Annotated in this window: 54 protein-coding genes, 2 tRNA genes and 1 pseudogene (1 of these 57 running past the window's edge); 39 read left to right on the forward strand and 18 right to left on the reverse strand. The window is 40.2% G+C overall.

Going from position 1 to position 57,305, the window contains the following annotated elements; genetic code table 11:
- Positions 1-80: 80 nt before the first annotated feature.
- The 3 genes and pseudogenes from FQ204_RS00245 to rsmA all read left to right on the forward strand — a co-directional run.
- A pseudogene (locus FQ204_RS00245) lies at positions 81-1,106 on the forward strand (RNA-directed DNA polymerase); the annotation flags it as partial.
- Positions 1,107-1,304: 198 nt separating this feature from the next.
- Complete coding sequence (locus FQ204_RS00250; RefSeq protein ID WP_144207119.1) at positions 1,305-2,021, forward strand: dimethyladenosine transferase; 717 nt, start codon at positions 1,305-1,307, stop codon at positions 2,019-2,021.
- 18 nt (positions 2,022-2,039) lie between these two features.
- Positions 2,040-2,915: a 16S rRNA (adenine(1518)-N(6)/adenine(1519)-N(6))-dimethyltransferase RsmA gene (gene rsmA, locus FQ204_RS00255; protein ID WP_144207123.1), complete on the forward strand. Its 876-nt coding sequence runs from the start codon at positions 2,040-2,042 to the stop codon at positions 2,913-2,915.
- A gap of 59 nt (positions 2,916-2,974) precedes the next feature.
- Here the strand turns inward: rsmA and FQ204_RS00260 are convergent.
- Both FQ204_RS00260 and FQ204_RS00265 read right to left on the reverse strand, forming a co-directional pair.
- A tRNA-Ser gene (locus FQ204_RS00260) sits at positions 2,975-3,063 on the reverse strand.
- A 100-nt stretch (positions 3,064-3,163) separates the two neighbouring features.
- Positions 3,164-3,246: transfer RNA gene (locus FQ204_RS00265), tRNA-Leu, on the reverse strand.
- Between the two features lie 111 nt (positions 3,247-3,357).
- Here FQ204_RS00265 and rsgA point away from each other — a divergent pair.
- The 10 genes from rsgA to fusA all read left to right on the forward strand — a co-directional run bounded on the left by rsgA (position 3,358) and on the right by fusA (position 12,573).
- Entirely contained in the window at positions 3,358-4,236 is an 879-nt protein-coding gene (gene rsgA / locus FQ204_RS00270; protein ID WP_144207126.1) for a ribosome small subunit-dependent GTPase A, read from the forward strand.
- A 12-nt stretch (positions 4,237-4,248) separates the two neighbouring features.
- Positions 4,249-4,908: a ribulose-phosphate 3-epimerase gene (gene rpe, locus FQ204_RS00275; protein ID WP_144207130.1), complete on the forward strand. Its 660-nt coding sequence runs from the start codon at positions 4,249-4,251 to the stop codon at positions 4,906-4,908.
- Positions 4,901-5,533: a thiamine diphosphokinase gene (locus FQ204_RS00280; protein ID WP_144207133.1), complete on the forward strand. Its 633-nt coding sequence runs from the start codon at positions 4,901-4,903 to the stop codon at positions 5,531-5,533. The genes rpe and FQ204_RS00280 overlap by 8 nt, the downstream gene beginning before the upstream one ends.
- Before the next feature lies 1 nt (position 5,534).
- Positions 5,535-6,791, forward strand: coding sequence for a DNA recombination protein RmuC (locus tag FQ204_RS00285; RefSeq protein ID WP_144207136.1), 1,257 nt, complete (start codon positions 5,535-5,537; stop codon positions 6,789-6,791).
- Positions 6,781-7,725, forward strand: coding sequence for a 3'-5' exoribonuclease YhaM family protein (locus tag FQ204_RS00290; protein ID WP_144207139.1), 945 nt, complete (start codon positions 6,781-6,783; stop codon positions 7,723-7,725). Before FQ204_RS00285 ends, FQ204_RS00290 begins: the two co-directional genes overlap by 11 nt.
- 91 nt (positions 7,726-7,816) lie before the next feature.
- Complete coding sequence (gene purR / locus FQ204_RS00295) at positions 7,817-8,635, forward strand: pur operon repressor (RefSeq protein ID WP_144207142.1); 819 nt, start codon at positions 7,817-7,819, stop codon at positions 8,633-8,635.
- A gap of 13 nt (positions 8,636-8,648) precedes the next feature.
- Positions 8,649-9,227, forward strand: coding sequence for a hypothetical protein (locus FQ204_RS00300; protein ID WP_144207145.1), 579 nt, complete (start codon positions 8,649-8,651; stop codon positions 9,225-9,227).
- Between the two features lie 201 nt (positions 9,228-9,428).
- Positions 9,429-9,842, forward strand: coding sequence for a 30S ribosomal protein S12 (gene rpsL, locus FQ204_RS00310; protein WP_003026451.1), 414 nt, complete (start codon positions 9,429-9,431; stop codon positions 9,840-9,842).
- 19 nt (positions 9,843-9,861) lie between these two features.
- Positions 9,862-10,332, forward strand: a complete 471-nt coding sequence (rpsG, locus tag FQ204_RS00315; protein ID WP_003026449.1) for a 30S ribosomal protein S7 — start codon at positions 9,862-9,864, stop codon at positions 10,330-10,332.
- Positions 10,333-10,491: 159 nt separating this feature from the next.
- Complete coding sequence (gene fusA / locus FQ204_RS00320; RefSeq protein WP_144207148.1) at positions 10,492-12,573, forward strand: elongation factor G; 2,082 nt, start codon at positions 10,492-10,494, stop codon at positions 12,571-12,573.
- 90 nt (positions 12,574-12,663) lie between these two features.
- Here the strand turns inward: fusA and FQ204_RS00325 are convergent, their stop codons facing one another.
- The 3 genes from FQ204_RS00325 to FQ204_RS00335 are packed head-to-tail and all read right to left on the reverse strand — an operon-like array spanning position 12,664 to position 14,743.
- A complete protein-coding gene (locus FQ204_RS00325) occupies positions 12,664-13,272 on the reverse strand; it encodes an ATP-binding cassette domain-containing protein (protein WP_144207151.1) in 609 nt (202 codons plus the stop codon).
- Positions 13,269-14,405 (reverse strand): ABC transporter permease, encoded by a 1,137-nt coding sequence (locus tag FQ204_RS00330; protein WP_144207154.1) that lies wholly within the window; start codon positions 14,403-14,405, stop codon positions 13,269-13,271. Before FQ204_RS00330 ends, FQ204_RS00325 begins: the two co-directional genes overlap by 4 nt.
- 59 nt (positions 14,406-14,464) lie before the next feature.
- The gene (locus tag FQ204_RS00335) at positions 14,465-14,743 is read right to left on the reverse strand and encodes a hypothetical protein (protein WP_144207157.1); all 279 of its coding nucleotides are present in this window, start codon (positions 14,741-14,743) and stop codon (positions 14,465-14,467) included.
- Positions 14,744-15,165: 422 nt separating this feature from the next.
- On the opposite strand from FQ204_RS00335, the gene gap reads away from it, so the two are divergent.
- The gene (gene gap / locus FQ204_RS00340) at positions 15,166-16,173 is read left to right on the forward strand and encodes a type I glyceraldehyde-3-phosphate dehydrogenase (RefSeq protein WP_144207160.1); all 1,008 of its coding nucleotides are present in this window, start codon (positions 15,166-15,168) and stop codon (positions 16,171-16,173) included.
- 101 nt (positions 16,174-16,274) lie between these two features.
- On the opposite strand, the gene rnjA is transcribed toward gap, so the two are convergent.
- The gene (gene rnjA, locus FQ204_RS00345; RefSeq protein ID WP_144207162.1) at positions 16,275-17,960 is read right to left on the reverse strand and encodes a ribonuclease J1; all 1,686 of its coding nucleotides are present in this window, start codon (positions 17,958-17,960) and stop codon (positions 16,275-16,277) included.
- A gap of 3 nt (positions 17,961-17,963) precedes the next feature.
- On the reverse strand, positions 17,964-18,194 hold the full coding sequence (locus FQ204_RS00350) for a DNA-directed RNA polymerase subunit epsilon (protein ID WP_144207165.1): 231 nt from the start codon (positions 18,192-18,194) through the stop codon (positions 17,964-17,966).
- A 278-nt stretch (positions 18,195-18,472) separates the two neighbouring features.
- On the opposite strand from FQ204_RS00350, the gene tsaB reads away from it, so the two are divergent.
- From tsaB to FQ204_RS00390, 8 genes are all read left to right on the forward strand, one after another.
- Complete coding sequence (tsaB, locus tag FQ204_RS00355) at positions 18,473-19,156, forward strand: tRNA (adenosine(37)-N6)-threonylcarbamoyltransferase complex dimerization subunit type 1 TsaB (RefSeq protein ID WP_144207168.1); 684 nt, start codon at positions 18,473-18,475, stop codon at positions 19,154-19,156.
- Positions 19,153-19,593, forward strand: coding sequence for a ribosomal protein S18-alanine N-acetyltransferase (gene rimI, locus FQ204_RS00360; RefSeq protein ID WP_144207171.1), 441 nt, complete (start codon positions 19,153-19,155; stop codon positions 19,591-19,593). The genes tsaB and rimI overlap by 4 nt, the downstream gene beginning before the upstream one ends.
- On the forward strand, positions 19,586-20,599 hold the full coding sequence (gene tsaD, locus FQ204_RS00365; RefSeq protein ID WP_144207174.1) for a tRNA (adenosine(37)-N6)-threonylcarbamoyltransferase complex transferase subunit TsaD: 1,014 nt from the start codon (positions 19,586-19,588) through the stop codon (positions 20,597-20,599). Before rimI ends, tsaD begins: the two co-directional genes overlap by 8 nt.
- A 2-nt stretch (positions 20,600-20,601) precedes the next feature.
- Positions 20,602-21,300, forward strand: coding sequence for an AzlC family ABC transporter permease (locus tag FQ204_RS00370; protein WP_144207177.1), 699 nt, complete (start codon positions 20,602-20,604; stop codon positions 21,298-21,300).
- Positions 21,290-21,613: an AzlD domain-containing protein gene (locus tag FQ204_RS00375; RefSeq protein WP_144207180.1), complete on the forward strand. Its 324-nt coding sequence runs from the start codon at positions 21,290-21,292 to the stop codon at positions 21,611-21,613. Before FQ204_RS00370 ends, FQ204_RS00375 begins: the two co-directional genes overlap by 11 nt.
- A gap of 655 nt (positions 21,614-22,268) precedes the next feature.
- Entirely contained in the window at positions 22,269-22,937 is a 669-nt protein-coding gene (locus tag FQ204_RS00380) for a CPBP family intramembrane glutamic endopeptidase (protein WP_260843516.1), read from the forward strand.
- Positions 22,938-23,351: 414 nt separating this feature from the next.
- Positions 23,352-24,032, forward strand: a complete 681-nt coding sequence (locus FQ204_RS00385) for a CPBP family intramembrane glutamic endopeptidase (RefSeq protein ID WP_186286775.1) — start codon at positions 23,352-23,354, stop codon at positions 24,030-24,032.
- Positions 24,033-24,204: 172 nt separating this feature from the next.
- Positions 24,205-24,942, forward strand: a complete 738-nt coding sequence (locus FQ204_RS00390; RefSeq protein WP_144207693.1) for a MerR family transcriptional regulator — start codon at positions 24,205-24,207, stop codon at positions 24,940-24,942.
- A 50-nt stretch (positions 24,943-24,992) separates the two neighbouring features.
- On the opposite strand, the gene FQ204_RS00395 is transcribed toward FQ204_RS00390, so the two are convergent.
- The gene (locus tag FQ204_RS00395; protein ID WP_144207186.1) at positions 24,993-26,165 is read right to left on the reverse strand and encodes an NAD(P)/FAD-dependent oxidoreductase; all 1,173 of its coding nucleotides are present in this window, start codon (positions 26,163-26,165) and stop codon (positions 24,993-24,995) included.
- A gap of 146 nt (positions 26,166-26,311) precedes the next feature.
- On the opposite strand from FQ204_RS00395, the gene FQ204_RS00400 reads away from it, so the two are divergent.
- The 3 genes from FQ204_RS00400 to FQ204_RS00410 are packed head-to-tail and all read left to right on the forward strand — an operon-like array spanning position 26,312 to position 29,430.
- Positions 26,312-26,806 carry a DUF536 domain-containing protein gene (locus FQ204_RS00400; RefSeq protein ID WP_144207189.1) on the forward strand — a complete coding sequence of 165 codons (495 nt, stop codon included), beginning with the start codon at positions 26,312-26,314 and terminating at the stop codon, positions 26,804-26,806.
- A 48-nt stretch (positions 26,807-26,854) separates the two neighbouring features.
- On the forward strand, positions 26,855-27,676 hold the full coding sequence (locus FQ204_RS00405; protein WP_144207192.1) for a YdcF family protein: 822 nt from the start codon (positions 26,855-26,857) through the stop codon (positions 27,674-27,676).
- A complete protein-coding gene (locus tag FQ204_RS00410; RefSeq protein WP_144207195.1) occupies positions 27,673-29,430 on the forward strand; it encodes a glycerophosphoryl diester phosphodiesterase membrane domain-containing protein in 1,758 nt (585 codons plus the stop codon). The genes FQ204_RS00405 and FQ204_RS00410 overlap by 4 nt, the downstream gene beginning before the upstream one ends.
- A 53-nt stretch (positions 29,431-29,483) precedes the next feature.
- On the opposite strand, the gene FQ204_RS00415 is transcribed toward FQ204_RS00410, so the two are convergent.
- Positions 29,484-29,783, reverse strand: a complete 300-nt coding sequence (locus FQ204_RS00415) for a YbaB/EbfC family nucleoid-associated protein (RefSeq protein WP_144207198.1) — start codon at positions 29,781-29,783, stop codon at positions 29,484-29,486.
- A gap of 36 nt (positions 29,784-29,819) precedes the next feature.
- Positions 29,820-32,099, reverse strand: a complete 2,280-nt coding sequence (locus FQ204_RS00420) for a Xaa-Pro dipeptidyl-peptidase (RefSeq protein ID WP_144207200.1) — start codon at positions 32,097-32,099, stop codon at positions 29,820-29,822.
- A 109-nt stretch (positions 32,100-32,208) separates the two neighbouring features.
- On the opposite strand from FQ204_RS00420, the gene gla reads away from it, so the two are divergent.
- The 9 genes from gla to fni all read left to right on the forward strand — a co-directional run bounded on the left by gla (position 32,209) and on the right by fni (position 40,789).
- The gene (gene gla / locus FQ204_RS00425) at positions 32,209-33,060 is read left to right on the forward strand and encodes an aquaglyceroporin Gla (protein WP_144207203.1); all 852 of its coding nucleotides are present in this window, start codon (positions 32,209-32,211) and stop codon (positions 33,058-33,060) included.
- A gap of 215 nt (positions 33,061-33,275) precedes the next feature.
- Entirely contained in the window at positions 33,276-34,541 is a 1,266-nt protein-coding gene (locus FQ204_RS00430) for a DUF308 domain-containing protein (RefSeq protein WP_144207206.1), read from the forward strand.
- 81 nt (positions 34,542-34,622) lie between these two features.
- On the forward strand, positions 34,623-35,360 hold the full coding sequence (locus FQ204_RS00435) for a CppA N-terminal domain-containing protein (RefSeq protein WP_144207209.1): 738 nt from the start codon (positions 34,623-34,625) through the stop codon (positions 35,358-35,360).
- The gene (locus FQ204_RS00440) at positions 35,357-36,292 is read left to right on the forward strand and encodes a serine hydrolase domain-containing protein (RefSeq protein WP_144207212.1); all 936 of its coding nucleotides are present in this window, start codon (positions 35,357-35,359) and stop codon (positions 36,290-36,292) included. Before FQ204_RS00435 ends, FQ204_RS00440 begins: the two co-directional genes overlap by 4 nt.
- A 167-nt stretch (positions 36,293-36,459) precedes the next feature.
- On the forward strand, positions 36,460-37,338 hold the full coding sequence (mvk, locus tag FQ204_RS00445) for a mevalonate kinase (RefSeq protein WP_144207215.1): 879 nt from the start codon (positions 36,460-36,462) through the stop codon (positions 37,336-37,338).
- Complete coding sequence (mvaD, locus tag FQ204_RS00450) at positions 37,320-38,264, forward strand: diphosphomevalonate decarboxylase (protein ID WP_144207219.1); 945 nt, start codon at positions 37,320-37,322, stop codon at positions 38,262-38,264. The genes mvk and mvaD overlap by 19 nt, the downstream gene beginning before the upstream one ends.
- Positions 38,257-39,249 (forward strand): phosphomevalonate kinase, encoded by a 993-nt coding sequence (locus FQ204_RS00455; RefSeq protein WP_144207221.1) that lies wholly within the window; start codon positions 38,257-38,259, stop codon positions 39,247-39,249. The genes mvaD and FQ204_RS00455 overlap by 8 nt, the downstream gene beginning before the upstream one ends.
- Positions 39,246-39,785 (forward strand): GNAT family N-acetyltransferase, encoded by a 540-nt coding sequence (locus FQ204_RS00460; RefSeq protein WP_144207224.1) that lies wholly within the window; start codon positions 39,246-39,248, stop codon positions 39,783-39,785. Before FQ204_RS00455 ends, FQ204_RS00460 begins: the two co-directional genes overlap by 4 nt.
- Complete coding sequence (gene fni / locus FQ204_RS00465; RefSeq protein WP_144207227.1) at positions 39,782-40,789, forward strand: type 2 isopentenyl-diphosphate Delta-isomerase; 1,008 nt, start codon at positions 39,782-39,784, stop codon at positions 40,787-40,789. Before FQ204_RS00460 ends, fni begins: the two co-directional genes overlap by 4 nt.
- Before the next feature lie 30 nt (positions 40,790-40,819).
- On the opposite strand, the gene FQ204_RS00470 is transcribed toward fni, so the two are convergent.
- The 5 genes from FQ204_RS00470 to pflB all read right to left on the reverse strand — a co-directional run bounded on the left by FQ204_RS00470 (position 40,820) and on the right by pflB (position 47,059).
- Positions 40,820-42,100: a hydroxymethylglutaryl-CoA reductase, degradative gene (locus FQ204_RS00470; protein ID WP_144207230.1), complete on the reverse strand. Its 1,281-nt coding sequence runs from the start codon at positions 42,098-42,100 to the stop codon at positions 40,820-40,822.
- A gap of 1 nt (position 42,101) precedes the next feature.
- Positions 42,102-43,274, reverse strand: coding sequence for a hydroxymethylglutaryl-CoA synthase (locus tag FQ204_RS00475; RefSeq protein ID WP_144207233.1), 1,173 nt, complete (start codon positions 43,272-43,274; stop codon positions 42,102-42,104).
- A gap of 133 nt (positions 43,275-43,407) precedes the next feature.
- Positions 43,408-43,857, reverse strand: a complete 450-nt coding sequence (locus FQ204_RS00480) for a threonine/serine exporter family protein (RefSeq protein ID WP_144207236.1) — start codon at positions 43,855-43,857, stop codon at positions 43,408-43,410.
- A 3-nt stretch (positions 43,858-43,860) separates the two neighbouring features.
- Positions 43,861-44,643, reverse strand: coding sequence for a threonine/serine exporter family protein (locus FQ204_RS00485; RefSeq protein ID WP_144207238.1), 783 nt, complete (start codon positions 44,641-44,643; stop codon positions 43,861-43,863).
- A 100-nt stretch (positions 44,644-44,743) separates the two neighbouring features.
- Positions 44,744-47,059, reverse strand: a complete 2,316-nt coding sequence (pflB, locus tag FQ204_RS00490; RefSeq protein ID WP_144207241.1) for a formate C-acetyltransferase — start codon at positions 47,057-47,059, stop codon at positions 44,744-44,746.
- A gap of 250 nt (positions 47,060-47,309) precedes the next feature.
- Here pflB and dinB point away from each other — a divergent pair, with 250 nt between their 5' ends.
- Complete coding sequence (gene dinB / locus FQ204_RS00495; RefSeq protein ID WP_144207244.1) at positions 47,310-48,377, forward strand: DNA polymerase IV; 1,068 nt, start codon at positions 47,310-47,312, stop codon at positions 48,375-48,377.
- A 35-nt stretch (positions 48,378-48,412) separates the two neighbouring features.
- Here the strand turns inward: dinB and FQ204_RS00500 are convergent, their stop codons facing one another.
- From FQ204_RS00500 to rnhC, 3 genes are all read right to left on the reverse strand, one after another.
- Complete coding sequence (locus FQ204_RS00500) at positions 48,413-50,767, reverse strand: ATP-dependent RecD-like DNA helicase (protein ID WP_144207696.1); 2,355 nt, start codon at positions 50,765-50,767, stop codon at positions 48,413-48,415.
- A 383-nt stretch (positions 50,768-51,150) separates the two neighbouring features.
- Entirely contained in the window at positions 51,151-51,765 is a 615-nt protein-coding gene (gene lepB / locus FQ204_RS00505) for a signal peptidase I (protein ID WP_144207247.1), read from the reverse strand.
- Between the two features lie 3 nt (positions 51,766-51,768).
- Positions 51,769-52,659 carry a ribonuclease HIII gene (gene rnhC, locus FQ204_RS00510; protein ID WP_144207250.1) on the reverse strand — a complete coding sequence of 297 codons (891 nt, stop codon included), beginning with the start codon at positions 52,657-52,659 and terminating at the stop codon, positions 51,769-51,771.
- A gap of 85 nt (positions 52,660-52,744) precedes the next feature.
- Here rnhC and FQ204_RS00515 point away from each other — a divergent pair, with 85 nt between their 5' ends.
- The 4 genes from FQ204_RS00515 to FQ204_RS00530 all read left to right on the forward strand — a co-directional run.
- Complete coding sequence (locus tag FQ204_RS00515) at positions 52,745-53,035, forward strand: hypothetical protein (RefSeq protein ID WP_144207253.1); 291 nt, start codon at positions 52,745-52,747, stop codon at positions 53,033-53,035.
- An 11-nt stretch (positions 53,036-53,046) separates the two neighbouring features.
- On the forward strand, positions 53,047-53,595 hold the full coding sequence (locus tag FQ204_RS00520; RefSeq protein WP_144207257.1) for a CvpA family protein: 549 nt from the start codon (positions 53,047-53,049) through the stop codon (positions 53,593-53,595).
- A gap of 60 nt (positions 53,596-53,655) precedes the next feature.
- Positions 53,656-55,986, forward strand: a complete 2,331-nt coding sequence (locus tag FQ204_RS00525; protein ID WP_144207260.1) for an endonuclease MutS2 — start codon at positions 53,656-53,658, stop codon at positions 55,984-55,986.
- Positions 55,987-56,053: 67 nt separating this feature from the next.
- On the forward strand, positions 56,054-57,305 hold the 5' portion of the coding sequence (locus FQ204_RS00530; RefSeq protein WP_144207263.1) for a C69 family dipeptidase. It continues 167 nt past the right edge of the window; only the first 1,252 of its 1,419 coding nucleotides appear in the window; it begins with the start codon at positions 56,054-56,056; its stop codon lies beyond the right edge, outside the window.

A 57,305-nucleotide genomic window follows, 5' to 3' on the forward strand; every position in this document is an offset into this window, starting at 1 on the left:
CCACGAAAATGTTTAGCTTACAGAACTGCTTATGAAGCTCTAGTGGATGAGTTAGAGTAAATGTTGCACTTATTCTTGCAATTTATCATAAAAAATCTTTAGTTGAAAACAACTTCGAATATCAAAAGAATCTTTTGGGGAGAAATTCGTCAAAAAAATCTGCATCTAAATATTATTGGAAATATATTTTTTACAATAGAGATTTGAGAAAAGAATTATTTTATAATAAGCAGCATAAGAAATATAGTCTTCCTCAAGAGTTTTATAGTATTAATGAAGCTGAAAAAGAAATTTATATGTCTTTATTTGATTCCAGAGAGAAGGAATATAAAAAGTTTCTATTTTACAAATATTTTTTTGGGAATGATAAACCGATGATAGTAACTGAAGGAAAAACTGATCCAAAGTATATAAAGGCTGCGTTAAAAAAACTTTATAAACGATATCCTGAATTAATTGAGAAAGTTAATGGTAAATTTATATTTAAAATTGATTTTTTAAAACATAGTAACACAGCAGAATACCTTTTTTATGTACCAGAGGGGGGAGAAGGCTTCAAATATTGGTATAATTATTTTTCAAGTAAAATACCTAGTAATATTTTTAAACAAAAATTTCCTATAAAAGATTTAGGGCAGGATATATATCATAAGATATACCCAAATTACATTGAGTATTTTCAGAGTCTAACATCCAGAAAACCGAATCATCCAACTATATTTTTATTTGATAACGAACCTGTAGGAAGTCCGCTTTATGAGTTTGCAAATCATGCGAGTGAATTACAAATTGATACAAATACTTTAAACCAAATTAGAGGAAGTAATTTTTATAGAATTAGTAAAAGAAATAGTTTGTACGTAATGGCAACACCTTTAATACCTAATATGAATAACGGAAAGTCATCTGATATTGAGGATTTGCTACTTGCTTGCAATCAACCACCTGTTTTAAATGGGAAGACCTTTTCGAAAGGTGGAGGGTCAAATCATTATGGGAAAGAAATATTTTCAAAATATGTATTAAAAAATTATAAGCAGTTTGATTTTATGGAATATATTCCCTTGCTAGATGGGATAAGAGACAATATTCTAGATTATAAGTAACATTATTTATGAAAAAGAGAAACTGAATCTATTGGAAGAACTATCAAGAGAAGTGTATCATCACAGGTGGTAACAGAAGATGACTTGACTGAGTAGCTTGAAGCTTAGTCAGAAGTACTAGTAATCATTGGTAGTGTACCTTAATATCAGATAAATTATCTCTTTGAATTTGTTTGGTAAAATACGAAAGGAAGCGACATGGCAAATAGAAGCTATATTTATTTAAAAAACGGAGATGAAGCGCGTGTTTTAGCGGAGGGAATTTATACGATCCCTTATTTCTGGCAACTATTTTGGGGTGAAGAAGAACTGCAAGCAGCTATTGATTTGTGGCAAAAAGCAGAAGAGCTTGAAAAAGAAGATAAAGAGAAGGCAGAAGAATTTTATCGGACACAGGAGATGGGGATTGCCCTTTCTATTGAAAACTTTGACCAGAATGTTCGCCGTAATCGCTCCTTTTTAGAGCAGCATGCTCCACAGGCTTTGCAATTGTACGATGACTTTGTTCGCTACATTACTGCAAATATCAAAGAGGGCGATATGCTAGGGTTTGACGTTTTAGAAGTTATTTCTATGGACGAGTTGCCTATTGCTTCTGACAAACTTTTAAAAAATGTCCGCGCTATTCAGCAAAATCAACCGAAAGATTTGGATTTTTCTTTAACAGATAAAGATTTGCTTGGGCTAGCTATGGGTTTCCCAGATTATTATGCTTTGGACATGCTATCAGAAGACAATATTCTAAATTCGGTTGCTTACCAAGATGAGCTAAAGAAACGGGAAAATCAAAAAAGCAAGCAATTGTCTGATGTGACTGAATCCGATTCAAAAGACAACAAACGCCGTATTCATCCAGCGTTTTGGATTTTGCTTGTGCTGGGCATTATGCGGATTTTATATATTTTATTTAGCTAACAGATAGAAAAGAGAAATATGAGAATTGCGGATTATAGCGTGACGCGAGCTGTACTTGAGCGTCATGGCTTTACTTTTAAAAAATCGTTCGGTCAGAACTTTTTGACGGATACCAATATTTTACAAAAAATTGTGGACACGGCTGAGATTGATAAGAATGTTAACGTCATCGAAATAGGACCAGGCATTGGAGCTCTGACTGAGTTTTTGGCGAAAAATGCAGCAGAAGTTATGGCTTTTGAGATTGATGAGCGCTTGGTGCCGATTTTGGCAGACACCTTGCGGGATTTTGACAATGTCAAGGTTATCAATGAAGATATTCTTAAGTCAGATTTACAAGCTCGAATCAAGGAATTTGCCAATCCAAATCTTCCTATCAAAGTAGTGGCCAATCTTCCTTATTACATCACAACTCCTATTTTGATGCATTTGATTGAAAGTGGCGTTCCCTTTAGTGAATTTGTCGTGATGATGCAGCGTGAAGTGGCTGATCGCATCTCGGCGCAGCCCAATAGCAAATCTTATGGCAGTTTGTCAATAGCAGTGCAATATTACATGACGGCCAAGGTTGCTTTTATCGTACCGCGAACAGTCTTTGTTCCTGCCCCGAATGTAGACTCGGCTATTCTGAAAATGACTCGTAGAGACAAGCCGGCAGTTGAGGTCAAAGATGAGCCATTATTCTTCAAAGTCTCAAAAGCTAGTTTTACTCACCGTCGGAAAACCCTCTGGAATAATCTGACCAGTTATTTTGGCAAATCTGATGAAACCAAAACAAAACTGGAAACCGCTTTGAGTAATGCTGAACTGTCTCCAAGCGTGCGAGGAGAAGCGCTTGGTTTGCAAGCATTTGCACGTTTAGCAGACAGCTTATATGACGAAGGGTTCAGATAAGTTGAATAATATTATAAACAAAAAGCCTCACTAAGTTCGTCTTAGTGAGTTTCTTTATAAGGAAAGGACGGGATTTGAACCCGCGCATGAATAAAATCCATTTGCCGGATTTCGAGTCCGGTGCCGTACCAAGCTGGGCCACCTTTCCAGAATTCAAAATATGTTATTTCGTTTTAGGCGAGAAGGTAAAGCGCACATAACGTGAAGTGAAGTGCGCTACAGTTGACAACTATCAAACGAAATAAAAATGCGGAAAAAGGGATTTGAACCCTCACGTCCGAATGGACACATGCGCCTGAAGCATGCGCGTCTGCCGTTCCGCCATTTCCGCTCGGTATCTATTATACCATATTAGAAACGTTTTTCATCATTTTTTTGCACTGAAAAGCAAAATACTGGTTTTTTTGTTATAATGAACTTATTAAGCGTTAAAGGAGTCCATTTGAAAGGAACAATCGTGAAAGCCTTAGCTGGCTTCTATTATGTAGAGTCAGAAGGTAAGGTTTATCAGACTAGAGCCAGAGGAAATTTTCGCAAAAAAGGTCAAACTCCTTATGTGGGGGATGAGGTCGAATTTTCTGCTGAGAAAGCTTCTGAAGGATACATTTTAAAAATAGCAGAGCGAAAAAACAGCCTGGTGCGCCCGCCTATTGTCAATATAGATCAAGCTGTTGTGATAATGAGTGCCAAAGAGCCAGATTTCAATCCCAATCTTTTGGATCGGTTCTTAGTTCTTTTGGAGCAGAAAGCCATTCACCCGATTATCTATATCAGCAAATTGGATTTGTTGGCAGATGACAAGGAGCTAGATGTTTTTCTTGAGGTTTACCAAGCGATTGGTTATGATACTGCTAAAACAGTAGCAGAACTGTTGCCGTTTTTGGCAAACAAAAAGACAGTTTTCATGGGGCAAACAGGAGTTGGCAAGTCCACTTTGCTCAATAAAATCGCACCAGATTTGCAATTAGAAACAGGTGAGATTTCAGAGAGTCTAGGTCGTGGTCGTCATACGACACGAGCTGTCAGTTTTTACAATCTCAATGGAGGAAAGATTGCGGACACTCCGGGTTTTTCTTCTTTGGATTATGAAGTGGATAACGCGGAGGATTTAAACCGAGCATTTCCTGAAATTGCTGAAGTCAGTCGCGACTGCAAATTCCGAACTTGTACTCATACGCATGAACCGAGTTGTGCGGTGAAACCTGCTGTTGAAAATGGAACGATTGCAGCCTTTCGTTTTGAGAATTACTTGCAATTTTTGAGTGAAATTGAACATCGTCGTGAAACCTATAAAAAAGTAGCTAAGAAGCAACCGAAGTGAGGAGGAAGCCAAATGAAAACTTATAAAATTGCACCGTCTATTTTAAGTGCAGATTATGCTAATTTTGAATCAGAACTGAAAAAATTAGAAGCCACAGGGGCAGAGTACGTTCATATTGATATTATGGACGGGCATTTTGTTCCCAATATCAGCTTTGGTGCGGGTGTGGTAGCGAGTATGCGACCACACAGTAGATTGGTATTTGATTGTCATCTCATGGTGTCCAATCCAGAACACCATATTGAAGAATTTGCCCGTGCGGGTGCAGATATTATCAGTATCCACGCTGAAGCAACGCCTCATATTCACGGAGCTTTGCAAAAGATTCGGGCTGCTGGTGTCAAGGCAAGTGTTGTTATCAATCCAGGAACGCCTGTTGAAGCGGTGAAAAATGTTTTGAATTTGGTTGATCAAGTCTTGGTTATGACTGTTAATCCGGGCTTCGGTGGACAAGCCTTTCTGCCAGAAACAATGGATAAAGTACGTGAATTAGTCGTTTTGAGAGAAGTGAACCAACTAGACTTTGATATTGAAGTAGACGGTGGTATTGATGATGAAACCATTGGCATTGCCAAAGAAGCTGGTGCTAATGTCTTTGTGGCAGGTAGTTACGTTTTCAAAGGTGATGTAGCTCATCAGGTTCAAACCTTGAAAGAAGCATTGCATGACTAAAATTGCTCTCTTTGCTGGCGGAACGATAGATAATTTCCAAGTGGATTTTGACCTTTTTATCGGGGTAGATAGAGGAAGCCTGTTTCTCATTGAACAAGGTATTCGTCCAGACTTAGCGGTCGGTGATTTTGATTCTGTTTCGGAAGAAGAGTTGGCTTTGATTTGTTCTCAATCGAAAGAGGTACTTCAAGCACAACCTGAAAAAGATGATACGGATTTAGAGTTGGCTGTCAAAGCTGTTTTTGCACGTTATCCACAGGCGCAAGTGACGATTTTTGGTGCTTTTGGCGGGCGCTTGGATCATACTTTGGCAAATATTTTCTTGCCAAGTAATCCAGAAATCGCCCCTTATATGCAGCAAATTCGACTGTGCAATGCACAAAATCAGCTCTGCTATTACCCTCAAGGGCGGCACGAGGTAAAGCCAGTAGCTGGTATGAACTATTTAGCTTTTATGCCTGCGGACAATAGCCGGTTGACCATTGAAGGAGCCAAATATCCTTTAAACGAATCCAATTATTTTTTCAAAAAAGTGTATGCTTCTAACGAATTTATAGATGAGCCCGTTTTTTTAGGGTGCCAATCAGGTTATGTTATTGTCATTTATAGCAAAGACAGGAGTTAGTATGGAGTTTGTAATCATCCTCTTATTGCTGGGAAATCTTATTGTGACCTTTCTTTTGTGGCAAAAGAATCAGCAACAAACAGACCAACAGAAAAAGATTTTTGAAGATCAAGCCGATCAGTTATCTGATCAGTTGGATTACCGTTTTGAACAGGAGCGGCAGCAGAGTCTTCTAGCACAGCAACAGCTGGAATTGGCTCTAGGAGATCGTTTGGGAGAGGTGCGCACGGATTTACATCGAAATTTAACGGAAATGCGGTTAGAGATAAGTGAGAATCTAACCAAAAATCGTGATAAGACAGACGAACGAATGCGCCAGATTCAGGAGTCAAATGACCGTCGTTTAGAACAAATGCGCCAAACGGTGGAAGAAAAACTGGAAAAAACCTTGCAGGCGAGATTACAAACCTCCTTTGAAACGGTCTCTAAACAGTTGGAGTCAGTCAATCGTGGCCTAGGAGAGATGCAAAATGTAGCGCGTGATGTAGGTACTCTAAACAAAGTGCTCTCTAATACCAAAACACGTGGGATTTTAGGTGAATTGCAGCTTGGTCAGATTATTGAAGATATTATGACACCGAGCCAGTACGAACGTGAATTTGCGACAGTTGCAGGATCTAGTGAGCGCGTAGAGTATGCGATTAAATTACCGGGGCAAGTAGAAAAAGAATACATTTATTTGCCAATTGATTCTAAATTTCCGCTTGCTGACTACTATCGCTTAGAGGATGCTTATGAGTCAGGAAACAAAGAAGAGATTGATTTGTACCGCAAGTCTTTGCTAGCGAGTGTCAAACGTTTTGCCAAGGATATCAATAAAAAATATTTAGCGCCTCCTGCAACAACGAATTTTGGCGTGATGTTTTTACCAACGGAAGGGCTTTATTCAGAAGTCGTTCGCAATCCGGAATTCTTTGATAGTTTGCGCCGGGACGAGCAGATTGTGGTCGCAGGGCCATCTACGTTATCTGCCCTACTCAATTCGCTTTCGGTCGGTTTTAAAACGCTCAACATTCAAAGAAGTGCAGATGACATCAGCAAGATTTTGGGCAATGTCAAATCAGAATTTAATAAATTTGGTGGCATTTTGCTCAAGGCACAAAAACATTTGCAACACGCTTCTGGCAATATTGATGAATTGCTGACGCGCAGAACCAATGCTATCGAGCGAACTTTGCGCCATATTGAAATTTCGGACAAGTCGGACTTAAATGGTCTGCTAGATTTCCAAGATGAAGAGGAAGAATATGAAGATTAACCAAATGAAAAAAGACGAGCTGTTTGAGGGATTTTATCTCATCAAATCCGCTGAACTGCGTCAGACAAGAGCTGGGAAAAATTATTTGGCGTTCACCTTTCAAGATGACACGGGGACGATTGAAGGGAAATTGTGGGATGCACAACCGCATAATGTAGAAGAATTTACTGCTGGGAAAGTCGTTCATATGCAAGGCCGCAGAGAGGTGTACAATAACACGCCGCAAGTGAATCAAATTACTTTGCGGCTCCCGAAAGTTGGCGAGCCAAACAATCCGGCTGATTTTAAGGAAAAACCACCAGTTGATGTCCAAGAACTACGTGAATATTTGTCACAAATGATCTTCAAAATTGAAAATCCAGTTTGGCAGCGTGTAGTGAGGGCTTTGTATGCTAAATACGATAAAGAATTTTACTCCTATCCAGCAGCGAAAACCAATCACCACGCTTTTGAAGCAGGACTTGCTTTTCACACGGCTACAATGGTGCGGTTAGCAAATGCTATTGCTGAGATTTACCCGCAATTAAATAAGAGTTTGCTTTATGCAGGAATTATGTTGCATGATTTGGCAAAAGTACTGGAATTGACAGGGCCTGAACAGACAGAATACACGATTCGAGGCAATCTCATCGGACACATTGCTTTGATTGATGAAGAAATAACAAAGGTGTTGGCAGAATTAAAAATTGACGATACAAAAGAAGATGTCATTGTTCTCCGTCATGTTCTGCTAAGCCATCATGGCTTGTTGGAATACGGAAGTCCTGTCCGTCCGAAAATCATGGAAGCTGAAATTATCCACATGATTGACAATTTAGATGCGGAAATGATGATGATGACTTCGGCTCTAGCCTTGGTTGGTAAGGGTGAAATGACCAATCGAATCTTTGCTATGGACAACCGCTCTTTCTACAAGCCTAATTTTGATAAGTAAAAAGCGAAAAACGAATGTTATTGCAAAAATAATGTTCGTTTTTTGGGCTTATTATGATATAATGAAGAAAATAAAATAAATTGGTGAAAAAATGAAATTAAGAAGAAGTGAACGTATGGTAGTCATTTCTAACTACCTAATCAATCATCCTTATGAACTAACTAGTCTCAATAAATTTGCTGAAAAGTATGAGTCCGCAAAATCTTCCATTTCCGAAGATATTGTCATCATTAAACGTGCTTTTGAAGAAATGGAAATCGGACATATCGAAACCATTACAGGAGCAGGAGGAGGCGTTATTTTTACTCCCTCTATCTCGGAGAAAGAAGCTAAGGCAATGGTGGAAGAGCTTTGCACGAAATTATCTGAAAGCAATCGGATTTTACCTGGCGGCTACATTTATTTGTCAGATTTGCTGAGTACGCCTTCTATTTTAAACAACATTGGACGCATTATTGCCAAGACATTTAGAAATCAAAAAATTGATGCTGTAATGACCGTTGCTACAAAAGGGGTGCCTTTGGCAAATGCAGTGGCAAATGTGTTAAATGTTCCATTTGTCATCGTGCGCCGCGACTTGAAAATCACAGAGGGCTCAACGGTTAGCGTCAATTATGTGTCAGGTTCAAGTGGTGACCGTATTGAAAAGATGTTCTTGTCGAAACGCAGCCTGAAAGCTGGAAGCCGTGTTTTAATCGTAGATGATTTCTTAAAAGGTGGCGGAACAGTCAATGGCATGATTAGTCTTTTACGAGAATTTGATTCGGAATTGGCTGGTGTAGCAGTCTTTGCGGAAAATGCACAGACTGAGCGTGAACACTTAGATTACAAATCATTGTTGAAAGTGACAGATATCGATGTGAAGTCCAACAAAATCAGCGTAGAAGTTGGGAATATTTTTGACAAATAGATGAGGTGAAAATTTGAAAAATATATTGGATAAATTGGATCAAAGCTCCTTGTGGCTGAGAATTTCGATTGTTACAGTTTTGGCGCTCGTTCTTGCTGCGGGATTGTTTTTCGTTAAAAAGCAAGATGACGCGGCTCGTGCAGCCGCTCCGACTGTAAGACGAACAGTTTCAACATCGAAGTCTTCAGAGTCGAAAGCAGAAAAAGAGCGGAAAGAGCAAGCGAAAATTGTGCAAGAAGCAGAAGAGACTGTTAAAAAACTGGAAACGGAGCAGACAACAGCTAATGTAACAGCTGCTCAAGAAAAAGTGGACAAGTTGAAAGACGAAGCTCAAAAAGCCCAATTTCAACAACGAATCAAGGCAGTCAGTGATGCGATTGCTGCGCGTGAAGCCAGCGAAGCAGCTGCTACAGCAAATCAAAATGCTGTGACGCCTCAAACAGATGCAGGGCAAACGTACCAACAAACGTACCAACAGACTTATCAACAAACTTATCCTCAAACCTATCAAGCTCCAGCAACTTCAGCTACCACAGGACAGGCTGAGACCAATTCAGTTCAAACTCCAGCCACAAATACTACTGGGCAGTAGCTGGGATTTCAATAGGAAAACTATAAAAAATATATTGACAAAGAAAGTGCCGTCGTGTTATACTAATAGACGGTACTTTTTACTTTTGGTCTCTCAAAAGTGTACAGAGACGTGCTGACAAATGTTGCAAAAGTACACGCAGATGATAGCTGTCACCAAGTGTATCATCACCAAAATTAAAAAAATACAGGAGAAATGTAGATGCCTACAATTAACCAATTGGTTCGCAAACCGCGTAAATCAAAAGTAGAAAAATCTAAATCACCAGCTTTAAACGTTGGTTATAATAGTCTTAAACGTGTACCTACTCGTGAAAACTCACCGCAAAAACGTGGTGTAGCAACTCGTGTTGGTACTATGACACCTAAAAAACCGAACTCAGCTCTTCGTAAATTTGCTCGTGTACGTTTGAGCAATCTGATCGAAGTAACTGCATATATCCCAGGTATCGGACATAACTTGCAAGAACACAGCGTTGTGCTTCTTCGTGGTGGACGTGTAAAAGACCTTCCAGGGGTACGTTACCATATCGTTCGTGGTGCACTTGATACTGCAGGTGTAACTGATCGTAAACAAGGCCGTTCTAAATACGGTACGAAAAAACCAAAAGCATAAGGAAAGGGGATAAAGATCAATGAGTCGTAAAAACCGTGCGCCTAAGCGCGAAGTATTGCCAGATCCGCTCTACAATTCAAAATTAGTGACACGTCTTATCAACCGCGTTATGCTTGATGGTAAACGTGGTACAGCAGCTTCAATCGTATATGGTGCTTTTGAACAAATCAAAGAAGCTACTGGAAATGATGCACTTGAAGTATTTGAAACAGCTATGGAAAACATCATGCCTGTACTTGAAGTACGTGCTCGCCGTGTTGGTGGTTCTAACTACCAAGTCCCAGTTGAAGTTCGTCCAGAACGTCGTACAACTCTTGGACTTCGTTGGTTAGTGACTATTTCACGTTCACGTGGAGAACACACTATGCAAGATCGCCTTGCAAAAGAAATCATGGATGCAGCTAACAATACTGGTGCAGCTGTTAAAAAACGTGAAGATACTCACCGTATGGCTGAAGCTAACCGTGCTTTTGCTCACTTCCGCTGGTAAGATTGCTTCTCTTTTTAGAGAATTGCAAGAGCTCTTTCAAAGGCTTAGTACTCTTACTAATTAGCATGAGTAATCAACAAGCGGGTAGGATTTGCCTACTCGCTTTTCTTAAAATATGTTATAATAAACTGTAAATAAAATAATAGGAGAAACAACCAAATGGCTCGCGAATTTTCACTTGAAAAAACTCGTAACATCGGTATCATGGCTCACGTCGATGCTGGTAAAACAACAACGACTGAACGTATTCTTTACTATACCGGTAAAATCCATAAAATTGGTGAAACACACGAAGGTGCTTCACAAATGGACTGGATGGAACAAGAACAAGAACGTGGTATTACTATTACATCTGCTGCAACAACAGCACAATGGAAAGATTACCGTGTCAACATTATCGACACACCAGGACACGTGGACTTCACAATTGAAGTGCAACGTTCCCTTCGTGTATTGGACGGTGCAGTAACTGTCCTTGACTCACAATCAGGTGTTGAACCTCAAACAGAAACAGTTTGGCGTCAAGCAACTGAATATGGTGTTCCGCGTATCGTATTTGCTAACAAAATGGATAAAATCGGTGCAGACTTCCTTTATTCAGTAAGCACTCTTCACGATCGTCTTCAAGCAAATGCTCACCCAATTCAATTGCCAATCGGTGCAGAAGATGACTTCCGTGGTATCATTGACTTGGTTCGTATGAAAGCTGAAATCTATACAAACGACCTTGGGACAGATATTCTCGAAGAAGATATTCCAGCAGATTACCTTGAACAAGCTCAAGAATGGCGTGAAAAATTAGTAGAAGCAGTTGCTGAAACTGATGAAGACTTGATGATGAAATACCTTGAAGGTGAAGAAATTACTGAAGCAGAATTGAAATCTGCGATTCGTAAAGCAACTATCAATGTTGAGTTCTTCCCAGTTCTTGCTGGATCTGCCTTCAAGAACAAAGGTGTTCAAATGATGCTTGATGCAGTTATTGACTACCTTCCAAGCCCACTTGATATTCCAGCTATTAAAGGTGTAAATCCAGATACTGAAGAAGAAGAAACTCGTCCTGCATCTGATGATGAACCATTTGCAGCACTTGCTTTCAAGATTATGACAGACCCATTTGTTGGTCGCTTGACTTTCTTCCGTGTGTACTCAGGTGTCTTGAACTCAGGTTCATACGTTTTGAATACTTCTAAAGGAAAACGTGAACGTATTGGACGTATCCTGCAAATGCACGCAAACCACCGTAATGAAATCGAAACAGTTTACTCTGGTGACATCGCTGCAGCTGTTGGTTTGAAAGATACAACAACTGGTGATTCATTGACAGATGAAAAGGCTAAAATTATTCTTGAATCTATCGAAGTTCCAGAACCAGTTATCCAATTGATGGTGGAACCAAAATCTAAAGCTGACCAAGACAAGATGGGTGTTGCCCTTCAAAAATTGGCTGAAGAAGATCCAACATTCCGCGTTGAAACAAACGTTGAAACTGGTGAAACAGTTATCTCTGGTATGGGTGAGCTTCACTTGGATGTCCTTGTAGACCGTATGCGTCGTGAGTTCAAAGTGGAAGCAAACGTAGGTGCTCCTCAAGTATCTTACCGTGAAACATTCCGTGCACAAACATCAGCACGTGGATTCTTCAAACGCCAATCAGGTGGTAAAGGTCAATTTGGTGATGTTTGGATTGAATTTACTCCAAACGAAGAAGGAAAAGGCTTCGAGTTTGAAAATGCTATCGTTGGTGGTGTGGTTCCACGTGAATTCATCCCAGCTGTAGAAAAAGGTTTGATTGAGTCAATGGCAAATGGTGTTCTTGCTGGTTACCCAATCGTTGACGTGAAGGCAAAACTGTATGATGGTTCATACCACGATGTCGACTCATCAGAAACAGCCTTCAAAGTTGCTGCCTCTCTTGCTCTTAAAGAAGCTGCTAAGACTGCGCAACCAACCATCCTTGAACCAATGATGCTTGTTACAATTACTGTACCAGAAGAAAACCTCGGTGACGTTATGGGACACGTAACAGCTCGTCGTGGACGTGTTGATGGTATGGAAGCTCATGGTAACAGCCAAATCGTTCGTGCCTATGTTCCACTTGCTGAAATGTTCGGTTATGCAACAGTTCTTCGTTCAGCATCACAAGGACGCGGTACTTTCATGATGGTATTTGACCACTATGAAGATGTACCGAAGTCAGTACAAGAAGAAATCATTAAGAAAAACAAAGGTGAGGCTTAATCAAGTCAAGTCCATGCGTCCGCAGTTGCGGGCGTTTTTTTATAAAAAAGTTCAGATTCTTGTGGAATCTGAACAATTAATTATTGAATTTTACGGAGAAAAGAGAATCTTAACTGCATCATCACAACTATCAAGAGCTTTTAAGGAGTTTTGACTCAAAAGAAAGACGGTGTCACATACTTTAAAGACTTCAGATAAATTATGAGAAGTCAGCAAAATGATTTTTTCAGAGCTATATTCTCTTAATAAATCGTACGCAGTGAAACGTCTCCGTTCGTCAAGACCGTCTAGTAATTCATCTAAAATAAGAATATCGCTCTGAATAGACAAGGCGTATAAGAAAGCGAACAGCTCCTTCATTCCTAGAGAGTATTTTCCTAACTTTTTCTTTAAATAATCTGCACCGCCCATCCTAACTAAATTTTTCTGGAAGACTGTTTGCTCCTCTGGGGATAATAATGTGAGATAGTCACTAGCAGTCAAGTGTTTGTCAAAAATATCTAGGCTTGGGATGTAAGAAACTTTTCCTATTTTTAGCATTCCGCTGGGAAGCTTTATTTCATTATTTAATAGGCTGAAAAGTGTGCTTTTTCCGACACCGTTAGGTCCGATAATTCCATAGAGACCTGGATTTGTCAGTTCAAAATTTAAATCTTGAAAGATAGCTGTTGTTAAATTTTTTATAGATATTCCTGTCATGCTTTCTCCGCCTTTCTATAATAGTAATTTTTATACAAGTAATAGGAAGCTAGCAGGAAAATCAAGCTGAGACCTAAGAGATACACGATTCCAATCAGGAATGCATTCTTAGGGAGGATTTGACTATCGTTGATTAACTGACCATATCCCATATACTCAAAAGGTAAAAATTTTTTGAAAGGTTGAAACCATTCTTCTTGAGATAAAGTGAGAAAACTAGTCAAGAAGACAAGAATGAGACCAATTACTACCAGACTTTTTTTGAAAATAAGAGCAAAGAACTGCCCTAAACTAGCAATGAAAAGAAGGGCAACTAGAAATAGTATTATCGTGTTTAAACTGATTTTCCAGATTGGGAGAATTGTTCTATCAGTCATTAAATAAGGGTATTGCCAGGTTCCAAAGCTGTCAAGTATTCCTTTTGCTACATATAAAATAGTAAAAATTAGTAATGTCGTTAGAAAAGTTACAAGAATTGGGACTAACAGTTTGGTGAGTAGGTGTCTAAATTTTCTGCCACCTAGGAGTTGATAAAATCGGATTTGTGAACTTTCAATCTCGCTACTAAGAGAGTCGGTTATGAGAACAGTAATGAGGACAAAGATAGTCGTAGAGGACAGCCAGGCTGTTAAAGAGCGACCGATAGTAAAAGCAGCCTCGTTTGTATCATTAACCATAGTGCTTGGGTTGCCCTTAGCTGCTTTTATAGCATTGTAATAGTTAATTTTAGTTGTTAAATTTCTATATTCGTCTGTATCTTTTTTGGAAGTTGATTTAAGCTGTAATAGATTCAAACGATTTTCTAGCTCAGCAAATTTTTCGATATCCTTCTTTTTCAGAGCAGATAGTTGTTCTGAGAGGATTTTTTGTTCTACTTGAGCATTCTTCAATTGTTGAGCTATATCTCTATTGTCTGGATTTTGTTGTACCTCTTTTTGAAAATTTTCGACTATTTGTTTTGATTGTTGTAGATTGAATTTAGCTGTAGTCAAATTCATTTTAGTGATTTGCTTATTTAGTGTTGTTTGATTAAAGATAAATAGACCTAAGAAGATAGCTGAGAGAAGGATTAAACAAATCTTATTTTTGGGATTTTTTAGAAATCGTTTTAGTTCAAAGTAAAAAAATGCCATAGTCTCACCTCAAAAAACCGAACATAGAGGCTATACTGATAACCTCTATGTTAATTGTGCTAATAAGTACTATAATGATAAATATGAAGGAATCCTGGATTAATACCATAATCACGACGAAGTGTTTCAATTCTGTTTAACTTAAACCCTCTATGGTAATATAAATTCATCCATGAGTAAGTTGTTCGTGTGGTTCCTCCCATAACAAGGTGGACATCGTATCGAGTATGTACAACTTCAGCTATGTAGGCAGCTGAGACAATATTCTTTGCACCCAAACTAAACAAAGTTACAAGTATTGCAATTAGTAGAGCATTATTCTTAACTTTTTTTATCATTGTATTTAATCCTCCTTACAATAAAAATAAAAGTTTATGTCTAGACATCATTATTATATACTATAAAAACAAAAAAGCAAAGCGCTTTCACGAAAAAATGTATATTTTTCCAGATTATTCTTAATTGTCAGTGAAATACAGGGTTAAATAGATAAATGAGCAAAGTTTTAATATTAAAAATCGTAAGCGAGTGAAATATTCCTAAAATCTGCATTTTCTGAGTAATAAAACTTTCTGCAATCATTAAGATTCATAGTGAAAATTGCTTGAAAAAATAGAAGAGGTTTCTTTTACTATGCTGAAACCAGTTGCAATTTTTAAGAATAAAGTATATAATAGATATGTTGAAAGGTGAGTTGTAGCAACTCAAGTTACTCTTTTCACATAAAAATTTTTTGATTTTCATAAGGAGGAAATCACGAATGGTAGTTAAAGTTGGTATTAACGGTTTCGGTCGTATCGGTCGTCTTGCATTCCGTCGTATCCAAAACGTAGAAGGTGTTGAAGTTACTCGTATCAACGACCTTACAGATCCAGTTATGCTTGCACACTTGTTGAAATATGACACAACTCAAGGTCGTTTCGATGGTACTGTGGAAGTTAAAGAAGGTGGATTCGAAGTTAACGGTAAATTCGTTAAAGTTTCTGCTGAACGTGACCCAGAACAAATTGATTGGGCTACAGATGGTGTAGAAATCGTTCTTGAAGCAACTGGTTTCTTCGCTACTAAAGCAGCAGCTGAAAAACACCTTAAAGGTGGAGCTAAGAAAGTTGTTATCACTGCTCCTGGTGGAAGCGACGTTAAAACAATTGTATTCAACACGAACCACGATGTTCTTGATGGTACTGAAACAGTTATTTCTGGTGCTTCATGTACTACAAACTGCTTGGCTCCAATGGCTAAAGCACTTCAAGACAACTTCGGTGTTGTTGAAGGTTTGATGACTACTATCCACGCTTACACTGGTGACCAAATGATCCTTGACGGTCCACATCGTAAAGGTGACCTTCGCCGTGCTCGTGCTGGTGCTGCAAACATCGTTCCTAACTCAACTGGTGCTGCTAAAGCTATCGGTTTGGTTATCCCAGAATTGAACGGTAAATTGGATGGAGCTGCACAACGCGTTCCAACTCCAACTGGATCAGTTACTGAATTGGTTGTTGTTCTTGAAAAGAATGTAACTGTTGATGAAGTAAATGCTGCAATGAAAGCTGCTGCTAACGAATCATACGGTTATACTGAAGATCCAATCGTTTCTTCAGATATCGTAGGTATGTCATTCGGTTCATTGTTTGACGCAACTCAAACTAAAGTTCTTGACGTTGATGGAAAACAATTGGTGAAAGTTGTATCTTGGTACGATAACGAAATGTCATATACTGCACAACTTGTACGTACTCTTGAATACTTTGCAAAAATTGCTAAATAATTCATCAGTATAGAGAAGAGAGGTTCGCCTCTCTTTTTTTGTTGTTGAAAAAACACCTTGATTTACTTGGAAATCAAGGTGTTCTTAATTATATGATGCATTTATAGATCATCTTCATCTGGTGTTAAAATCATTGGGATGATGATAGGCTCGCGTTCGGTATTTTCATATAAGAATGGTCGAAGAGCATTTACAATAGCTCCGTTGACAGACTGGATGCTGGCATCTTTATTTTTTAAAGCGATACGGATTGCATTGAAAAGAATGCGTTGACTGTGGCGAATGAGTTCACCTGATTCCCGCATATAGATGAAACCGCGGCTGAGAATGTCAGGACCAGCTAAAATCATCTTGGATTTAAAGTCAACGGTAGCTACTGCAAGAACAACGCCATCTTCGGAAAGATCCCGTCTGTCACGGAGGACTGCAGCGCCAATTTCTCCGATACGATTGCCATCGACATAAATATCTTGTGCATTAAAACTTCCTGCAATGCGAGCAGAATTAGCAGTTAAGGCTAAAACGTCTCCGTTGCTCATGATAAAGATATTGTCTTTAGGAATCCCAGTATCCATTGCAAGTCCGGCATGGACTTTTTGCATGCGGTATTCACCATGGACTGGCATGAAATACTTAGGTTTTATCAAGCGAAGCATGAGTTTCTGCTCTTGTTGTCCTCCGTGTCCAGAAGTATGGATATTGTTGATTTTTCCATGGATAACATCAACGCCAGCTTCTGAAATGGTATTGATGAGCTTATTGACACTGGTGGTATTTCCAGGGATAGGACTAGAAGAGAAAATCACTGTATCACCTGGTTGAAGCTGCACTTGACGATGTGTTCCATTCGCAATGCGTGAAAGAGCTGCCATAGGCTCTCCTTGACTTCCTGTACATATGATGAGCACTTCACCTGCGGGATAATCTTTGATTTCATTTGGTTCAATGAATGTCCCTTTAGGGGTTTTGATGTAGCCTAGTTCGATTCCATTAGCAATGGCTTTTTCCATTGAACGTCCAAAAACAGCAATTTTTCGGCCAGTTTTAACCGCAGCATCTGCAGCTTGTTGGAGACGAAAGATATTTGAGGCAAAGGAGGCGAAGATAATCCGCCCGTGAATGCCTTCAATGATTTTCATGATAGACTGACCAACGACTTTTTCAGAGTTTGTGAAAGTCGGAATTTCTGCATTGGTTGAGTCAGAAAGAAGCGCTAGAACGCCATCTTCACCAAGTGCTGCCATTCGATGTAAATCTGCTGGCTCGCCAACAGGTGTAAAGTCAAACTTGAAGTCGCCTGTACATACAACTTTCCCTTGTGGTGTGTGAATCACAATCCCCAAAGGTTCCGGAATGGAGTGGGTTGTGCGGAAGAAGGTTGCTTTTAGGTTTTTAAATTGTAGTTCGGTATTCTGATTGATTTCGTAGAGCTTGGCATCACGTAAGAGCCCATGTTCTTCTAGTTTCCCGCGGATAAGTGCAAGGGCAAGCGGTCCAGCATAAATAGGGACATTTGCTTGCTTGAGGAGGAAGGGAATCCCTCCGATATGGTCTTCGTGACCGTGAGTGATTAAGACTCCTTTGATACGGTCGATATTTTCTACGATATAGGAATAATCGGGAATGACATAATCAATCCCTAAGAGGTCGTCTTCAGGAAATTTAATACCAGCGTCAACGATAATGATCTCATCTTGGTATTCGATTCCGTAGGTATTTTTTCCGATTTCTCCTAAGCCACCAATGGCAAATACACCGACTTCTTCGGGTTTTAAAGTATAAGACATGGTTTAGAGCTCCGTAATTGTAAAGTTGCCTGATTCTTTTTCGTATTCTAAATGTTTATCAGACAAGCGTGTAATAAATTCAACATTGTAAGGTGTTTTTTCTTCGACGAGTTTCCGCGCTTTAATGCGTCCTTCTAATTCGTCTTTGGCATCAATATCCAAATAAAGCGTGTGTGTGTTTTCCTGCCGTGGATTGCGTTCCTTTGTTTCTTGATAAAAAATTTTGTAAATCATTTCAATTCCTTTCTCATTCATGAACAATCTATCAGAAAATAGCCACCTTATTTTCAAGGGCGGTCTTCATTTATTTAATTTTCCGAGTAATAAATTGATTTCGATACGTTACAATTATAATCATTATATCATAAAAAGGTTATTTAGTAAAAGAAAGAAGTGAGAAAATCTAGGAAAACGATTTTCAAAAGGTCTTGTTTTTTTGAAAATCATATTGAGGCAATCCGTATTTTTTTGTAGTATAATAGGAGGTAGATTATCACGAAGGAAAGATAAAAATGAAAGTTTTAGCTTTTGACACCTCTAGCAAAGCCCTAGCAATTGCGATTTTAGAAGATGATAAGTTGCTTGCTGAGATGACAGTCAATATCAAGAAAAATCATAGCGTTACATTGATGCCGGCTATTGATTTTTTAATGGAAAATTTGGATTTAAAGCCAAGCGATTTAGAGCGCATTGTGGTCGCAGAAGGTCCTGGTAGTTATACAGGTTTGCGGATTGCTGTGGCAACAGCCAAAACGTTGGCATACACGCTGAAAATAGATTTGGTGGGAGTTTCTAGCTTGCGGATTCTGGTGCCAGAGGATCTTGACGGCTTGGTCATTCCTCTCATGGATGCCAGACGCAACAATGTCTATGCTGGTTTTTATGAAAATGGCAGAGCAGCTCAGCCAGAAGCTCATTTGCCTTTTGAAGAAGTGTTAGAAAAAGCCAAGTCTGCTTCTCAGGTAACTTTTGTAGGAGAAGTGGAAAATTTTGCGGAGCAGATTCAGTCCGCTTTGCCAGCAGCTCTTATCAAAGCAACTCTGCCAAATGCTGTGCTCCTTGCTAAAATCGGTCTGCAATTACCAGCCCGCTCTGTTCATGATTTTGTGCCAAACTACCTCAAGCGAGTGGAAGCAGAAGAGAATTGGCTCAAAAATCATCAAGAAACGAAAGATTCTTACATCAAGCGCTTATGATTGAGATTAAAAAAGATGAAAAAAAGCAGGCTGCTAATTTAGCAGAGCAAATTTATCAAGTATTAAAAGATGTTTATGCAGCCAGTCCTTGGAATATAGAGCAGATTGAGAAAGACTTACAAAATCCTTTGTCGGTTTATGTTTTGGCTTTGGAGAGTCAAGATTTAATCGGTTTTCTGGCTTTTCAGGAGTCGGATTTTGAAGCGGAAGTTTTGCAAATTGCGGTCAAGAAGGCCTGTCAAGGCAAGAAAATTGCGACAGCGTTGTTTGAACATCTGCCGATTGACAAAGAGATTTTTCTCGAAGTGAGAGAATCCAATAAAGCAGCTCTGCTATTTTACCAAAAAGAGAAATTTATAGAAATCGCTCGGCGCAAGAATTACTATCATGAACCTGTGGAAGATGCGATTGTAATGAAAAGAGAAAACAATGAATGACAGATATATTTTAGCTTTTGAGACCTCCTGCGATGAGACTAGCGTGGCGGTTTTAAAGAATGACGATGAACTCTTATCCAATGTTATTGCTAGCCAGATTGAGAGCCATAAACGTTTTGGTGGCGTGGTACCAGAAGTGGCTAGCCGTCACCATGTGGAAGTTATCACAGCTTGTGTGGAGGAAGCTCTTGCGGAGGCTGGTATTACAGAAAAAGAAGTGACGGCAGTAGCAGTAACTTATGGACCGGGGCTAGTTGGTGCTCTTTTGGTCGGATTGGCAGCTGCCAAGTCTTTTGCGTGGGCACATCATTTACCACTTATTCCTGTCAATCATATGACAGGTCATCTGATGGCGGCTCAGAGTGTCGAGAAATTAGAATATCCTCTTTTAGCACTATTAGTTAGTGGAGGGCATACGGAGTTGGTTTATGTTAGCGAAGCTGGTGATTATCAGATTGTTGGGGAAACACGTGATGACGCGGTCGGAGAAGCTTATGATAAAGTTGGTCGCGTGATGGGTTTGACTTATCCAGCAGGGCGTGAGATAGATGAACTGGCCCATAAAGGACAAGATATTTATGATTTTCCTAGGGCTATGATTAAAGAGGATAATTTGGAATTTTCCTTTTCTGGGTTGAAATCTGCCTTTATCAATCTACACCATAATGCCCAGCAAAAAGGTGAACTTCTTTCCAAGGAAGATCTAGCAGCTAGTTTTCAAGCTGCTGTTTTAGATATTCTCATGGCAAAAACAAAAAAGGCTTTGGAGAAATATCCTGTTAAGACCTTAGTCGTTGCAGGCGGTGTTGCAGCTAATCAAGGTTTACGTGAACGTTTAGCAGCTGAAATGACAGATATCAAGGTTATCATACCGTCTTTACGTCTCTGTGGGGACAATGCAGGAATGATTGCTTATGCGAGTGTCAGCGAGTGGAACAAAGGTAATCTTGCAACATTAAGCCTAAATGCCAAGCCAAGTCTGGCTTTTGATACAATGGAAGAATAAAAATGATAGGAAAAAGTTTTAAGGATGGAGCTAAGGCAGCCATGCCAACAGCTCTGGGTTATATTAGTATTGGGCTGGCCTGTGGCGTTATTGGTGCTTCTTATCATGTCAGTCCTCTTGAAATGACATTGATGAGCATTCTTGTTTATGCGGGAAGCGCTCAGTTTGCTATGCTAGCGCTCCTTGTTATCCATGCACCAGTGACGGCTATTGCTCTGACAGCCTTTTTGATCAATTTGCGTCTATTTTTGATGGGTCTTCATACATCTACTTTTTTTCGGAATGCCAGTCTATTGCAAAATATTGGTATCGGAATACTCTTGACAGATGAAACATATGGCGTTTTACTAAGTGAGCACGTTCATACAAAAGATATTTCGCTTCAATGGATGTATGGAAATAATATAACGAGCTACCTTGCTTGGATTATAGGAACGGTGGTCGGAACGACGTTAGGAAGTCTATTGCCAAATCCAGAAGTGTTTGGACTGGACTTTGCGCTTGTGGGCATGTTTATTGGTATTTTTTCTTCCCAATTTTTAGTGATGCTACATAAAACAAAATTTCAAAAACTAGTAGTGATTTTGGCTGTGGTAGCTTTATCCTTCTATGTTCTAAGCATGCTGGTCTCTTCGTCTTTAGCTGTTTTAATATCGACCTTATTAGGCTGTACTGTGGGGGTAATGCTAGATGATAAATAATTATATTTTTGTCGCCATTCTTTTCTCAGCTTTGGTGACATGGTTATCACGGATTACTCCGTTTATATTGGTAAAATATCGTGGCTTGCCTAAGATTGTAGAACGATTTTTACAGTACTTACCAGTCTCTATTATTTTTGCATTGATTTTATCCAGCCTTACAAATGGGAAGATAGGGAAGCTACCAACCTTCAAATGGCTGGATTTAATAGCTGTCTTTCCAACAATTTATATTGCTTTTCGCTATCGTAACTTAGTGGTAACTGTGGTTTTTGGTGTGGTATTGGTGGCTGGTCTGCGATTTATCTTTTAACTTTATAGAAATAACTCTGTCTTAGGAAACACTAAGGCGGAGTTTTAGTTAAAAATAACCGTTTAAGACCTAAAACAGACCATTCAGAATTTTCACGAATGTTTTACTTTAAATTTAGTAGAATGACAGTGTAAGGTTACAAATTTTATTAATGTTTTTGTGAACGAGTCTAATCAGTATGATAGTTTCCAAGAATAGAAATACTAGATCTATAATAGATATATAACGATATTAACGGGATGTTATATTCTGGTTCGTTTTTTAGGGAACTATATAGCAGTTTACACCAATCACAATCTGTAGTATTTTAAAACAAGATTTTTGTAAATTTGACAACTATATTTCGGGATTGTGTAAATAAGTATAAAATTCCCTTTTTTATTATGCTTATCTTATATCATAGATGCTAGAAAAACTGGTTTTTCGTAGCTTGTTGATTCCACTTTTAACTAATTATAGAAAGTACTAGATAGATGTGCTGATTTTTGTCCGTCTCTTTAGTATGTTAGAAGACGGTATGTTAGATCTGGAGTGGTTTTGTGTATTCTTTTTCGCTATATTCGTTCTATTTACTGTTTCATAGCCGGGTAATTTCTGTAGAATAGATTTTTAGCAATTGGTGTTTTTGATATTAGATTAAATTAGAAAGGTTTTTATGAAACAGAAACTACAACAAGTTTATCCTCTTATTGCTCTGATTTTAGCAACGCTTTACCAGATTATTCCCCACAATGTTTTATATCTTCCTATTTTTGCTGGTGTGTCTGATTTTTTGTTTTATATTTTAGATATGAGCCTGCGTCTGCTGGTGATTGCTCCAGCTGTAATCCTTCTTTTCAAGACAGGAAATTGGCAAAAGATGAATGGCAAAACTTTCCGTTGGTCTTATCTAGCTTATGCTATCCTAACCATCTTTGCCCTTTATATCTGGAATATGATGGCTAGTATTTTACTACCTGCTCCTGAAAATGCAAGCAGGTACCATGCCCATGTGTCCACATTTACAGGTGCGACTATTTTTCTCATGCGTTTTCTCTATCCTGTCATTCTAGCACCCGTTTTTGAAGAAATCATCTATCGTGGGCTGGTTATGACAGCTTTGGAGAAATGTTCCTATTGGAGGCTGGATGTTTTGGCTTCAGCTGTATTTTTTGCTGTGTTGCATATTTCTAACTACGGCTGGTCAGGGACAGATTTCATTTTTTACTTTGTTGGCGGTCTGTTTTTTACTCTTTTATTTAAGCATGTTAAGTCCATCTATTGGTCTATCGGTGTGCATATAACTTATAATGGATTGATGCAACTTCTTATGATATTACTTTAAGATTTGGAAGCTAGTCTTTGTCTACGTTATCTCCTATAAAATTTTGAAGAATTCTACTATTTTCGTAAGTTATTACCAATGAGAGGTAGAATATGATTGGCTTTCACAAAGTGATTTTGATGAGGTGATAATAGGAAATCACTAAGGCGGAGTTTTTGTTAAAAATGACCGTTTAAGACCTAAAATAGACTATTCAGGATTTTCACGAATGTTTTACTTTAAATTTAGTAGAATGACAGTGTGGGGTTACAAAGTCAATCGTCTTGAAACGCCCTATGGAACTCTTGGCATTATTTAGGTTGGGGAAATTCTGGCGGTGGCTGGAGGGCTGGAGCTGGCTTGGTAGTTTAGGATCTGCTTTTTCAAAGAAAAAACCTTAAAAAGTAGAGCTTTATAGAAAGAATGGTGCATTTTATGAAATTAACAAACAGCTTTAGGTATTATACCTATATTAGTTTACTTTTGTTGTCCTATCAATTTGGTATGCGATTCATTTTTTCTTTAACTATCATTTCTCAATTGCCAGATGTCTGGTATTATCTATTTGTTACGGGAGTAGTAGCTTGCCATGGTGTAGTGGCAGGCTACCTGCTTTGGTATCATCAACATTTGTTAGCGATTAGAAAGGTAACATTTAGTTGGCTGTCGTTGATGTATAGCATGCTTGCATTTGTGTTGCTATTCTTATGGGCGTCTTTTACGCCATTGATTTTTCCGATAACTCAAAATGCTCAAGCTATTCGTGAAGGATTTCAGGAACTAACTGGATTTGCCTTTTTTATTCAGATGGTATTTTATCCTATTGTGGTGGCTCCCATTTCTGAGGAATTGGTTTATCGAGGTCTAGTGATGAGTTCATTTCAGAAATTCCAGTCTTATCGCCTTGATATGCTGATTTCATCCAGCCTATTCAGCTGTATTCATATTCATTCGTTGCAAAATGGTTGGGTCATAACAGATTTTATATATTATTTTGTAATGGGGTTCATTCTTTCTTGGCTCTATAGAAAGACGAATTCTGTCTGGTATACGATAGGTGTGCATTTTGCTTGGAATGCTCTTTTAACAATTTTGAATATTTTTATTAGAAAATAGCAGATAAATTGCATCTATTTCTTAAGTGCTAAGTATTTTTCTAGAAAAATCATGATATAATTGCTGAAAAGATAGCTGAAAGAAGCTATCTTTTTTGATAAACTATTTTTAAAAAATGTGTTGACTTTGATGTTAGGTCAGGGTTTATAATGAGATTTGTAAGGAGGAAATGATGTATCAAGTTAAAGAAGCTGCGCAGCTTTCAGGTGTTTCTGTTAAAACGCTGCATCACTATGACAAGATTGGACTGTTGATTCCGCAGAAGTCTGAAAACGGGTATCGCCTTTATAGCGAGGCAGACTTGGAGCGCTTGCAAATTATTTTATTTTACAAATATCTTGGTTTTTCTTTAAAGAAAATAGCAGAGCTGCTAAGTCAGGAAGAACAGGAATTATTGCCTCACTTGAACAAACAGCTGCAGTTTTTACAGCAGGAAAGGGAACATTTGGATACCTTGATTTCCACCTTACAAAAGACAATTCAAGCTCAAAAAGGAGAAAGAAAAATGACAACGCAAGAAAAATTTGTTGGCTTTACTTACGAAGATCATGAAAACTACCGTCATCAAGCTGTAGAAAAATATGGACAAGCTGTTATGGATGAAGCGGCAAGTAGGCAAGCAGGTCAAGAGGAGCAAGCAACAGAAGCCTTTAATCAAGTATTCCGAAATTTAGCAAAAAATCTGCAACAAGGTTTGAAAGTGGATGCAGCAGAAAATCAAGTGCAGGCAGCCAATCTTTTACAGGCTATCCGAACTTATGGCTTTGATTGCTCGCTAGAAGTTTTTGCTTCTATCGGAAAAGGCTATGTGGCAAATCCAGAATTTAAGAAAAATATTGACCAATTTGGAGTTGGAACAGCTCAATATGCAGCAGATGTTATCCACATTTACGTTACACAAGCGAAATAAAAAATAGGGCAGGTGCCAACATGTTCTGCATGACAGCACTTGTCCTGTTTTTAGTATTCTACACTTCCAGCGACCCAGCCAGTACAAAGAGCTGTCGTAATGTTGAAGCCGCCGGTATGTGCATTGATATCCAGCACTTCCCCAGCAAAATAAAGCCCAGAAACCAGTTTGCTTTCTAAAGTCTTGGGATTGATTTCTTTGAGGCTGACACCGCCCTTAGTCACAAAAGATTTGGCCAGAGACATCTTGCCTGTAACTGGAATGGCTAACTCTTTGATAGTGCTGAGAAACTCTTCTTTTTGTCTAGGATTGAGTTGTTTGACCTTTTCGGGAAATGGCTGTGCGAGAAAATCTGCCAGACGCTCAGGAAGCAATTGTTTGAGACAATTCTTGATTGATTTTTCGCGATTTTCTTCTAAAAATGCTGCCAAATCATCTCTGCTCATCTGAGGCAAAGTATCCAAATAAATCATTTCTCCGCCTTTGATGAAACTGGACATCCGTAGAGCAGCTGGACCAGATAAACCAAAATGAGTAAAGAGTAGGTCGTGAGTGATGATATGCTTATCGTAGCTGAGGGTGACGTCTTGCAGGGAAATTCCTTGTAAAACCTTGTGTGGAAAGTCAGTCAAAAGCGGACTTTCAGCAGCTTCTAGCTCCGTAATTGTATGTTTGAAATGACGGGCAATCTCGTAGCCAAAGCCAGTAGAGCCAGTTGAAGGATAAGACTTCCCCCCTGTTGTGACAATCAATCGGTTGCAGCTCCAAATGTGGTCACTCGACTTGATGATGAAGTCATCTTCATTTTTCTTTACAGAAACCACTTCTGTTTGTGTTTTGATTGTGGCACCCAGCTCTCTCATTTTCTGTTCTAAGGCTTCAATAATCGTCCGAGATTTGTCTGATGCTGGGAAAACGCGACCGTGGTCTTCAATTTTAAGTTTCACACCATTTTCGGTGAAAAAATTGATAATATCATGATTGTCAAACTGGGAAAAGACACTATAAAGAAAGCGCCCATTGCCTGGAATGCCAGCCAATAGGTCCTCTAAAGTGCCATTATTCGTCACGTTGCAACGTCCGCCACCTGTTCCAGCGAGCTTCTTGCCCAAGCGCTTATTTTTTTCTAAGAGGAGAGTCTTTTGCCCATGAAAGGAACTGGAAATAGCAGTCATCATACCAGCAGGTCCTCCACCTATCACGATTGTATCAAAATGGTTCATTGTACTTCTTTCTTTAAATGGATATGTCAAATTTTATTGTATCATAAATGTGGCAAAATTCCTTGAAATCCGGAGCAAATTTGACAGTTAAGTCTTGATATGATAAGATTTAGGTATCTATATCTAGAAAAGTTTCAGAGGAAATTATGGCAATTGAAAAGACAGTCAGCGAGCTAGCCGAAATTTTAGGGATTAGCCGTCAGGCAATGAATAATCGGGTCAAAACTCTTGCACCTGAGGATACAGACAAGAATGAAAAAGGGGTTACTGTTGTAACGCGCAGCGGCTTGATAAAGCTGGAAGAAATCTACAAAAAGACGATTTTTGAAGATGAGCCGGTCAGCGAGGATGTTAAACAGCGTGAACTCATGGAAATTTTAGTAGACGAGAAAAATGCTGAAATTATTCGCTTGTATGATCAGCTGAAAGCAAAAGATGCTCAATTAGCTAAAAAAGATGAGCAGTTGCGCGTGAAAGATGTTCAAATTGCTGAAAAAGACAAGCAATTAGACCAACAGCAACAACTGACTGCTAAAGCCATGAATGAACGTGAAACCTTGCTATTAGAATTGGACGAAGCTAAGGAAAAAGTGCAAGCACAAGAGCAAAAAGGCTTCTTTGCAAGATTGTTTGGAAGATAATGAGAATCTCGGTTGAAGAAACTGAGATTTTTTTATAGAATGAAAGGTATGATGAAGGAAGAATTAGCAAACAATATCAATATCCTTGGCACTTTTTGTGGGAAACGTGATTTGCCAGAACTAACACAACTAGAATTGGAAAAGAAATACCACTTTAAACAAGCGGATGTCATGGTGCTGTTTGGCGGAAGTATTTTGGCGGGCGGAGATGTTCTGGCGCAAGCTATGTCAGAGGATGTGGCAAAGACTTATGTTATTGTCGGCGGAGCAGGGCATACGACTGATACTTTGCGGCAAGTGGTCGCTGAGGAATATCCGAAAATAGAAACCCAAACTTTGTCAGAGGCAGAAATTTTCAATGCTTATTTGAAGGAAAAGTATAATGTAACGGCTGATTATCTGGAATGTCGCTCGACCAATTGTGGCAACAACATCACCTATTTGCTGGATTTGCTGAAGAGAGAAGGGATTGACTTTCACTCGATTATTCTTTGTCAGGATGCAACCATGCAAGCACGCATGGAAGCGGGTCTAAAAAAGTACATTTCAACTGATAGGAAAATCATCAATTTCGCTGCTTATCATGCAGAAGTGATGGTAAAAGAAAAGCAGCTTGTTTTTAAACAGCCGATTCATGGAATGTGGGAAATGGAGCGTTATCTCAGTTTGCTGATGGGAGAGATTCCGCGCTTAACAGATAATTCTACTGGATACGGTCCAAGAGGGATGGGCTATATTTCTCATGTAGAAATTCCTGCAGAGGTTCGGACCGCTTTTGAAGCATTAAAGAAAAGTTATGGAGATTTGATTCGCATAGCAAATCCTCTCTATGCTTCGACTGATAAACTTATCATTAAAGGAGAACGATGAAACAACAACGTTTAGGCTTTCACAAGCTATATTACAACCTTGATAAAATTTTATTTTTGTTTTTTATCATTTTTATGGCAATGGAATATATTTGGTTGCCCTTTAATTCTTGGGCTGCAGGTTCTTTGCTACGGCTGACAGGCTATCAATTTTTATCTTATAACAATGTTTTAGGTGTACTATCTAGCAATCCCTTAGTGACTCTAGCCTTTATTGTATTATTTCTAGTGAACCTGCTAGTCGCTTATTTTCAGGTTGGTTTGCTCTTTTTAGGCGCACACAATCTGCTGACGCAGCAGGAAAGCACGCTTTTTGCATTCACTAAAAAAACAGTCGCAGATGGCTTGTCTCTTTTAAAACAAGCTCGTCCCAGCAAGGTTGCATTTGTCTTATTGTACATTGCTTTGCTCTTTCCTTTCATTCGGAAAATCTTGAAAATTTATTATTTGAACAAAATTTTAATTCCGAATTTCATCGTGACTTACTTACAAGACACCTATTTTTTAGCTGGAATTGGGCTTGCTTTGTTAGTGCTATTGATGTTATTGGTTGCTGTCCGTTTGATGTTTGCTTTGCCCAAGATTCTGATTGAGAATGTTTCCGTCAGAGAAGCGGTTCAATTTAGTTTGGGAAAAACGCGTAAGCGTTTGGTATTCTATTCTTGGCACTTATTTTGGATTGTTACCAAGAGTTTTTTGCTCTTTTTTGCCATCACTATTCCATTATTATTTCTGCAAAGTTATGCAGACGGTCAGTCCAATCAAGCTGCGATTACAGCAGGAGTTGTCAATTTTGTGTTGATGAAAACGGCTCATTATTTGATGTTGACCTATTTTTTAGTTAAATTTGTAGCCTTTTTGACAGAGCAAAGTCTTTCTTATAGTGCACGTAGAAAGCTGGATCGACTCTATCGTTGGGTGGTTATGTCTATTGCTTTTTTAGCATTTGCAGCTGAAGGCTATAGTTATCTTCAAGTTCCTTTAAGTAGCAATCCTGTCGTCATTTCACATCGCGGTGTTTCGCAAGCAAATGGTGTGCAAAATACGATTCAATCGTTAGAAAAGACAGCTTTATTAAAACCAGATTATGTTGAAATGGACGTTCAGGAAACAAAGGACGGTCAGTTTGTTATGATGCATGATGCGAATTTATCGGCCTTGGCTGGAGTCAATGCCAAACCACAAGATTTGACCTTGGCTGAATTAGCGGCTTTGGATGTTTCAGAAAATGGTTATCGAACGACGATTTCAAGTTTTGATGCGTATTTAAAACGTGCTAATGAATTGGGGCAACGCCTGCTGATTGAAATAAAAACCAGCAAGAAAGACTCGCCTGATATGATAGATCGCTTCTTGAAAAAATATGGAAAAATCATCAAACAGTACGGTCATCAAATGCATTCGCTGGATTATAAAGTCATCAATAAAGTGGTCAAATACGATGCCAGCATTCCAACCTTTTTCATCCTTCCTTACAATACAATTTTCCCACGAACCAAGGCAAGTGGCTATACCATGGAGTATTCCACGCTTGATGACAACTTCGTTTACAAACTGTGGGAAACAGATAAAAAGCTGTATGATTGGACAGTTAACGACGAAGACAGCATTTCAAAATCACTGCGTCTGGGTGTAGACGGGATTATCACAGACGATGTGCAGTTAGTACAAACAGCCATCAAAGAATTACAAAATAATCCTAAATATGCTAACTTGCTGCTAAATCAAGCTTTTGACTTTTTTAATTTCACATAAAACAAAGCCCCTCTTAGTAATGAACTAGGAGGGGCTGGTTTTTTAAATTTATTTTAAAACGGCATTTTCCCTGCGAATGCACCTAATTTTTTCTTGGTTGCATCATCAATCTCAGCAAGGGCAGCATTGATTGCTTGGGTTGTCATGTCAGATAAAGTTTCTAAGTCTTCTGGGTCGACAACAGCTTCTTGGAAGTCGATTTTGACGACTTTTTTGTCACCTGTAAGAGTTGCGACCACGAGGTCTTGGGCGGATTTGCCAACAAATTCTGTCGCAGCAAGCTCAGCTTGCCCTTTTTCCATTTGTTTTTGCAATTTTTGTGCTTGTTTCATCATTGATTGCATGTTCATCATTGTTTTGGTTCTCCTTAATTTTCAAACATTAATATCTTATTTTATCATATCTGGCACATCTAAGCTAGAGTTTGCTAGGTCAATGGTTAAATGATAGTCGGTATTATCGCGGACGGTATGTTCAAAGTCGGTTGTGTAGAGGACAAGGCGGAGTGTATTGCCTGATTGCATTTTGTAAATGGTTGGCTGTAATTCAAAAGAAAATTCTAACCATTGGTCTGGCATGACTTCTTCAACTGTTAGCAAATCGGTGCGGTTTTGTAAGTTGAGAAATCCTTTTGTCACAACGCGGTGAGGTGTCTCTTTGAAAGGCAATTCCATTAAATGATCCAGCATGTAAAAGCGACCATTGTCCATGACTTTTGGTGCAAGGATGCCAGGAATTGGAGTGAGGCGTTTAGCTTGTCCAACATCTAATAGCTGTGCGGAAATCAGACCTTTATCGGTACTGGATTTAAGGCGCAGATTGAGCTTGACGGGACCATTAAGGAAAAGGTCTTTTTCTAAGGTGAAGTCAACGGTCACTTGATTGACTTTTCCATCAAAGAGTTCATTTTTGAAGGTTTGATAGGTCTTGCTGAAACGCTTGTAGTCCGTCTCAGAGTAAGCATTTTGAATATCTTGGGTAGTACTACCTAGATTGAAATGAGTGTGGTGCTTTTGATTACCAAAATTCTTTAGTGACAGCCAGCTCTGTGCTTGACTATTGTCTTGCCAGATTACCGTTGGCAATTCAAAGTGGGAATTGTATCCCAGCAGTTTCTTGCTGAGAAGTACATTCATGGACTCACGAAAGTCAATGGATTGCCAATTATTCATGTAAACGTGAGCGCCATTGTGGAAAAACAAATGCTTTTTGATGTTTTGTGGTAGTGCGTGGAACATATTGTAAACATTCAGTGGTTTGACATTCCAGTCTTGGGAGCCATGAGTGAAGACGACTTCGGCTTTGACCTTGTGTGCGTGAATCAGATAGTTGCGGTCATGCCAAAATTGATTATAATCACCCGTTTCGCGCTCCAAATTTGCTTTTAATGTTTTGAGGCTCTTTTGATACTCGGCATTGTGACGAAGACGTTCGCCCGCTAGAAGATTGCGTGAGTAAGTTAATTCTGTCAAAGAGTCAAAATCTTCACCAGGATAGCCGCCGGGGCTTGTCACTAAGCCATTTTCACGATAGTAATTGTACCAAGAAGAAATTCCAGCTTCAGCAATAATGACCTCAAGACCATCTACGCCAGTTGTAGCTAGCCCATTTGACAGAGTTCCGAGGTAAGAGATTCCTGTTGTAGCAACCTTTCCATTGGACCAAGTGGCTTTGATTTCTCGTTGTCTGGTATGGTCTGTGAAAGCACGACAGCGACCATTTAACCAATCAATAACATTTTTATAAGCCTCGATTTGATAATAATCTCCGCTCGTCATGAGACCGTCAGAGTCCTTTGTTCCCACACCTGATACATATAAATTAGCAAAACCACGAGTAAGAAGGTAGTCATTGAGTGTATAAGTTTCGATATGACCGAGTGTTTCTTCTGCTTGCTCCGCTAATACAGCTTGACCTTGTGGTTCAACCAAGCAAACTTCAGAGTCATGGACGGTGATTTTTCCGGCCTCTTTTTTAACCAAATTCACATTCATGTTATAAAGTGCTTTGTCGCTGGCTTTGTCGTTGGTTCCTTGGTGATAAGGGCTAGCAGTCATGACAGCAGGAATTTGTCCATCAAAATGAGGACGAATGATGCTGACCTTAATCAAATCAGGCAGCCCATCTTCGTCGGTATCCACGCGCGATTCCACATAGACCACTTCGCGGATAGCATTATGGCTAGTAAAGGTCGCAAGACTTTTACCATTGAAATAGTGGTAGGTATTGTCTTCAGGGATCAAGCCTTCGCTTACCAACTTATCAATCAAGAGATTGCCGTTTTTGGTGCGCGTATTGAGCAATTGATAGAGATTTTCGAGCAAATTTCCATAGGTAATGGGAAAGTTTACGTCCTTGCGGAATGTTTCTACATCGTCAAAGTCAACAAAGGGCACAAATCCCAGCAATTGAAAAATAATGGTATAAAAAATCTCTGCTGTCAATTCCTGATTGGACGTAAAAAAGCTGAGTAAGTCTGTATTTGAATTGGCAACCAAAGACTTTAAAGCATAGTCTGTATGTTTATAATTAAAAAAAGTTCTACGTACAAAAGTCTCTAAATTTTCTTTATCAGAATACTCTGGGTGGAAAGAAAATCCAATGCTTTCCATTTCAGCCAGCATTTTTTTGTTTGTTTCTGGTGTATAACTATACTGATTATAGCGCATATTTTTACTCCTTTTTTACACTTTGTCAAAAAATAACCTTTACATTATCCATTGTAACTGATAAAATAGGATTTGTCTAAAATTTTTTTAATTAAAGAGGAGAATAAAAATGGATGTCACATGGACTGTGAAATATATCACAGAATTTCTTGGAACGGCAATTCTCATTATTTTGGGGAACGGGGCTGTTGCCAATGTTGAATTAAAGGGAACAAAGGGTCATCAAAGTGGCTGGTTGGTGATTGCAGTTGGTTATGGTATGGGGGTTATGATTCCTGCTCTTATGTTTGGAAATGTATCAGGAAATCATATCAATCCTGCATTCACACTAGGACTTGCGATTAGCGGATACTTCCCTTGGGCACAAGTTGCGCCTTACATTATTGCACAAGTATTGGGAGCAATGTTTGGACAAGCGTTAGTAGTAGCAAGCCACCGTCCTTACTACTTGCAAACAACAAATCCAAATGCTATTTTGGGTTCATTCTCAACCATTGTGAATACAGATGATGGAAGCAAGCAGTCACATGTTGCTTCTATGGTAAATGGTTTTATCAATGAATTTATTGGCTCATTTGTACTGTTCTTTGCAGCAATTTCTATGACTAAAAATTATTTTGGTGCAGAAGTTGTCAAATACGCTGCAACTCGTGGAGTGGATGCATCCCAAATTCAAGGAAAAGTAGCAATCGGCTCTCACATCAATGCTGGTCTTGCTGTATCACACTTGGCACTTGGTTTCCTTGTCATGGCGTTGGTGACATCACTTGGTGGTCCTACAGGTCCAGGACTGAACCCTGCACGTGACTTGGGTCCACGTATTCTTCACTTCCTTCTTCCAAAATCAGTTCTGGGTGAACACAAAGGGGATTCAAAATGGTGGTATGCTTGGGTACCAGTTGTAGCTCCAATTCTTGCAGGTATTGCTGCAGTGGCACTTTACAAGATGATTTATGGATAATCTATAAAAAAAGAAGAACGGTTCATTACGAGCCGTTTTTTGATGACTGACGAAGCGACAGACCGTGCTAAAAACGGGAAAGTGACTGGACGCTTGCCAAGATAAAATGCTATACTAAAGGGTAAGGATAACAACAGGGAAGTGGAGCGAAAAACGGACTTTTTGCAAAGTAGCAATTTTTGTCCCACTCCCATCTTTTATTTGGGAGAGATGAGATGGAATTAGATAGATTAAGTGGCAGACGAACACTCGTATTCGGCATTTTGGCGATTCTTTTTGGCGCTATTATTATTGCAAACGGTGTTGATTTTACAAAATTTGCGTTTGATTTATTGGTCATTTATTTTTTATTTGTCGGGGTTATCAATCTTTTCTTTCGTTTCTTAGTGAAGAAGAATCGCATTAGTCTTGGTTCGGCTCTTTTTCACGTTCTTGTCGGACTGATTGTTGGCTTTCTCAACCGTGTCAGCAATTTGCCAGTCAATATTGTCATTATTATATTAGGCTGCTATCAGTTGTGTACAGCGGCAGTCTATGGCATTACTTATCTTCTTTACCGTCAAAATAAGCTAAAAGGCGGTTTCCGTTATCTTTTTGATACCTTGCTTTATGGCGGGATTGGACTGACAACGGTATTTTCTCCTAGCACGGACGGTAGAATGCAATTTTTAATTGTCGGTATTTATCTAATATTATTAGGCTTTTCCAATGTTCGCGATGGTGCTTTTTTCAATACAGATTTGGAACAAAAGCAGCTTCGGCGCCGTATTCGGATCAACCTGCCTGTCATTATCGCTGCCTTTTTCCCAGCAGAGCAACTGAATCGTTTTAATCGTTTTTTGCAGGGTGAAAAACGAGAACACCAAAAGGTTTACAGCCGTATTCTAGATGAACAAAAGCCAGTTGACTTAGAAGTGCTGATTCATACATCAGATCAAAACCTTTTTGGGATGATTGGTCACGTTGATATTTGCTATCAAGGAAAAGTTATTTCTTATGGCAGTTATGATGTCTTTTCAGAGCGCTTGTTTGGCACGATCGGAGACGGTGTTTTGTTTAAAGTGGATAAAGATGCTTATATTGACTTGTGCAAAGAAGAAAGCAAAAAAACCTTGTTTGGCTATGGTTTGTCTCTGACTGATGAACAGAAGCGCGCTGTGGAGAAGCGATTGGCTGAGATTGATGAGTTGCTGGAAGTCTGGAATCCACCAGCAGATTTGAAAGACGATGAACATACATATGCTTATAAATTGAAGCATGAATTGGGAGCTCATTTATATAAATTTAAAACCAGCCGTTTTAAAACCTATTTTATCCTGTCCACCAATTGCTGCTTGCTTGCGGATAGTATTATCGGACAGGCTGGAACAGCTATCTTAGATATGCGTGGGATTATTGCTCCGGGAACGTATCAATCTTACCTACAATACGAATTTGAGTCGGCAAATGAGCTGGTAGTGGCACAAAATATTTATCAGTAATATTATAATTTTTTCTATTTTTATATAAATATTTGTAAAATACACAAAAATTATTTAAAATAGAAAAGCTTGGAGGAATTTATGCGTTCAACAAATAAAATTGTAAATACGATACCAGTATTAAAAATCAATAATCGAAAAAATAATCTTGTATTTTATTGCCAAACTTTGGGAATGAGAGACTTGTTGGAAGAAGGAGCTTTCGTCAGTCTTGGAGACCAGACAAAAGTCGAAAAACTGCAACTAGAAGAGTCACCTAGCATGCGTACTCGCAAAGTTGTAGGGGCAAAGAAGCTGGCTAAAATCATTATCAAAGTAGCCAATCCGCGAGAAATTGAAGCCCTTTTAGCGCGTGGAAACAAGGTAGATTATCTTTATCAAGGTGATAATGGCTATGCTTTTGAAGCAACTTCACCAGAAGGAGATAGATTTTTGCTGCATAGCGAGGAAGACTGGACGACCTTGCAGAGAGTGATGATTGCACCAGCATTTTCGCCGCTAGAGGATTTTGCTGGGCTCAGTCAATTTACCATCGAGCAAATTCAGATTAGCGTGCCAGATGAAATGATGGCAAATTTCTATCATGCTTGGCTGGAGGATCAATCAGTATTAGCTTTTCAAGAGGCAAGCGGAGCAGATTTATTGACAGAGAGTTCTCAGACTTGGGACTTGGCAATGATTAAATTTACAGTTGAGCAATTTGATGTGGAAGCCTTGCGCGATTTATTTCAAGGAAGAGAAAATTTTGTACCTAAATCGGGCAAATTTTTCTTAACCAAAGATGAGAGTCAAATTGAAGTTTGGATTGAAGCTGTATGAGTTTGGATAAGATTCTCTCAAAAGTCAAACAGCAGATAACACAGCAAATCTATCCTGGAGCTAGCTTAGCTTTGTATACTCAGGGAAAATGGCAAGAATATTACTTTGGTGAGAGCAATCCTGAGCGTAGTGAGAAAAGTCGAGCAGGACTGGTCTATGACTTAGCAAGCGTCAGTAAGGTTGTGGGTGTCGGAACGATTTTGGCTTTTCTATTCCATGAGAAAAAACTCGATTTAGACGCGCCTCTGACACAATATTATCCAGCTTTCCATGATGACTCTGTTACGGTAGGTCAGCTAGCTACTCACACATCAGGACTCGATCCCTTTATTCTCAATCGAGATGCGCTCAATGCAGCAGAATTGACGGATGCTTTGAATCATTTGACGGTACTAGACGACAAGAGTTTTCGTTATACAGATGTGAATTTTTTGTTGCTGGGTTTTATGTTGGAAGAAATCTTTGGTCAATCTCTGAATGGCTTATTTGAACAGAAAGTCTTTCAGCCTTGGGGCATGAAAGAAACAGTTTTTGGTCCCGTCGTACAAGCTGTTCCAACCGTTCGTGGTGTAAAAGCAGGGATTGTACATGATCCGAAAGCGCATGTATTGGGCAGACACGCAGGTAGTGCGGGCTTGTTTTCCACCGTTAAGGATTTAGAAACTTTTTTGGAGCATTATTTACAGGATGAGTTTGCAGCAGCCTTGACGCAAAATTTTTCAAAAGAAGCTGGTAAGATGCGTAGCCTTGCTTGGGATTTAGATGAAGAATGGTTGCAGCATACAGGCTATACAGGAACATTCATTATGTTTAACCGTTCACAGCAGAAAGCAGTCATTTTCCTTTCTAATCGGACGTATGAGAAAGACGAACGTGTGCAGTGGATTTTAGACCGCAATGAACTCATGGATTTGATAAAACAAGAACTGTAAAATAAAAATAGTGAGGGTAAGAGCTGGGTTTCCTGCTCTTACCCTCACTGTTTTAAGGATTGAAATACAATAGTTTGGAATGTAAAAGGAATTGACTACTAACAATCGCTTTTTTCTATGAATTATATTAAAATAATAGATGAAGTATTGTGATGTAGAGAGAGAATATGACAAAAAAAATAGGTGTCGGTCGGGCACATAGTAAGATTATTCTAATAGGAGAGCATGCCGTTGTGTATGGATATCCTGCTTTAGCCTTACCTTTAACTAATATCGAAGTGACTTGTCGCATTTTGCCGTCAGATCATGCCTGGGTCTTGTACGAGGAAGATACCCTTTCTATGGCGGTTTTTGCTTCTTTGGAATTTTTGGGAGTGAAAGAGGCTTACATTCGCTGTGAGATTGAGTCAATGGTGCCTGAAAAGCGCGGAATGGGCTCTTCTGCTGCAGTGAGTATTGCTGCGATTCGAGCTGTTTTTGATTACTATGAGCAGGATTTGGATAGGGAAACTCTGGAAATTTTAGCCAATCGGGCAGAGATGATTGCTCACATGAATCCGAGTGGTTTGGACGCTAAGACTTGCTTGAGTGATCATGCTATTAAATTTATTAAAAATGTTGGTTTTTCAGAGTTTGAGACGAATCTTGGAGCTTATCTTTTGATTGCAGACACAGGGATTTATGGGCATACGCGCGAGGCGATTCAAAAAGTTGAGAGCCTTGGGAAAAGAGCTTTGCCACATCTTCATCAGCTTGGCAAATTGACCAATGAAGTTGAAGCAGCTTTGAAGATAAAAGATTTGGCAGCGATTGGTGTTGCTATGTCAGAAGCTCACCTCAGCTTGAAAAATTTAGGTGTCAGTTGCTCGGAAGCGGATAAACTTGTTGCCGTAGCACAAGAAAATGGAGCACTTGGAGCGAAAATGAGTGGTGGTGGTCTAGGTGGCTGCATTATTGCTCTGGTGGCTAACAAAGAAAAAGCTATTCGGCTATCTCAGTTATTGAGGGAGAAAGGAGCGGTAAACACATGGATCGAAAGTCTGTAAAGGTGCGGTCTTATGCCAATATTGCCATTATCAAATATTGGGGGAAGAAAGATACTGTCAAGATCATTCCTGCAACGAGCAGTATTTCTTTGACCTTGGAAAATATGTACACAGAAACAACCCTATCTAGCTTACCAGCGAGTGCCCAGTCAGATGAATTTTACATCAATGGTGTTCTGCAAGATCAAACCGAACATAAAAAAATGAGCAATATTGTAGATCGTTTTCGTCCTCACGGAGCTGGTTTTGTACGAATTGATACCAACAATAATATGCCAACAGCAGCAGGGCTCTCATCTAGTTCGAGCGGTTTGTCTGCGCTCGTTAAGGCTTGTAATGACTTTTTTGAATTGCACTTGTCCACAAAAGAACTGGCACAAAAGGCAAAGTTAGCTTCTGGATCTTCTTCACGGAGTTTTTATGGACCGATTGCGGCTTGGGACAAAGATAGCGGAGAGATTTATCCAGTGAAGACAGATTTGAAATTAGCCATGATAATGCTGGTTTTGTATGATCAGAAAAAGCCGATTTCAAGTCGTGAGGGAATGAAACGCTGTGCAGAAACGTCCACGACATTTGATGATTGGGTGAAGCAGTCAGAAGAAGATTACAAAGCCATGCTGACTTATTTGTCTAACAATGATTTTACCAAGGTAGGAGAATTAACGGAAAAAAATGCGCTTGCCATGCACGCCACCACTAAGACAGCAACACCAGCTTTTTCTTATTTGACCGAAAAAAGCTATGAAGCAATGGACTTCATCAAACAATTACGCAGCCAGGGAGAGCATTGCTATTTCACGATGGACGCGGGACCGAATGTAAAAGTGCTGTGTTTGGAAGAAGATTTGGAGCATTTGGTGCCGATATTTGCAGCAAAATATCGCCTCATTGTCTCTAAAACGAAGGAATTGCCAGATGACTAAAACAGTAAGAACATGTGGGAAATTGTATTTGGCAGGGGAATATTCTGTATTGACGACCGGTCAAGGCGCGATTCTGAAAAATATTTCAATCTACATGACTGGGGAAATTCATTTTTCTGAATGTTACCAGCTGTTTTCAGATATGTTTGACCATGCTGTGGATTTGACACCTGATGATGACTATCATCTGATTCAAGACACGGTTGCCGTCATGGACGAGTTTTTGCAAAGTCGATCCATTTCACTGCGTCCCTTTTCCTTAACCATTACTGGAAAAATGGAGCGAGATGGGAAAAAATTTGGTCTTGGCTCTAGTGGGAGTGTCGTAGTTTTAACCATACGAGCAATAACAGCCTTGTATGGTCTGGCGTTATCTGCTGATGAAACCTTTAAGCTGGCAGCTTATGTCCTTCTTAAACGTGGGGATAATGGCTCCATGGGAGATGTGGCGTGTATCGCTTATGAAGATTTGATTTATTACCAATCTTTTGACCGTCAAAAAATAGCAGAGCAGATCAATGAGTCGCCCTTAAAACAGGTAATAGCTCAAGATTGGGGATATGTCATTCGGAGGATTCAACCGCAACTTACGTTTGACTTTCTTGTAGGCTGGACAAAAGAACCAGCTATTTCTAGAGATCTCATCAATCAGGTCACCTCAGCTATTTCATCCAGCTTTTTAGCGCAAACGCAAGAAGACGTTCTTCGACTGGAGAAGGCGTTGCTTGCTGGTGAGAAAGAAATTCTTAAGGAAAGTTTAGAAAAAGTTAGCCACCTATTGATGGAACTTAGCCCTGCTATTTATAATGAAAAACTGAGAGCTTTAAAAAGAGCCAGTCAAGGATTGGACTGTGTGGCAAAGAGCAGCGGTGCTGGCGGTGGCGACTGTGGCATAGCGCTGTCTTTTGATTCGCAAGCCAGTGAAATCTTAGTGGAGCGTTGGCAGGTAGCCGGAATTGAATTGTTGTATCGGGAGAAGTTATGAACGATTTAAACTTAGTAAAACCATCAGGAAATTATTTATCAGAAATTGCTGCTTACAAGTCTGAATTTGTAGTGGCTGGTGAACATTTATACGGTGGTGCACGTTTAGAGACCATGAGAAATCTCTCGGAATGGTTGACTTATGTAGCTGATATTACAAGTGAAGTAGGCGTGTCAGAAGGACGTGTTCCCTCTTCAACTTTTCTTTGTATTCGTCAATCAGATCAGAGGATGGTAGGTATCTGCAATATCCGACACAATCTTTCACAACCGTTCTTAATGAATTGTGCGGGTCATATTGGCTATTCTATTCGTCCTAGCGAGCGTCGTAAGGGTTACGCGAAAGAACAACTGCATTTAGCGCTGTTTGAAGCAGGTAAACTTGGAATTACTAAGGCATTGGTTACTTGTGATGAGACAAATATCGGCTCTGAAAAGACGATTCTATCCAATGGTGGTATTTATGAAAACACTTATCAGGATATTAATGATGGCAGCCGAACAAAACGATTTTGGATTGAGGTAACCGAGAAATGACTAATCGCAAAGATGAGCACATAAAATATGCTTTGGAGCAAACTTCTGGTTACAACAGTTTTGACGACATGGAGCTTATTCATTGCTCGCTTCCTAAGTATGATTTGGACGAGATTGATCTGAGGACGCATTTTGCAGGCAGAGATTGGGAATTTCCGTTTTACATCAATGCTATGACAGGTGGAAGTGAGAAAGGAAAAGACATCAATCAGCGCTTGGCACAAGTGGCAGAAGCCTGCGGTATTCTTTTTGTCACAGGATCTTACAGCGCTGCCTTGAATAACCCAACAGATGACTCTTATACTGTCAGCCAAGGCAAGCCCAACCTGCTCCTTGCAACGAATATTGGAGTGGATAAGCCGTATTCCCTAGGTCAGCAGGCAATTACAGACCTTCACCCTCTTTTTTTACAAGTGCATGTCAATCTCATGCAAGAATTGCTCATGCCAGAAGGAGAACGCTCCTTTAAAACTTGGCGAGCACATTTAAAAGATTATGCTGAGAAAAGCATAGTTCCAGTGGTGTTGAAAGAAGTTGGCTTTGGTATGGATTTAGATACGATTCAGACAGCTTATGACCTCGGTATTCGAACGGTTGATCTTTCTGGTCGTGGCGGAACGAGCTTCGCCTATATTGAAAACAGGCGTGGCGGAAATCGAGACTATCTCAATGATTGGGGACAATCTACGCTCCAATCCTTACTGAATGCTCAGCCGATGCTGGATAAAATGGAACTTCTTGTGAGTGGCGGAGTGCGTCAGCCTCTTGACATGGTTAAGGCTTTTGTGTTAGGCGCTAAGGCTGTTGGACTTTCACGCACCATGCTAGAATTGATTGAGATATATTCGGTAGCGGAAGTCATCTCTATTGTCAATGGCTGGAAAGAAGATTTGCGCTTGATCATGTGTGCGCTTGGTTGCCAAAATTTATCGGAATTAAGACAAGTACCGTATCTTTTGTATGGTCGTTTGAGAGAAGCACAAGATCAAATAAAAAGAATCTGATAAGTTAAAAACTTATCAGATTCTTTTTGGCTATGATTTTTGACGAATGTCTTCTAAGATTTCTTGCGCTCTTTTGAGACTAAAATTTTTCTCGGAAATAAGTTGAGAAACGAGAGGAGCGATTTCTGTATCTTTAGCTCCTGCTAAAAGAGCGAGAGACTTAGCTTGCAACTTCATGTGACCGTGCTGGATGCCGGTACTGACCAGGGCTTTCAGAGCCGAAAAATTTTGTGCTAAGCCGATAGATGCAATGATACTAGCTAACTTTTTGGCAGTTGGTTGTTTTAGCAAATCAAAGCTAACTTCTACTGTAGGGTTGAGCCCAATGGAGCCCCCTTTTGTAGCAATGGGAAGAGGAAGCGTAATCTCTCCGCAGAGCGTTTGAGTGGCTTCCTTGATTGACCAAGTAGTCAATCCTTGATAGGAACCATTTCTACTAGCATAGGCATGCGCGCCTGCTTCAATTGCCCGCCAATCATTTCCTGTTGCCAGCACAACAGCGTCAATTCCATTGAAAATGCCTTTGTTGTGGGTGCTGGCACGATAAGGATCTTGTTTGGCGAATTGGCTTGCCAGCACGATTTTCTTAGCAATGTCAATGGCTTCTGATTTATTTCGACTGAGAAAACGAAGATCAATTTCACAGGTAGCAGTTACCAAGGCTTCTGTCGCATAATTTGATAGAATTGCCATCAAGCTTTTACCACCAGATAACTCTTCTAATGGTGGTTTCAACGCTTCTAGCATAGTATTGAGGATATTGGCCCCCATAGCTTCTTGGGTGTCAACTGTTAGATAAACGACTAAAAATTCAGTTTCGCCATTCAGCCATTCTACACGTAAATCGCGCGCACCGCCTCCACGGTTGACAATCGACGGATGGGCTTGATTGGCCAGTTCTAGCAACTCTTGCTTGTGGTTTTGGATATTTTTTATAGCTGTTTCAATATTTGCAACTTGATAAAGAGCCACCTGTCCAATCATTTGACGATTGTGAATAGCCGTTTTGAAGCCCCCAGAACGTTTAATCATTTTTGCTGCAAAGCTAGCAGCCGCAACGACAGAGGGTTCTTCTGTTGCGAAAGGAACTTGATAAACTTGCCCGTCTACCATGACGTCAGGAACGAAAGCGTAAGGGAGGGCAAAGGTTCCGATGACATTTTCGCTCATTTGGTCGGCTGTCGAAAGAGGAAGTGTGTGGTTGTGCTCAAGGTTTATTTGATTGTCTTCGTTTAGCAGGTGATAATCTTGCAAAGTCTTTAACCGTTCTTGCAACGATTTTTTGGAAAAACCCGTCCAACTTATTTTCATATTATTTTTCCACCTTGATATATCTGCGTTGATGCTCAACAATTTCTGCTAAAGCAAAGTCTTGATTTTCATAGCCCGTAAAGCTAGCCGATCCATTTTCATCCAGACTTGCTTCTTCAAAAAATATTTTCTCATAATCTGGAATGCTTAAAGGCGTGCGCTTATTGAGTATTTCCATACGATTGGCTTTGAGTTGTTGGTTAAAACCTGCTACGAGCTGGCCACTAAAGATTTCTGAGACAGCTCCACTTCCATAGCTAAAGAGCGCAATTCGATCGCCTGCTTTAAGAGTCCTGCTATTTTCAAGCAGGGAAAGGAGCCCCAAAAAGAGGGAGCCTGTGTAGATATTCCCTACCTTTTGGCTGTAAAGAATGGATTGCTCGAAATTCGCTTGTAGTTGCTCTTGCTGCTCAATTGGCAAACTCTTATCCATAATCTTTTTCATCCCCTTTAAAGCTAATTTAGGATAAGGTAAATGGAAACAAACTGCTGCAAAATCTTTTAGGGACACTTGATTGCGTTTTTGGTACTCCGCCCAAGTTGTTTTTAGACTGTCTAAATACTGTTGCGTAGAATACATGCCATTGACAAACGGCGTTGTCGAATAATTTGGTCGCCAAAAGTCCATAATATCTCGTGTTTGAGCAACATTATCTTCATTAAAAATGAGAATCCGTGGGTTGCTTGTGATGAGCATAGCCACTGCTCCAGCTCCTTGTGTTGGCTCTCCCGGTGTCTCAATACCGTATTTGGCAATATCACTTGCAATGACCAACACCTTTGAGCTAGGGTGTTTTTCGACATGCAACTTCGCATAATCCAGTGCGGCAGTGGCGCTATAGCAAGCCTCTTTCATTTCAAAACTGCGTGCAAATGGCTGAATTCCGAGCAGACCATGAACAAAAACAGCAGAGGCCTTGCTTTGGTCAATCCCAGATTCGCTGGCTACAATCACCATGTCAATAGCTTGCTTATCTTCTTCGGTCAAAATAGACTCTGCAGCACTTGCTCCCATGGTTACAATATCCTCTGTGATAGGGGCAATACTGATTTCTTTTAGTAAAAGCCCCTTGCTTAGTTTTTCTGGATCAATGTTGCGTGCTGCTGCTAAATTTTCTAATTTTAATACGTAATTGGCTGTCGCAAAGCCAATTTTATCAATTCCAATGTTCATCATTACCTCTATATATTTTTCGGTTTGATATCAAACTTATTCTATTCCATTTTATCATAATTAAGGTGGAAACTGAGAAAAAAGCCTTCTTGCGAAAAGAAGGACTTTGGACGTTTTTAGTAGTTGTGTTGAATTATGAAGAACGATGCTTTTGCAGATAATGGTAGAGTCTGAGTACCATCGTACCACTTGCCATTCCAATTGAAATGACCAAGGCCAAAATCAGCACCAGTGTAGCATTGACCATAGCATGGCTATAATTTCCAGTAACAAAAAAGGCGGTTGTACGATAGGAAAGGTAGCCCGGAACCAGAGGAGCCAAAATAGCCAAGATAAAGACGACCGCAGGCGTTTTATAGAGAATACTCAACACTTGACTAATGCAAGACCCGATAATGGCTGCAATGAACGTAGCAATGATGACATTTGTCGGACCTTTTAGCACATAATACAATAACCAGATAAACATTCCAAGAACTCCTCCTGGAATGAGCATGCTTTTTTGAACATTTAAAACGATTAAGAACATCACAATTGCAAGAAAACTTGCTGCAGCTTGTAGTAAGACAGTCAATGGATTCACCTTTTATTTCATTAGGACGAGAGCTACGGAAGTGCCAGCTCCGAGTGCCAGAGTAATTAACAGCGTTTCAAAGATTTTGCTCATACCAGAGTTGAGATGATTGGTCATCAAATCACGTACAGCATTGGTTAGAGCAATACCGGGAACAAAAGGCATGACAGCACCAGCGATGATCAGGTCAGCACTGGAAGGAAAGCCAGAATAGCGTGCCCAGATTTGTGCCAGCAGTCCAAAAACGAAAGCACCGGCAAAAGCTGTGACAAAAGGGATGCGCACATATTTATTGACGGAAAGAGAGAAGGCAAAGCCAAAGAAGGTCGCAAGAGCAGCTCCGATTGCGTCATAGAGATTTCCACCAAACATGATAGAGAAAAAAGGAGCACTAATAGTAGCAGCTAGTATTAGTTGCTTGTTTGTGTAAGGCGTTTTTTTCTTTTTTAGCTGAGTTAATTTCTCAAACGCTTCTTCAAGAGTGATGTCTCCACTAACAAGCTCACGAGATACTTGATTGACATCACACACTTTTTCAATATTATAATTTGAATGAGTGATACGTTTCATTCGCGAAATATTGGTGTTTTCAATTGAAAAGAAAATGGCAACTGGCATTGCGAGAGCATTACAGTCTATAATCCCTTGAGAATGGGCAATCCGAATCATCGTATCTTCTACCCGATAAATCTCAGAGCCACTCTGAAGCAAAAGCGTACCTGCTAACATCAAGACATCAACAGCTAGATTAAATTGAACTTCCCTTTCCAAATCTAAAGCTTTTTTCTCCACCATTTTTACACCCTTTTCTTTTAACTAACAATAAGTCTATTATAGCATAAAAAAGAAGAAAACCAGCTGGAAATACCAACTGGTTTTTGAGAATAAAGTTGAATTAGCTAAGGGCGTCATCCATTGAGAGAACTTCGTGGAAGACACGTTGAGTCAATTCAGTTTTTTGTTCTGGTGTGAGGTATTTGGTATTTACACAGTAACCTGAGATACGAACGATAACGTCTTCGCCATTCATAATCTTGTCATAGACATCTTTCAAGTCCATAACGTTCAAGTTGACGTGTTGACCACCATTTTCAAAGTAACCGTCAAGAATTGTTACCAAGTTATCCACTTGTTCTTCACGAGTTTTACCAAGAGCACGAGGTGAAACTTGTGTAGTAAGAGAGATACCGTCTGCTGCATAACTAAAGTCAAGGCTAGCTAGTGAATTGAGGTTTTGCAACCAACCACCGCGAGCTTTGTTAGATGGGTTAGCACCTGGTGAGAAGAATTCCAATTTAGACAAGTTCACGCTACCGTCTTCGTTGAGGTAAACACCTTTGTGAACTGGGGAGTTACCAGTTTGTTTAGAGTAAGCAACGTTAGATGTGATAGTAAGAAGAGATACAGTTGCTTCAGCGTTCTTGTAAAGTTTGTGGCTGCGAAGACGAGTAGTGTACGCTTCGATCAACCATTCAGCCAATTCGTTTGAACGAGGATCATCTTCACCCCAGCGTGGATAGTCGCCAGTAGTTTCGTAGTCGTAGATATAGCCATTTTCATCACGGATTGGTTTAACCGTTGCATATTTAATAGCTGACAAAGTATCAACCGTGTTGGCAAATCCACAGATACCAAATCCCATGTTAGCACGTTGATGAGTTGGCAAGAAGGCCATTTGAACAGCTTCGTAGTTGTACTTGTCTGTCATGTAGTGAATGATGTTCAATGCATCTACGTAAGTATCTGTCAACCAATCAAGTGATTTTTCAAAGTTAGCTTTAACAGTATCAAAGTCAAGCACTTCATCACGAATAGGGTCGATGTCAAATACTTTGTAATCTTTGTGAACATCATCGTAACCGCCATTCAGACCAGTCAAAAGAGCTTTCAAGACATTTACACGAGCACCGAAGTATTGGATGTTGTGGCGTTGTTCTTCATTTTCTGGGTCAAGCGGAGACACACAGCATGAGATACAGCTCATTTCACCGTAACCATCTTTAGCCATTGTAGTCACACCTTCATACTGGATAGAAGAGTGTTTGTGGCTCATGTGCATGCAGTAGTGGCGGAATGAGTAAGGAAGTTTGTCAGTCCAGAGAACAGTTAAGTTTGGCTCTGGTGAGTTACCGATATTGTCAAGTGTGTTCAAGAAACGGTAATCCATCTTCGTAACACGGTGACGACCGTCATTTCCCATACCTGCCATAGAAGTTGTGATGAAGGTTGGGTCACCTGAGTACAGTTGGTCATATGCTTTTGTACGAGCAAATTTTACAGTACGAAGTTTCAAGACAAAGTCATCAACGAATTCTTGGATTTCGCTTTCAGTATAAGTACCGCGAGCTAAGTCACGTTCTGCAAATACGTCAAGGACGATTGGCACACGACCAAGTGAAGTTGCAGCTCCGTTAATAACGCGGCAGACAGCCATGAAGGCAATGTTCACCCATTGGATAGCTTCTTTTGTATCATAAGCTGGACGACGAACATCTACTCCATAAAGATCACCCAATTTTACTACTTCACCAAGGGCTTGGTATTGAAGATTGATTTCTTCGCGGAGGCGGATTGTTTCTTCGTCAATTTCAGTCAAAGCGTTCCAGTCGTTCACTTTTTCAGCCATGAGGTAATCAGCCCCGTAAAGTGCAAGACGTGCGTAAACACCGATGATACGTCCACGTGAGTAAGCATCTGGAAGACCAGTTACAGTGTGAGCATGACGAGCACGACGGATATTTGAAGTGTAGGCACGGAAAATACCGTCATTAACAGTTGTTACATATTTAGTAAAGATTTCATGAACAGCTGGGTCTGGTTCGTATCCGTTTTCTTTCAAAGTTGTTTCAGCCATTCGGATACCACCTTTTGGCATGAAGTTGAGTTTGAAGAGTTCGTCATTTTGGATACCGTAAATGAGTTCGTTATCTTTATCAATGTAACCAGCTGGAATGCCTGCAATAGATGTTGGACGTGTATCCATTGGGAAGCGTGTTGCTTCATAGTGTGCTTTTGTTTCTTCTACGATTTTTTTGATGTGAAGAGAGCGTTCCGTTGGACCAGCTAAGAAGCTTTCGTCTCCATCATAAGGAGTGTAGTTTGCTTGAACAAAACGAGAAATGCTAGCTTTTTCTTTCCAATCTTCACCTTTGAAGCCTTCCCAAGCTTTGTCAAAAATATCTTGTGCTTCGACAACAGTTTTAACAACCATGTTTTTTCCTCTTTTTTCTTTCTAGTAACAGTCCATCTGTTACACCTTATATGAAAATTATATCATACAGTAACCGTTTACACAAAGCATTTCTATGGAATTTTAACTTTTTCTTTTATAATACAGTTTGAAAAATAAGAAATAATTGTATTATATTTTTGAAAAATCATGCTGTTTTCAAATATTTTGGGAAAAATGATAAAAATTGTATAATGGAAGAAAGAAAAGAGTCAAGAAAGGAGTTGTATTGATGTTAATTTTTCCTTTAATCAATGATACGTCTCGGAAAATCATTCACATTGATATGGATGCCTTTTTTGCCTCCGTAGAAGAAAGAGACAACCCAGCACTAAAAGGCAAGCCTGTCATCATCGGAGCTGACCCTCGCTTGACAGGTGGACGAGGTGTTGTTTCGACTTGCAATTATGAGGCGCGAAAGTTTGGCGTGCATTCAGCAATGAGTTCCAAAGAGGCTTATGAGCGCTGTCCGCAGGCGGTTTTCATTTCGGGAAATTATGAGAAATATCAGGCGGTCAGCCAGCAAATTCGAGCCATTTTTAAACGATATACAGATGTGATTGAGCCTATCAGTATTGACGAAGCCTATCTGGATGTGACCAAAAATAAGTTAGGTATGAAATCTGCTGTCAAGATAGCCAAGTTAATCCAGCACGACATATGGATAGAGCTTCATTTGACCAGTTCTGCTGGCGTTTCCTACAATAAGTTTTTAGCCAAAATGGCTAGTGACTATGAAAAACCTCACGGTTTGACGGTTGTTTTGCCCGAAGAAGCAGAAGCTTTTCTCTCTCAAATGGATGTGGCCAAGTTTTACGGTGTTGGGAAAAAGACGGTAGAAAAACTGCATGATATGGGCGTTTATACGGGAGCAGATTTGTTAGAAATTCCTGAGATGACCTTGATTGATTTGTTCGGTCGGTTTGGTTTTGACCTTTATCGCAAGGCAAGAGGAATTAGTAATTCACCAGTGAAAGTCAACCGTATTCGTAAGTCTATCGGTAAAGAAAGAACTTATGGGAAGTTGCTCTATAGCGAAGACGACATAAAAAAAGAGCTAACGCTTTTGTCGCAAAAGGTTGCTCTCAGTTTAAAAAAACATGGAAAGTCTGGAAAGACGATTGTTTTGAAGATTCGTTATGCAGATTTTTCGACATTGACAAAGAGACGTAGTTTGGTGACTAGGACGCAAGATGCAGAGCAGATTGAGCGCGTTGCACATGAGATTTATGATAGTTTAGATGAGCAAGCAAGAGGTGTACGCCTTTTAGGCGTGACAGTGACTGGGTTTGGAGTGTAGAAAGTTTGGAAGGGGGAATTCCAAACTTTTTTAGATCATTCTCCAAAAACGTTCTGAATATCTTCATCTGTTATTCCAATCATAGGGTTGATTTTCAAGAAATTTTCCTTAGTCAAGACATAGTTTTCCACAGTTGTTTCCAAATTATCCACAGAAGTGTGTATAACTTTTTCTTTGTTGAGAAGGTCTGAAAAGCGCTGGAGGAGATAGGTTCTGCGTGCTGTGCCGGTGTTTTTAACAGCAAAGGAAAAGGCAGACTTTTCCCCAAGAAGAATCAATCTGCTCTTGGCACGGGTGATAGCAGTATAGACGAGATTACGTTGCAGCATGCGGTGGCTGCTGGACGTAATCGGTAAAATGACTACAGGAAATTCACTGCCTTGCGATTTGTGGATACTCATAGCGTATGCCAGACGAATTTTATACCATTCGCTGCGTTGATAAACAATCTCATTGCCGTCAAAGTTGATAGTCAATTCGTCCTGCTTAGAGTCCGTATATTTTGCTGGCAGCAAATCGGTGATATAGCCCAAGTCACCGTTGAACACATTGCTTTCCGCATCATTGACCAGATGAATGACCTTGTCGCCTTGTCGGTATTGGCAATCCGTTGCTTCAAAGACGAGTTGTTCTTTTTCGGCAGGGTTGATTAGGTTTTGCATGAGCTGGTTGATGTGGTCAATTCCAGCTTGTCCACGGTACATAGGCGCAAGCACCTGCACATCTTGAGCTGGAATGCCACTGCGGATAGCAGCCTCCACGATGCGCTCAATCATCTGTGGAATATGCTCGCTGCGTGCTTCAAAATAAGAGCGGTCGGCTTTTTTCTCAGTGAAGTCAGTTGGCAGGATGCCTTTTTGAATCTGACTGGCTAAGGTGACGATAGTGGAATCTTGGCTTTGTCGATAAATTTTTTCTAATTTGGTCTGTGGAAGAAGAGGGATTTTCAGTAAATCTGCCAGCACTTGTCCAGGGCTGACAGAAGGCAGCTGATCGGCATCTCCGACAATGAGAAGTTTGCTATTGGAAGAGATATTGCTGAGGAGTTGATTGGCTAACCATGTATCAACCATTGAAAATTCATCGACAATAATAAAGTCTGCGTCCAAATAATCGTCTAAATGGCTGGTGTCATCGTCTCCTGTCATGCCTAAATGCCGATGAATCGTCGCGCTTGGAAGTCCTGTTAATTCATTCATGCGCCTGGCAGCACGCCCAGTCGGAGCTGCTAGAAGAATAGGCAAATCTTGAGATTTACGCAAATCCAACCCATTCAGCAGAGCGTAAACAGCAATAATGCCGTTGATAACAGTCGTTTTTCCTGTTCCAGGACCGCCTGTTAAGATGAAAATTTTGTGCTGGATAGCATCGCAAATGGCTTGTCTCTGGATAGCATCATAAGAAATAGCAAATTCTTCCTCAATGTGAGCAAGAGCAGCTTCGATTTTTTCCGGTTCAAATCTGTTTTGCTTTCCTTTTTCTAAAATGCGCAAGAGACTGCTGCGAATCCCTTCTTCAGCAAAAAAGAGGCTGTTCTCAAAAATCTTCGTATCGATATTTTGAACTTTATCTTCTTCAATCAAATGCGCCAGCTCATCTGCAACAGAACTGGGGTCTAGTTCGATTTGGCGGGAGCTTTCGAGAAGTTCAATCGTATGTTCCAGAAGCTCTTTTGCTTCAAGATAGGTGTCACCTTTTTCCATAGATTGAGTGAGGAGCGTGTGGAGCAGTCCAGCACGAAAACGCTCTGGAGCAGTGCTTTCAATTCCTAAGCTTTGCGCTAGCTGGTCGGCAATTTTAAACCCAACCCCTTGGATATCTTCTACTAATTGATAAGGGGATTGTTCGACAATTTCGAGAGTTTCTTCCTTGTAAAAATCTTGAATCTGAAAGGCAAGCTTGTTCGGAATACCGTATTCAGATAGCTTGGCAAGGATTCTCTCGGTTCCGTAATTTTGTTTTAGTTTTGTGAGAAAGGCTTCACGGTTTTTAGCAGAAAGACCTGCAATATCTTTTAATTTTTCTGGCTCTGCTAAGAGTTTATCAATCGTGTTGTCACCGTAGAGGTCCACGATTTTTTGCGCTGTTTTTATACCGATTCCTTTAAAATGGTCGCTTGAAAAATATTTGACTAAGCCTTTGCTGGTTGGCTTTGCACGCTCATAGCGTGTTATTTTGAGCTGTTCACCATATTTAGGGTGTTGCACGAGATTTCCCCAAAAAGTATAGTCTTCGCCCTCCATAATATCTGCCATGGTACCCGTGACAATAATTTCAAAATCATCAAAATCTGCATCGGTGTCGTCAATATCTAACAGCAGAATCCGAAAGAAACTGCTGGGATTTTCAAAAATAATGCGTTCAATGGTGCCTGAAAAGTAAAATTTCATCATCTTCCTGTATCAATGTTAAAAGAATGGGAGTGGGACAGAACTAAAAATCGAAAATTTTTAGTTCGTAGTCCCACCCCCGCAAGGGTGCTTAAACAGTTATCAAGCTGTTTAAGGTTGCAGATGAAGAAAACGAAGTTTTCGTCAAAAGTGCTCTTCCGAGCTTGAAAAGCGAATAGCTTTGATACTTGCTTCGCAAGTTTTATCTGCCACCTCAAAGCAGTGCTTTGAGCAATCACGGTGGTTTGCTGTGCAAGGCTGATTTCCCGCCTTCAACAATTCACTGAATTGTTGAAGCTGCGTTATTCGTTTATTCCTAAATCTGATAGAAGCTGGAATACTTCTTGCCCAGCTCCAACGAATCAAAATAAACTTGTTTGGGATTAGAAAGTGCCGATTCTATTCAAAGGCCAGAAACGGAATTTTGCTTCGCCCTGCAATTGATTGGCTTTAAATGTTCCCACCTGACGGCTGTCTTTTGAAACAAGACGGTCATCTCCTAGAAGCAGGTATTCGTCTTTTGGAACTTCAATGGTAAAGCTAGTGTTCCCATTTGCGTCCTGCGTAAAGGCTTGAGCTTTATCTGCTAAAGACTGAAAGAAACTATTATAGGAATAGGTTGCCTGCAATTTATCTTCTTTGAATTTTGCTAGATAGTTTTTAAGGTAAGGCTCGTTGGTCTTTTTGCCGTTTACATATAACTGGTCATTTTCGTAGCGGATCGTATCTCCAGGCAGACCGATAACGCGCTTGACTATTTGCTTGGTTTTTCCATCTTCGTCTTTTTCACTTGCGACGACAATGTCAAAGCGATTGACAGGGAGGTGCTTGACAACAAATAGATATTCTCCGTTGGCTAAGGTTGGATCCATTGAATGCCCGTCTACCTTGACAGGAACCCAAAGAAAAGCGCGTGATAAGAATAAAACAGCCATAAAGAGGATAAAAAATCCCCATTCTTTCATAAATTTTGAAAAATTACTTGTACTTGCTTGCATAACTTACCTTTCTAGAAGTTTCTTTGCTTTTTCAGTATTTTTAAAATGCAGTTTTGCACTAGCTTCTAAACTCTTCATACCATAGGCTTGAAGAAGCTGACTTGCGACTTTATCGGACTTTGCTCCTGCTCCGCTAGGCAATTCATAGCCGAGCTCTTGACTTAAATTTTCAAGATTTTCTAAAAACAAGTCACGGGCAATCATGGAACTGACTGCTACTGCTAAGTATTTCCCTTCCGCTTTTTCCTCTAGTGTAATAGGATTTGAAAAGCGATTGCTTTCCTGCTGGAGATATTTTTGATAATTTTTGTCACTTGTGAAGGCATCAATAACAATTTTTTCTGGCTGTACTCCCGTTTGCAAGAGCAGATAAATGGCTTGATTGTGAAGAGCAACCTTGACAGATACCGCATTGTAGCCAGAAGCAATAACTTGGTTGTATTTTTTCGGAGACAATAGCAGAGCTTGGTGTTGAATTTTTTCTTTCAACAGAGGAACGATTTGCCTGATTTTTGGGTCTGTAAGAGTTTTAGAATCTCCAACTCCCAGCTTTCGTAAAAAATCATGCTGCTCTGGTGTCACAAAAGAAGCCACAACAGCAAGCCCGCCAAAATAAGAGCCATTTCCGACTTCGTCTGTCCCAATAAGAGGACAATTCTGCCAATGAGATGTCGTTTTTTCTTTGGACGCTTGATAGCCAAAAAATTCTGCTGCCTGCTTGGCTTTTTCTCCTTGAAAGAGGACATTTCCTGAAGTGTAGACGGAGACAGTCACCTTGTCAAGCTTAAAAAGATAGCGAATGTAGGGATTTTTACTAGCGACAAGCTGTGCCTGATAGTAGGCAACAAAATCTTGAATTTGTCTCTCACTGGGTTGCAAGGTAATACTTTCCATATTGTTATTGTACCATAAAAGTTATAAATTTCTTTAAAAACTGACAAAATCGCTTCCTTTTGGTATAATATTTTGAGGTGATTTTATGACAAACTTAAATCGATACAAATTTACTTTCGGAAAGAAGAGTGTAACCTTAACAACAGAACACGATAATTTATTCATGGAAGAAGTTGAAAAGGTTGCGACAGAAAAATATCACGCAATTAAAGAGAAGATGCCTGCGGCAGATGATGAAACATTAGCTATTTTGCTGGCAGTCAATAGTTTAGCGACGCAATTGTCACGTGAGATTGAGTTCGATGACAAGGAGCAAGAGCTGGAAGATCTTCGTAAAAAAGTGCTAGAAGCCAACAAGCAAAAGGTTAGTGAGTAAGAGGGACTGGTATGATTTCATTAGTGATTTTGCTGATTTTGGCTTGGAGTTTTTATATTGGTTATTCACGTGGGATTGTTTTGCAAGCTTATTATACCGTTTCGGCGGTTGTTTCAGCTATTATTGCGGGGCAACTGTACCAATCTCTAGGTGAACAAATCAATCTTTTAGTTCCCTACGCCAGTGCACAGGAAGGGACATTTACCTATTTCTTTCCCAGCAGCCAATTGTTCCAGTTGGACAAGGTTTTTTATGCCGGTCTGGCTTATCTAGTCATTTACACGATTGTTTATAGCATAGCCCGTTTTATTGGGATTTTTATCCACTTGGTTCCGAATAAACAAGCCAACGAGCGTTGGTACAACGTCGCTAGCGGTGCTTTGGCTGTTTGTGTCACTTTATTTGAAATTCAAATGCTGCTGACCGTTTTGGCAACGATTCCCTTACCAGTTGTTCAAAATCATCTCAATGCCAGTGGTTTAGCTCGATTTATCATTAGTCACACACCGATTACTTCAGGAATGTTGAAACAACTCTGGGTGAATAAAATCATCGGATAAATACAAAGACTCAGTTGGTGGTGCTAGCTGAGTTTCTTTTTCATCAGGAAAGATAAGAATATGAATAGAAAAATTTTAGAAACGTTAGAATTTGGGAAAATCAAGGCGCTCTTTGAACCCTATCTTCTGACAGAACAAGGGCGCTTGGAATTGCAGCAACTGTTCCCGTCCAATAAACAGGAAAGGCTGGAAACAGCATTCTTAGAAATGACAGACATGCAGCAGATTTTTGTACAGCGTCCGCATTTCAGTCTGGCTGCGACCCAAGACATTACGGGCTTGATCAAGCGTTTGGAGCTGGAAGGCGACTTAAACATTGAAGAATTTCTCGCTCTGAAGCGGGTTCTGGCTGTCACGCAAGAATTGACTGATTTTTATGAGGATTTGGAAAATGTTGAGCTGCAAAGATTGAACCAGATTTTTGAAAATCTGGTTCCTTTTCCGAGCCTGCAAGGAGCGCTGCAAGCGATCAATGAAGGCGGATTTGTTGAAAGTTTTGCTAGTGATACTTTGGCTCGCATTCGCCGGAAAATTCAAGAAAATGAAGTTCAAGTGAGAGATATTTTGCAAGACATTCTCAAAACCAAGGGCGATATGCTAGCAGATCAAGTAGTAGCCAGTCGAAATGGTCGCAATGTTTTGCCGGTCAAAAATACATTCCGCCATCGTATCTCAGGCGTGGTGCATGATATTTCTGCTAGTGGAAACACGGTGTATATTGAGCCACGGGCGGTGGTCAATCTCAATGAAGAAATCACCAATGCACGGGCAGATGAGCGCTATGAGATTTTGCGGGTTTTGCAAGAGTTATCAGAGCGCATTCGTCCGCATGCTGCCGAAATTGCCAATAATGCTTGGATTATCGGACATCTGGACTTTGTTCGAGCTAAGGTGCGCTTTATGCAGGAGAGAGGCGCGGTAGTACCCAAGTTGTCTGATTGTCAGGATATTCGGCTGCTCCATGTTGCTCATCCTCTGATAGAGAATGCAGTAGCCAATGACTTGTACTTTGTGGCGGATTTGACTGAGATTGTCATTACGGGTCCGAATACAGGCGGAAAGACGATTATGCTCAAGACCTTAGGCTTGGCTCAGCTCATGGCACAGTCTGGTCTGCCTATTTTGGCAGATGAAGGGAGTCGAGTGGGGATTTTTGACCAAATCTTTGCGGACATCGGAGACGAGCAATCTATTGAGCAGAGTTTGTCGACTTTCTCCAGCCACATGACGAACATTGTTTCTATTTTAGAGCAGGCTGATGAGAATGCTTTGGTGCTTTTGGACGAGCTGGGAGCAGGAACTGACCCTCAGGAAGGAGCAGCTCTTGCTATGGCAATTCTTGAGGACTTGCGACTACGACAGGTCAAAACAATGGCAACGACCCACTATCCAGAGCTCAAAGCCTATGGGATTGAAACGGCAGGCGTACAAAATGCCAGCATGGAATTTGATACAGAGAGCCTAAGACCAACTTATCGTTTTATGCAGGGAGTGCCGGGGCGTTCCAATGCTTTTGAGATTGCAAGGCGCCTAGGTCTGTCTGATAGAGTGGTCAAGGATGCTCAAGAATTGACCGACACGGATAGTGATGTCAATCGCGTTATTGAGCGCTTGGAAGAACAGACGTTGGAAAGTCGCAAGCGATTGGATAATATCCGAGAAGTGGAGCAAGAAAATCTTAAATTTAACCGCACCCTTAAAAAACTCTACAATGAGTTCAATCGGGAAAAAGAAACTGAGCTAAATAAGGCAAGGCTGGAAGCACAGGAAATCATTGATGTGGCGCTGACCGAGAGTGATACGATTCTCAAAAATCTACATGCTAAGTCCAGTCTCAAACCACACGAAATTATTGAAGCCAAAAGCCAGCTGAAAAAATTGGCTCCTGAAACAGTGGATTTGTCACAGAATAAAGTGTTGAAACAAGCCAAAAAAGCACGGAAACCAAAGGTGGGAGACGATATTCTGGTGATTAGCTACGGTCAGAGAGGCACGCTTGTCAATCAGCTCAAAGACGGTCGCTGGGAAGCACAGGTTGGACTCATCAAGATGACCTTAGAGGAAGCAGAGTTTAACTTGCTCAAAGCTGAAAAAGAACAGCCCAAGAAAAAGCAGGTCAATGTAGTGAAACGGACGACAACAAGCGGACCAAGAGCCAGATTGGACTTACGAGGCAAGCGCTACGAAGAAGCCATGCAAGAGCTGGACGCCTTTATCGACCAAGCCCTGCTCAACAATATGGCACAGGTAGACATTATCCACGGAATCGGGACGGGCGTCATTCGCGAAGGCGTCACCAAATATCTCCGCCGCAATAAACATGTCAAGAGTTTCGGCTATGCACCGCAAAATGCTGGTGGCAGCGGAGCAACGATTGTGGTGTTTAAGTAATGCAGAGTTGGTGAACAAAGCAAAACTGTTTAGAATAAAAAAGAAAGATTGAAGAGAGGAAACATTTATGAGACAAAAAGGAATGCAAGATTCCTGCACGACGATTTTGGTGGGAAAAAAAGCGAGTTATGATGGTTCAACTATCATTGCACGTACAGAGGATTCGCAAAATGGTGTGTTTACGCCTAAGAAATTTATTGTTGTTAACCCAGAAGATCAGCCGCAGCATTACAAATCTGTGCTGTCAAGTTTTGAGATAGATTTGTCGGACAATCCAGTTCGCTACACCAGTGTACCGGACGCTCTTGCAAAAGACGGGATTTGGGGTGAAGCTGGTATTAATGTTTATAATGTAGCCATGAGCGAGACCGAGACGATTACCACGAATAGCCGAGTGCTGGGAGCAGATCCTTTGGTGGCGACTGGTATCGGAGAAGAAGACATGCTGACCTTGGTGCTGCCTTATATCAAAACGGCGCGTGAGGGCGTGTTGCGCTTAGGGAAGATTCTTGAAGAATACGGCACCTATGAATCAAACGGGATTGCCTTTTCTGACGTGGATGAAATCTGGTGGTTGGAGACAATCGGCGGACATCATTGGATAGCTCGCCGTGTACCCGATGACGCCTATGTAACCAATCCAAACCAGCTAGGAATGGATTATTTTGAGTTTGACAATCCAGAATATTTCCTCTGTGTTCCTGATTTGAAGGACTTTATTCGTCGTAATCATTTGAATCTCAACTATGACGGGGAATCTTTCAATCCGCGCTATGCTTTTGGTAGCCAGCGTGATAAAGACCGCCACTACAATACACCGCGTGCTTGGGATATTCAGCGTTTTCTCAATCCAGAAATCGAGCAAGACCCGCGCTCCTTTTTCCTTCCTTGGTGCCAAAAACCCTACCGCAAAGTCACGATTGAAGATGTCAAGTATGTCCTTAGTAGCCATTACCAAGACTCTCCTTATGACCCTTATGGCTTAGAAGGCACACCTCACAGCCAGCGGACCTTCCGCACGATTGGGATTAACCGCACAAGTCAAACATCTATCTTGCAGTTGAGACCCAATAAACCACAGGAAACGACGGGCATTCAATGGTTGTCCTATGGCTCTATGCCTTACAATACAGCCGTGCCTTTCTTTACTCAAATTTCTACGACACCGACTTATTTTGCTAATACAGGTGAGAAAGTCTCTACGGATTCGTTCTATTGGACCAATCGCTTAATCGCTGCTTTGGCTGACAGTCATTTTTCTAGTCATCTGGGGGATTTGGATGATTATCAAGAAACAACTATGGCTTTGGGACATGAAA

The sequence above is a fragment of the Streptococcus constellatus genome, from assembly GCF_902167705.1.
GTDB classification, from domain to species: Bacteria; Bacillota; Bacilli; order Lactobacillales; family Streptococcaceae; genus Streptococcus; species Streptococcus constellatus_A.

What these genes read in the sequence shown, in the direction of transcription:
- FQ204_RS00330 (WP_144207154.1), bottom strand. Translation starts at nt 14,405, where the DNA reads ATGGCATTTTTTTACTTTGAACTAAAACGATTTCTAAAAAATCCCAAA.
- gla (WP_144207203.1), top strand. Translation starts at nt 32,209, where the DNA reads ATGGATGTCACATGGACTGTGAAATATATCACAGAATTTCTTGGAACG.
- FQ204_RS00350 (WP_144207165.1), bottom strand. Translation starts at nt 18,194, where the DNA reads ATGATTTACAAAATTTTTTATCAAGAAACAAAGGAACGCAATCCACGG.
- FQ204_RS00500 (WP_144207696.1), bottom strand. Translation starts at nt 50,767, where the DNA reads ATGAAATTTTACTTTTCAGGCACCATTGAACGCATTATTTTTGAAAAT.
- FQ204_RS00440 (WP_144207212.1), top strand. Translation starts at nt 35,357, where the DNA reads ATGAGTTTGGATAAGATTCTCTCAAAAGTCAAACAGCAGATAACACAG.
- purR (WP_144207142.1), top strand. Translation starts at nt 7,817, where the DNA reads ATGAAATTAAGAAGAAGTGAACGTATGGTAGTCATTTCTAACTACCTA.
- FQ204_RS00460 (WP_144207224.1), top strand. Translation starts at nt 39,246, where the DNA reads ATGAACGATTTAAACTTAGTAAAACCATCAGGAAATTATTTATCAGAA.
- FQ204_RS00525 (WP_144207260.1), top strand. Translation starts at nt 53,656, where the DNA reads ATGAATAGAAAAATTTTAGAAACGTTAGAATTTGGGAAAATCAAGGCG.
- fni (WP_144207227.1), top strand. Translation starts at nt 39,782, where the DNA reads ATGACTAATCGCAAAGATGAGCACATAAAATATGCTTTGGAGCAAACT.
- FQ204_RS00455 (WP_144207221.1), top strand. Translation starts at nt 38,257, where the DNA reads ATGACTAAAACAGTAAGAACATGTGGGAAATTGTATTTGGCAGGGGAA.
- FQ204_RS00515 (WP_144207253.1), top strand. Translation starts at nt 52,745, where the DNA reads ATGACAAACTTAAATCGATACAAATTTACTTTCGGAAAGAAGAGTGTA.
- pflB (WP_144207241.1), bottom strand. Translation starts at nt 47,059, where the DNA reads ATGGTTGTTAAAACTGTTGTCGAAGCACAAGATATTTTTGACAAAGCT.
- rsmA (WP_144207123.1), top strand. Translation starts at nt 2,040, where the DNA reads ATGAGAATTGCGGATTATAGCGTGACGCGAGCTGTACTTGAGCGTCAT.
- lepB (WP_144207247.1), bottom strand. Translation starts at nt 51,765, where the DNA reads ATGCAAGCAAGTACAAGTAATTTTTCAAAATTTATGAAAGAATGGGGA.
- FQ204_RS00420 (WP_144207200.1), bottom strand. Translation starts at nt 32,099, where the DNA reads ATGCGCTATAATCAGTATAGTTATACACCAGAAACAAACAAAAAAATG.
- FQ204_RS00520 (WP_144207257.1), top strand. Translation starts at nt 53,047, where the DNA reads ATGATTTCATTAGTGATTTTGCTGATTTTGGCTTGGAGTTTTTATATT.
- fusA (WP_144207148.1), top strand. Translation starts at nt 10,492, where the DNA reads ATGGCTCGCGAATTTTCACTTGAAAAAACTCGTAACATCGGTATCATG.
- FQ204_RS00380 (WP_260843516.1), top strand. Translation starts at nt 22,269, where the DNA reads ATGAAACAGAAACTACAACAAGTTTATCCTCTTATTGCTCTGATTTTA.
- FQ204_RS00415 (WP_144207198.1), bottom strand. Translation starts at nt 29,783, where the DNA reads ATGATGAACATGCAATCAATGATGAAACAAGCACAAAAATTGCAAAAA.
- FQ204_RS00285 (WP_144207136.1), top strand. Translation starts at nt 5,535, where the DNA reads ATGGAGTTTGTAATCATCCTCTTATTGCTGGGAAATCTTATTGTGACC.
- FQ204_RS00405 (WP_144207192.1), top strand. Translation starts at nt 26,855, where the DNA reads ATGATGAAGGAAGAATTAGCAAACAATATCAATATCCTTGGCACTTTT.
- FQ204_RS00395 (WP_144207186.1), bottom strand. Translation starts at nt 26,165, where the DNA reads ATGAACCATTTTGATACAATCGTGATAGGTGGAGGACCTGCTGGTATG.
- rnhC (WP_144207250.1), bottom strand. Translation starts at nt 52,659, where the DNA reads ATGGAAAGTATTACCTTGCAACCCAGTGAGAGACAAATTCAAGATTTT.
- FQ204_RS00430 (WP_144207206.1), top strand. Translation starts at nt 33,276, where the DNA reads ATGGAATTAGATAGATTAAGTGGCAGACGAACACTCGTATTCGGCATT.
- rnjA (WP_144207162.1), bottom strand. Translation starts at nt 17,960, where the DNA reads ATGTCTTATACTTTAAAACCCGAAGAAGTCGGTGTATTTGCCATTGGT.
- dinB (WP_144207244.1), top strand. Translation starts at nt 47,310, where the DNA reads ATGTTAATTTTTCCTTTAATCAATGATACGTCTCGGAAAATCATTCAC.
- FQ204_RS00400 (WP_144207189.1), top strand. Translation starts at nt 26,312, where the DNA reads ATGGCAATTGAAAAGACAGTCAGCGAGCTAGCCGAAATTTTAGGGATT.
- FQ204_RS00410 (WP_144207195.1), top strand. Translation starts at nt 27,673, where the DNA reads ATGAAACAACAACGTTTAGGCTTTCACAAGCTATATTACAACCTTGAT.
- rpsL (WP_003026451.1), top strand. Translation starts at nt 9,429, where the DNA reads ATGCCTACAATTAACCAATTGGTTCGCAAACCGCGTAAATCAAAAGTA.
- FQ204_RS00485 (WP_144207238.1), bottom strand. Translation starts at nt 44,643, where the DNA reads ATGGTGGAGAAAAAAGCTTTAGATTTGGAAAGGGAAGTTCAATTTAAT.
- FQ204_RS00250 (WP_144207119.1), top strand. Translation starts at nt 1,305, where the DNA reads ATGGCAAATAGAAGCTATATTTATTTAAAAAACGGAGATGAAGCGCGT.
- mvaD (WP_144207219.1), top strand. Translation starts at nt 37,320, where the DNA reads ATGGATCGAAAGTCTGTAAAGGTGCGGTCTTATGCCAATATTGCCATT.
- mvk (WP_144207215.1), top strand. Translation starts at nt 36,460, where the DNA reads ATGACAAAAAAAATAGGTGTCGGTCGGGCACATAGTAAGATTATTCTA.
- FQ204_RS00475 (WP_144207233.1), bottom strand. Translation starts at nt 43,274, where the DNA reads ATGAACATTGGAATTGATAAAATTGGCTTTGCGACAGCCAATTACGTA.
- tsaB (WP_144207168.1), top strand. Translation starts at nt 18,473, where the DNA reads ATGAAAGTTTTAGCTTTTGACACCTCTAGCAAAGCCCTAGCAATTGCG.
- FQ204_RS00370 (WP_144207177.1), top strand. Translation starts at nt 20,602, where the DNA reads ATGATAGGAAAAAGTTTTAAGGATGGAGCTAAGGCAGCCATGCCAACA.
- rpe (WP_144207130.1), top strand. Translation starts at nt 4,249, where the DNA reads ATGAAAACTTATAAAATTGCACCGTCTATTTTAAGTGCAGATTATGCT.
- FQ204_RS00390 (WP_144207693.1), top strand. Translation starts at nt 24,205, where the DNA reads ATGTATCAAGTTAAAGAAGCTGCGCAGCTTTCAGGTGTTTCTGTTAAA.
- FQ204_RS00435 (WP_144207209.1), top strand. Translation starts at nt 34,623, where the DNA reads ATGCGTTCAACAAATAAAATTGTAAATACGATACCAGTATTAAAAATC.
- FQ204_RS00335 (WP_144207157.1), bottom strand. Translation starts at nt 14,743, where the DNA reads ATGATAAAAAAAGTTAAGAATAATGCTCTACTAATTGCAATACTTGTA.
- FQ204_RS00325 (WP_144207151.1), bottom strand. Translation starts at nt 13,272, where the DNA reads ATGACAGGAATATCTATAAAAAATTTAACAACAGCTATCTTTCAAGAT.
- tsaD (WP_144207174.1), top strand. Translation starts at nt 19,586, where the DNA reads ATGAATGACAGATATATTTTAGCTTTTGAGACCTCCTGCGATGAGACT.
- FQ204_RS00280 (WP_144207133.1), top strand. Translation starts at nt 4,901, where the DNA reads ATGACTAAAATTGCTCTCTTTGCTGGCGGAACGATAGATAATTTCCAA.
- FQ204_RS00290 (WP_144207139.1), top strand. Translation starts at nt 6,781, where the DNA reads ATGAAGATTAACCAAATGAAAAAAGACGAGCTGTTTGAGGGATTTTAT.
- FQ204_RS00385 (WP_186286775.1), top strand. Translation starts at nt 23,352, where the DNA reads ATGAAATTAACAAACAGCTTTAGGTATTATACCTATATTAGTTTACTT.
- gap (WP_144207160.1), top strand. Translation starts at nt 15,166, where the DNA reads ATGGTAGTTAAAGTTGGTATTAACGGTTTCGGTCGTATCGGTCGTCTT.
- FQ204_RS00470 (WP_144207230.1), bottom strand. Translation starts at nt 42,100, where the DNA reads ATGAAAATAAGTTGGACGGGTTTTTCCAAAAAATCGTTGCAAGAACGG.
- rpsG (WP_003026449.1), top strand. Translation starts at nt 9,862, where the DNA reads ATGAGTCGTAAAAACCGTGCGCCTAAGCGCGAAGTATTGCCAGATCCG.
- FQ204_RS00375 (WP_144207180.1), top strand. Translation starts at nt 21,290, where the DNA reads ATGATAAATAATTATATTTTTGTCGCCATTCTTTTCTCAGCTTTGGTG.
- rimI (WP_144207171.1), top strand. Translation starts at nt 19,153, where the DNA reads ATGATTGAGATTAAAAAAGATGAAAAAAAGCAGGCTGCTAATTTAGCA.